At 71.4% G+C, this 57,671-nt stretch carries 48 protein-coding genes (2 of these 48 running past the window's edge); 33 read left to right on the top strand and 15 right to left on the bottom strand.

Annotated elements, in window-relative coordinates; genetic code table 11:
• Both ACIOC1_RS30430 and ACIOC1_RS30425 read right to left on the bottom strand, forming a co-directional pair.
• Positions 1-805: the 5' portion of a sugar ABC transporter permease gene (locus ACIOC1_RS30430; RefSeq protein WP_355338527.1), read on the bottom strand. The gene continues 89 nt to the left of window position 1, outside the view; only the first 805 of its 894 coding nucleotides appear in the window; its start codon is at positions 803-805; its stop codon lies off the left edge, out of view.
• 186 nt (positions 806-991) lie between these two features.
• Positions 992-2,302 carry an extracellular solute-binding protein gene (locus tag ACIOC1_RS30425; RefSeq protein WP_401857135.1) on the bottom strand — a complete coding sequence of 437 codons (1,311 nt, stop codon included), beginning with the start codon at positions 2,300-2,302 and terminating at the stop codon, positions 992-994.
• A 183-nt stretch (positions 2,303-2,485) separates the two neighbouring features.
• Between ACIOC1_RS30425 and ACIOC1_RS30420 the strand changes: the two genes are divergently transcribed.
• The 4 genes from ACIOC1_RS30420 to ACIOC1_RS30405 all read left to right on the top strand — a co-directional run bounded on the left by ACIOC1_RS30420 (position 2,486) and on the right by ACIOC1_RS30405 (position 6,045).
• A complete protein-coding gene (locus ACIOC1_RS30420) occupies positions 2,486-3,226 on the top strand; it encodes a GntR family transcriptional regulator (protein WP_355338533.1) in 741 nt (246 codons plus the stop codon).
• Positions 3,227-3,341: 115 nt separating this feature from the next.
• Positions 3,342-4,076 (top strand): SDR family oxidoreductase, encoded by a 735-nt coding sequence (locus ACIOC1_RS30415; protein WP_391048861.1) that lies wholly within the window; start codon positions 3,342-3,344, stop codon positions 4,074-4,076.
• Between the two features lie 26 nt (positions 4,077-4,102).
• A complete protein-coding gene (locus tag ACIOC1_RS30410; RefSeq protein WP_401857132.1) occupies positions 4,103-4,954 on the top strand; it encodes a fumarylacetoacetate hydrolase family protein in 852 nt (283 codons plus the stop codon).
• Positions 4,951-6,045, top strand: coding sequence for a mannonate dehydratase (locus ACIOC1_RS30405; RefSeq protein ID WP_355338542.1), 1,095 nt, complete (start codon positions 4,951-4,953; stop codon positions 6,043-6,045). Before ACIOC1_RS30410 ends, ACIOC1_RS30405 begins: the two co-directional genes overlap by 4 nt.
• On the opposite strand, the gene ACIOC1_RS30400 is transcribed toward ACIOC1_RS30405, so the two are convergent.
• Positions 6,030-6,848 carry a DUF2785 domain-containing protein gene (locus ACIOC1_RS30400; protein WP_401857130.1) on the bottom strand — a complete coding sequence of 273 codons (819 nt, stop codon included), beginning with the start codon at positions 6,846-6,848 and terminating at the stop codon, positions 6,030-6,032. The genes ACIOC1_RS30405 and ACIOC1_RS30400 overlap by 16 nt on opposite strands.
• Before the next feature lie 9 nt (positions 6,849-6,857).
• A complete protein-coding gene (locus tag ACIOC1_RS30395) occupies positions 6,858-7,487 on the bottom strand; it encodes a DUF1697 domain-containing protein (protein WP_401857128.1) in 630 nt (209 codons plus the stop codon).
• 158 nt (positions 7,488-7,645) lie between these two features.
• Here ACIOC1_RS30395 and ACIOC1_RS30390 point away from each other — a divergent pair, with 158 nt between their 5' ends.
• From ACIOC1_RS30390 to ACIOC1_RS30360, 7 genes are all read left to right on the top strand, one after another.
• Complete coding sequence (locus tag ACIOC1_RS30390; RefSeq protein ID WP_401857126.1) at positions 7,646-8,941, top strand: ATP-binding protein; 1,296 nt, start codon at positions 7,646-7,648, stop codon at positions 8,939-8,941.
• Positions 8,938-9,288 (top strand): nucleotide pyrophosphohydrolase, encoded by a 351-nt coding sequence (locus ACIOC1_RS30385; RefSeq protein WP_355338553.1) that lies wholly within the window; start codon positions 8,938-8,940, stop codon positions 9,286-9,288. The genes ACIOC1_RS30390 and ACIOC1_RS30385 overlap by 4 nt, the downstream gene beginning before the upstream one ends.
• Positions 9,289-9,410: 122 nt before the next feature.
• Positions 9,411-9,815, top strand: coding sequence for a DUF6099 family protein (locus ACIOC1_RS30380; RefSeq protein WP_391048850.1), 405 nt, complete (start codon positions 9,411-9,413; stop codon positions 9,813-9,815).
• A gap of 33 nt (positions 9,816-9,848) precedes the next feature.
• Positions 9,849-10,772 carry a TIGR03560 family F420-dependent LLM class oxidoreductase gene (locus tag ACIOC1_RS30375; RefSeq protein WP_391048848.1) on the top strand — a complete coding sequence of 308 codons (924 nt, stop codon included), beginning with the start codon at positions 9,849-9,851 and terminating at the stop codon, positions 10,770-10,772.
• Positions 10,773-10,779: 7 nt separating this feature from the next.
• Complete coding sequence (mmuM, locus tag ACIOC1_RS30370; RefSeq protein ID WP_401857123.1) at positions 10,780-11,688, top strand: homocysteine S-methyltransferase; 909 nt, start codon at positions 10,780-10,782, stop codon at positions 11,686-11,688.
• 52 nt (positions 11,689-11,740) lie between these two features.
• On the top strand, positions 11,741-13,285 hold the full coding sequence (locus ACIOC1_RS30365; protein WP_401857121.1) for a 3' terminal RNA ribose 2'-O-methyltransferase Hen1: 1,545 nt from the start codon (positions 11,741-11,743) through the stop codon (positions 13,283-13,285).
• Positions 13,282-15,825: a polynucleotide kinase-phosphatase gene (locus ACIOC1_RS30360; RefSeq protein ID WP_401857119.1), complete on the top strand. Its 2,544-nt coding sequence runs from the start codon at positions 13,282-13,284 to the stop codon at positions 15,823-15,825. Before ACIOC1_RS30365 ends, ACIOC1_RS30360 begins: the two co-directional genes overlap by 4 nt.
• A gap of 92 nt (positions 15,826-15,917) precedes the next feature.
• Here ACIOC1_RS30360 and ACIOC1_RS30355 read toward each other — a convergent pair whose 3' ends face one another.
• Together ACIOC1_RS30355 and ACIOC1_RS30350 are read right to left on the bottom strand one after the other, a co-directional pair.
• Positions 15,918-16,814, bottom strand: coding sequence for a hypothetical protein (locus ACIOC1_RS30355; RefSeq protein WP_391048839.1), 897 nt, complete (start codon positions 16,812-16,814; stop codon positions 15,918-15,920).
• Positions 16,811-17,845: an SPFH domain-containing protein gene (locus tag ACIOC1_RS30350; RefSeq protein WP_401857117.1), complete on the bottom strand. Its 1,035-nt coding sequence runs from the start codon at positions 17,843-17,845 to the stop codon at positions 16,811-16,813. The genes ACIOC1_RS30355 and ACIOC1_RS30350 overlap by 4 nt, the downstream gene beginning before the upstream one ends.
• A 178-nt stretch (positions 17,846-18,023) precedes the next feature.
• On the opposite strand from ACIOC1_RS30350, the gene ACIOC1_RS30345 reads away from it, so the two are divergent.
• Positions 18,024-19,247: an arginine deiminase gene (locus tag ACIOC1_RS30345; RefSeq protein WP_355338574.1), complete on the top strand. Its 1,224-nt coding sequence runs from the start codon at positions 18,024-18,026 to the stop codon at positions 19,245-19,247.
• A gap of 175 nt (positions 19,248-19,422) precedes the next feature.
• Positions 19,423-20,421 (top strand): ornithine carbamoyltransferase, encoded by a 999-nt coding sequence (argF, locus tag ACIOC1_RS30340; RefSeq protein ID WP_355338577.1) that lies wholly within the window; start codon positions 19,423-19,425, stop codon positions 20,419-20,421.
• A 47-nt stretch (positions 20,422-20,468) separates the two neighbouring features.
• Here argF and ACIOC1_RS30335 read toward each other — a convergent pair whose 3' ends face one another.
• Entirely contained in the window at positions 20,469-20,918 is a 450-nt protein-coding gene (locus tag ACIOC1_RS30335) for an ATP-binding protein (protein ID WP_355338580.1), read from the bottom strand.
• A gap of 256 nt (positions 20,919-21,174) precedes the next feature.
• Between ACIOC1_RS30335 and ACIOC1_RS30330 the strand changes: the two genes are divergently transcribed.
• The gene (locus ACIOC1_RS30330; protein WP_401857114.1) at positions 21,175-21,990 is read left to right on the top strand and encodes an enoyl-CoA hydratase family protein; all 816 of its coding nucleotides are present in this window, start codon (positions 21,175-21,177) and stop codon (positions 21,988-21,990) included.
• A gap of 2 nt (positions 21,991-21,992) precedes the next feature.
• Positions 21,993-24,482, top strand: coding sequence for an FAD-dependent monooxygenase (locus tag ACIOC1_RS30325; protein WP_401857112.1), 2,490 nt, complete (start codon positions 21,993-21,995; stop codon positions 24,480-24,482).
• Between the two features lie 16 nt (positions 24,483-24,498).
• On the opposite strand, the gene ACIOC1_RS30320 is transcribed toward ACIOC1_RS30325, so the two are convergent.
• On the bottom strand, positions 24,499-25,401 hold the full coding sequence (locus tag ACIOC1_RS30320) for a PaaX family transcriptional regulator C-terminal domain-containing protein (protein ID WP_401857110.1): 903 nt from the start codon (positions 25,399-25,401) through the stop codon (positions 24,499-24,501).
• Positions 25,402-25,420: 19 nt separating this feature from the next.
• Complete coding sequence (locus ACIOC1_RS30315; protein WP_401857108.1) at positions 25,421-27,073, bottom strand: AMP-binding protein; 1,653 nt, start codon at positions 27,071-27,073, stop codon at positions 25,421-25,423.
• Between the two features lie 231 nt (positions 27,074-27,304).
• Between ACIOC1_RS30315 and ACIOC1_RS30310 the strand changes: the two genes are divergently transcribed.
• Positions 27,305-28,438, top strand: coding sequence for an acyl-CoA dehydrogenase family protein (locus ACIOC1_RS30310; protein ID WP_401857106.1), 1,134 nt, complete (start codon positions 27,305-27,307; stop codon positions 28,436-28,438).
• Positions 28,435-28,833, top strand: coding sequence for a RidA family protein (locus ACIOC1_RS30305; RefSeq protein ID WP_401857104.1), 399 nt, complete (start codon positions 28,435-28,437; stop codon positions 28,831-28,833). Before ACIOC1_RS30310 ends, ACIOC1_RS30305 begins: the two co-directional genes overlap by 4 nt.
• Positions 28,834-28,897: 64 nt before the next feature.
• Here the strand turns inward: ACIOC1_RS30305 and ACIOC1_RS30300 are convergent, their stop codons facing one another.
• Complete coding sequence (locus ACIOC1_RS30300) at positions 28,898-30,040, bottom strand: enolase C-terminal domain-like protein (protein WP_391048818.1); 1,143 nt, start codon at positions 30,038-30,040, stop codon at positions 28,898-28,900.
• 132 nt (positions 30,041-30,172) lie between these two features.
• Positions 30,173-31,702 carry a UDP-N-acetylglucosamine 1-carboxyvinyltransferase gene (locus ACIOC1_RS30295; RefSeq protein ID WP_355338602.1) on the bottom strand — a complete coding sequence of 510 codons (1,530 nt, stop codon included), beginning with the start codon at positions 31,700-31,702 and terminating at the stop codon, positions 30,173-30,175.
• Between the two features lie 270 nt (positions 31,703-31,972).
• Here ACIOC1_RS30295 and ACIOC1_RS30290 point away from each other — a divergent pair, with 270 nt between their 5' ends.
• A complete protein-coding gene (locus tag ACIOC1_RS30290; protein WP_401857101.1) occupies positions 31,973-32,491 on the top strand; it encodes a hypothetical protein in 519 nt (172 codons plus the stop codon).
• A 15-nt stretch (positions 32,492-32,506) separates the two neighbouring features.
• Here the strand turns inward: ACIOC1_RS30290 and ACIOC1_RS30285 are convergent, their stop codons facing one another.
• From ACIOC1_RS30285 to ACIOC1_RS30275, 3 genes are all read right to left on the bottom strand, one after another.
• Positions 32,507-33,772, bottom strand: coding sequence for a hypothetical protein (locus ACIOC1_RS30285; RefSeq protein WP_401857099.1), 1,266 nt, complete (start codon positions 33,770-33,772; stop codon positions 32,507-32,509).
• On the bottom strand, positions 33,769-34,626 hold the full coding sequence (locus tag ACIOC1_RS30280) for a class I SAM-dependent methyltransferase (RefSeq protein ID WP_401857097.1): 858 nt from the start codon (positions 34,624-34,626) through the stop codon (positions 33,769-33,771). The genes ACIOC1_RS30285 and ACIOC1_RS30280 overlap by 4 nt, the downstream gene beginning before the upstream one ends.
• Positions 34,627-34,729: 103 nt before the next feature.
• Positions 34,730-35,356: a hypothetical protein gene (locus ACIOC1_RS30275; protein WP_401857095.1), complete on the bottom strand. Its 627-nt coding sequence runs from the start codon at positions 35,354-35,356 to the stop codon at positions 34,730-34,732.
• Positions 35,357-35,640: 284 nt separating this feature from the next.
• On the opposite strand from ACIOC1_RS30275, the gene ACIOC1_RS30270 reads away from it, so the two are divergent.
• The 15 genes from ACIOC1_RS30270 to ACIOC1_RS30200 all read left to right on the top strand — a co-directional run bounded on the left by ACIOC1_RS30270 (position 35,641) and on the right by ACIOC1_RS30200 (position 56,921).
• The gene (locus ACIOC1_RS30270; protein ID WP_401312136.1) at positions 35,641-36,141 is read left to right on the top strand and encodes a hypothetical protein; all 501 of its coding nucleotides are present in this window, start codon (positions 35,641-35,643) and stop codon (positions 36,139-36,141) included.
• Between the two features lie 317 nt (positions 36,142-36,458).
• The gene (acnA, locus tag ACIOC1_RS30265; RefSeq protein WP_391048782.1) at positions 36,459-39,173 is read left to right on the top strand and encodes an aconitate hydratase AcnA; all 2,715 of its coding nucleotides are present in this window, start codon (positions 36,459-36,461) and stop codon (positions 39,171-39,173) included.
• Between the two features lie 485 nt (positions 39,174-39,658).
• Entirely contained in the window at positions 39,659-41,056 is a 1,398-nt protein-coding gene (gene ngcE, locus ACIOC1_RS30260; RefSeq protein ID WP_355338620.1) for an N-acetylglucosamine/diacetylchitobiose ABC transporter substrate-binding protein, read from the top strand.
• An 81-nt stretch (positions 41,057-41,137) separates the two neighbouring features.
• Positions 41,138-42,070, top strand: a complete 933-nt coding sequence (locus tag ACIOC1_RS30255; RefSeq protein WP_355338623.1) for a sugar ABC transporter permease — start codon at positions 41,138-41,140, stop codon at positions 42,068-42,070.
• 13 nt (positions 42,071-42,083) lie between these two features.
• Positions 42,084-43,040: a carbohydrate ABC transporter permease gene (locus tag ACIOC1_RS30250; protein ID WP_355338626.1), complete on the top strand. Its 957-nt coding sequence runs from the start codon at positions 42,084-42,086 to the stop codon at positions 43,038-43,040.
• Between the two features lie 261 nt (positions 43,041-43,301).
• A complete protein-coding gene (locus tag ACIOC1_RS30245; RefSeq protein WP_355338629.1) occupies positions 43,302-44,516 on the top strand; it encodes an ROK family transcriptional regulator in 1,215 nt (404 codons plus the stop codon).
• Positions 44,517-44,655: 139 nt separating this feature from the next.
• A complete protein-coding gene (locus ACIOC1_RS30240) occupies positions 44,656-45,738 on the top strand; it encodes a substrate-binding domain-containing protein (protein WP_355338632.1) in 1,083 nt (360 codons plus the stop codon).
• 230 nt (positions 45,739-45,968) lie between these two features.
• Positions 45,969-46,757, top strand: a complete 789-nt coding sequence (locus tag ACIOC1_RS30235; RefSeq protein ID WP_188282659.1) for an ATP-binding cassette domain-containing protein — start codon at positions 45,969-45,971, stop codon at positions 46,755-46,757.
• Positions 46,754-48,061 (top strand): ABC transporter permease subunit, encoded by a 1,308-nt coding sequence (locus tag ACIOC1_RS30230; RefSeq protein ID WP_355338636.1) that lies wholly within the window; start codon positions 46,754-46,756, stop codon positions 48,059-48,061. Before ACIOC1_RS30235 ends, ACIOC1_RS30230 begins: the two co-directional genes overlap by 4 nt.
• A 304-nt stretch (positions 48,062-48,365) precedes the next feature.
• Complete coding sequence (gene dxs, locus ACIOC1_RS30225) at positions 48,366-50,291, top strand: 1-deoxy-D-xylulose-5-phosphate synthase (protein ID WP_355338639.1); 1,926 nt, start codon at positions 48,366-48,368, stop codon at positions 50,289-50,291.
• Positions 50,292-50,510: 219 nt separating this feature from the next.
• Positions 50,511-52,016 (top strand): amino acid permease, encoded by a 1,506-nt coding sequence (locus tag ACIOC1_RS30220; RefSeq protein ID WP_401857090.1) that lies wholly within the window; start codon positions 50,511-50,513, stop codon positions 52,014-52,016.
• Complete coding sequence (locus ACIOC1_RS30215; RefSeq protein WP_401857088.1) at positions 52,017-53,576, top strand: glycosyltransferase; 1,560 nt, start codon at positions 52,017-52,019, stop codon at positions 53,574-53,576.
• A 43-nt stretch (positions 53,577-53,619) separates the two neighbouring features.
• Positions 53,620-54,486: a thioredoxin domain-containing protein gene (locus tag ACIOC1_RS30210; protein WP_355338645.1), complete on the top strand. Its 867-nt coding sequence runs from the start codon at positions 53,620-53,622 to the stop codon at positions 54,484-54,486.
• Between the two features lie 180 nt (positions 54,487-54,666).
• Positions 54,667-55,932: a peptidoglycan-binding protein gene (locus tag ACIOC1_RS30205; RefSeq protein WP_401312151.1), complete on the top strand. Its 1,266-nt coding sequence runs from the start codon at positions 54,667-54,669 to the stop codon at positions 55,930-55,932.
• Positions 55,929-56,921 (top strand): SPFH domain-containing protein, encoded by a 993-nt coding sequence (locus ACIOC1_RS30200; protein ID WP_391048764.1) that lies wholly within the window; start codon positions 55,929-55,931, stop codon positions 56,919-56,921. The genes ACIOC1_RS30205 and ACIOC1_RS30200 overlap by 4 nt, the downstream gene beginning before the upstream one ends.
• A gap of 93 nt (positions 56,922-57,014) precedes the next feature.
• On the opposite strand, the gene ACIOC1_RS30195 is transcribed toward ACIOC1_RS30200, so the two are convergent.
• A protein-coding gene (locus tag ACIOC1_RS30195; protein WP_401857085.1) for a 3-hydroxyacyl-CoA dehydrogenase NAD-binding domain-containing protein crosses the window boundary here: on the bottom strand, positions 57,015-57,671 show its 3' portion. 1,470 nt of this gene lie beyond the right edge of the window; the window shows 657 of its 2,127 coding nt (coding positions 1,471-2,127); the start codon falls outside the window, past its right edge; the stop codon is at positions 57,015-57,017.

Genomic DNA, 57,671 nt, shown 5'->3' with positions numbered 1-57,671 from the left:
AGTTGAAGTTGTTGGAGGAGACCGACCGCAGCGTGGCCATGATCGGCGTGTAGGTGGAGGACAGGTTCGGCGCCACGGACTTCATGGTCGCGGGCTCGTTGTAGAGCTGGAACGTGCCGATGATCGAGAAGACCAGGGTCATCAGCAGGGCGGGGCGGATCTGCGGGACCTTGATCAGCCACGCGGCCCGCCACCCCGTGCAGCCGTCCATCGCGGCGGCCTCCATGGTCTCCTCGGGGATCGCCTGGAGCGCCGCGTACAGCAGGATCGTGTTGTAGCCGGTCCACGCCCAGGTGAGTATGTTCGCGATCGAGAACGGCAGCGCGGCGTCGGTGACGAAGCTGGCGTGGACGCCGATCGAGTCGAGCGCGCGGGTGATCGGGCTCAGCGACGGCGCGTACAGGAACGACCAGACCAGTCCCGCGATCACACCGGGCAGCCCGTAGGGGACGAAGTAGGCGAGCCGGAAGAACCGGCCGCCCTTGATCGCCGCGGAGTCCAGGAGAAGGGCGAGTACGAGCGCGATGCCGAGCATCACCGGCACCTGGATCACGCCGATGAACGCCACCCGTCCCAGCGAGGCGAGGAAGTCCGCGTCGTGGAACACCTCGACGTAGTTGTCGAAGCCCGCGAAGACGGTCTTCGAGCCGCCGAGCCCGAGGCCGGAGCGCTTCACCGAGAACAGGCTCTGCTCCAGTGAGTACGCGGTGGGGATCAGGTAGACGACGACGAAGAGCAGGAGGAAGGGCAGGACGAACGGCGCGGCCCGGCGGAGCTCGCGTAGTCGGCGCCGTTGAGTCGTCACGGAGGACACGGTCACCTTCTCTCTGAAGGAACGTGGGTGCTGGGGGACTTGTCGGGGCGAGGGCGAGGGCGAGGGCGAGTCGGGGGCGGCGGCGGGGGCGAGGGCAGGGCAGGGCAGGGCAGGGGCGGGGCGGCGGCGGGGGCGGCGGATTCGCGGCCCCCGCGCGGCCCTTCTTCCTGGCCCCGGCTAATTGACCGAGAAGCCCTGGGACTTCAGCGCCTTGAGCGTGTCCTTCTGGGCGTTGCCGAGCGCGTTCTCGTACGTGGCCTTCTTCGTGTGCACCTTGCCGAGGCCGTCACCGAGCGTCGTGGCCGAGATCGACATGATCGGCCCCCACATCCAGCCGGAGTTGACCTTGGCCGACTCGGTGCGGAACAACTGGTAGACGGGCTGGCCGCCGTAGTAGCTCTGCGGGGCGTCCAGCGCGGGGTTGGTGAGCCCGGACTTGGACGCGGGCAGGATGGCCGCGGAGGCGATGAGGTTCGACACCGACTCCTTGTCCGTCGACATCCAGGTGGCGAATTCGGTCGCCTCCTTCGGGTGCGAGCAGTCCTTCATCACGGCCGTGGCCGATCCGCCGGAGTTCCCGACCGTGTCCGTACCGGCCCATCGGGGCATCGGCGCGACGGCCCATTTGCCCGCGGAGCCCGAGGCGTTGTCCCGGATCAGGGACGCCGACCAGACGGGACCGACCTCGGCCCAGACCGTCCCCTTGCTCCACGCGGAGTACAGCGCCGCGTCGAAGGCGGGGTACGAGGCGAGCAGCCCCTTGTCGTACAGGCCCTGCCAGTAGTCGCCGACCTTGCGGTTGGCGGCGCTGTCGAATGACACGGACCACGCGTCGTTCTTCACCCCGAACCAGGGAGCGCCGCCCTGCCACGCGAACCCGGCGTAGAGGTAGGGGTCGGTGGGCAGGTTCATGATCCGCGACGCCGGGTCTGCGGCCTTCACCGCGGCGGCGGCGGCCGTGAACTCGTCCCAGGTCTTGGGCAGCGCGATGTGCGCCTTCTTGAACAGGTCGGCCCGGTAGAACATCGCCATCGGCGCGGTGTCCACCGGTACGCCGTACGCCTTGCCGTCGACGCCGACGTTGCCCCACACCCAGTCGGGGAACTCGCTCCTGCCGTCCTTGACGTACGTGCTGACGTCCTGGAGCACGCCCGCCGCGAGGAAGCTGGAGAACGTCTCGTACCCGACCTGGGCCAGACAGGGCGCCTTGCCCGCCTTGGCGGCGGTGAGCATCTTGTCGTAGCCGCCGGCGCCGCCGTTGGTGATGGCCTCGTACTTCACGTGGACGTCGGGGTGCGTCTTGTTCCAGAGCGCGACGGACTTCTCGTAGCCCGCGGCCCAGCCCCAGAAAGTGATGTCCGCCGGGCCGCCGGTGTCCGCCTTGGCGCTGCCGCTGCCGCTGCCGCTGCCGTTGCCGCCGCCGCATCCGGTCAGCGCGAGGCTGAGCGCGGCGAGGACCGCGGCGGTGGTGAGTCTTGCCCTGCGCATGATCATGGCGACCTCTCGGTTTGCTGCTGTACAGCGCGGTTCGTGTCTTCGTGCCGTGGTGATGGGGGGCGTTGGCGGGGGCGATGAGGGGGCGATGGGGGAGCGGACATACCGCCGCGGACGACACCGGGTAGGCGACCGGGATACTTGCATACAAGAATACTGGCATGCAAGGATTCGGACGTGAATCCTCCCCGACCAGCACGCATCCAGGAGCAGGCACCCCCCGGCCCCGCCGGAGGGCTGTCGCCGATCACCCGGGACCGCACGCGGAACCGCGCCTCCGACCACGTCTACGACGAGTTGGTCTCCGCGATCCGCAGACTGCGGCTCGCCCCCGGCTCCTCCCTGTCGGAGACGGACATCGCGGAACGGCTGCACGTCAGCCGTACGCCCGTCCGGGAGGCCATCGCCCGGCTCGCCGACACCGGCCTCGTCCACGTCGTGCCGCAGGTCGGCACGCAGGTCGGGTTGATCCGGCTACGCGACGTCGAGGAAGCGCGCTTCGTCCGCGAGAGCCTGGAGGTCTCGGCCTTCGAGGCGGCCTGCGGCAATCCGGCACTGGACGTCGGCATCCTCCGTGACCTGCTCGAACAGCAGGAGCACGCCTACCGCACCGCCGACTACGACACGTTCTTCCAGGCCGACGAGGCCCTGCACAGTGCGATCTTCACCCTCAGCGGCCACCCCGGCGCCTGGCAGGTCGTCCAGCGGATGAAGCTGCAACTCGACAGAGTGCGTCGGCTCGCCCAACCCGACACCGCCACGATGCGTGACCTGATCGACGAACACCGGCTGATCGTCGACGCGTTGGAGTCCCGCGACATCGCGGGCGGGCGCGCCCTGATCAGCCGTCACGCCAGACGCGCGCTCGAACGCGTGCCAGGGCTGCGCGCGCAGTATCCGCACTACTTCACGGCGTGACCCCGCGCGGCGGCGTACGACCGGGCGGGGCAGCGTCGTACGACGCCCAATAACGCGCACGACCGTGCATGACAGCCAGGTGCACCGAATCACCGCGACGAAAGGACAACCCCACGTGAACAGGTTCGCCGGACGGACGGTTCTCGTCACAGGCGCCGGTTCCGGCATCGGCCGCGAGATGACGCGCCAGTTCGTGGCGGAGGGGGCGACCGTCTACGCGGCGGACCTCGACCCCGCCGACGTGCCCGACGGCGGCATCCCGCTCACCGTCGACGTCACCGACCCCGACTCGTTCGCCGCGGCCGTCTCCCGGGCGGTGTCGGAGACCGGCGCGCTGCACGTGCTCTGCAACAACGCGGGCCTGGCCTCCAGCACCGACACCCTGGCGTGCAGCGTCGAGGAGTGGGACGCGACCTTCGCGGTCAACACCCGCGGGGTGTTCCTCGGCACCAAACTCGCCCTGCCGCACATGCTCGCCCAGGGCGACGGCGCCATCGTCAACACCGCCTCCGCCGCCGGACTCGTCGGACTGAAGGACCGCGCCGCGTACTGCGCCAGCAAAGGCGCCGTGATCGCCTACAGCCGCCAGGTCGCCGTGCAGTACGCGGGCACCGGCGTGCGCTGCAACTCCGTCTGCCCCGGCACCGTCGACTCCCCGTGGGTGGGCCGCCTGCTCGCCGCGGCCGACGACCCCGGGCAGGCCCGCGCCCAACTCGTCGCCCGGCAGCCGATGGGCCGCCTCGGCACCCCGGCCGAGGTCGCCGCCGCCGCCCTCTACCTCGCCTCCGACGCCGCCGCGTTCATCACCGGCACCGAGCTGGTCATCGACGGCGGGCTGCTCGCCGGCTGACCATCCCTACCACCGAACGGATCACCGTGAAGCTCATGCGTGTCGGCCCACCCGGGGCCGAACGGCCCGTCGCCCTGCTTCCCGACGGCCGCCACCTCGACCTGTCCGCGCTCACCGACGACATCGACGGCGCCTTCCTCGCGGGCGACGGCCCCGACCGGCTGCGCGACGCGATCGAGGCGGGCGGCCTGCCGGCCGTCGACGTCACCGGGCAGCGCGTCGGCCCGCCCGTCGCCCGCCCCGGCGTCGTGCTCTGCGTCGGCATGAACTACGCGGCGCACGCGGCGGAATCGGGCGCCGCACCGCCCCAGGCGCCGGTCGTGTTCTACAAGTCACCGCACTGCGTCGTGGGACCGGACGACGACGTCCTGCTGCCGCGCGGCTCCGCCAAGACGGACTGGGAGGTCGAGCTCGCGATCGTCATCGGACGCCGGGCCCGCTACCTCGACTCGCCCGCCGACGCCCTGGCCCACGTGGCGGGTTACACGATCTCCAACGACGTGTCCGAGCGGGCCCTGCAACTGGAGACCAGCGGCGGCCAGTGGTCGAAGGGCAAGAGCTGCGAGACGTTCAACCCGCTGGGTCCCTGGCTGGTCACCCCGGACGAGATCACGTCCCCCCAGGCCCTTGCCCTGCGCTCCTGGGTCAACGGCGAACCCCGCCAGGCGTCCGGCACCAAGGACATGATCTTCGACGTCGCCACGCTGATCCACGAGCTGAGCCAGTTCACCGTCCTCGAACCGGGCGACGTCATCAACACCGGCACGCCCGAAGGCGTCGCGCTGTCGGGCCGCTTCCCCTACCTCAAGGAGGGCGACACCATGGAGCTGGAGATCGACGGGCTGGGCCGTCAGCGGCAGCGGGTCGGCCGGGCATGACCATACGACTCTCGCTCGGACACATCGACACCTACGACGCGCGGGTGGCGACCTTCGCGCGCCAACTCGGCCTCACCGGCGTGCAGCTCCACACCCCCGACCTGCTGCCCGGCGAGGACGGCTTCTGGAGCGAGTCCGAACTGCGGGCCCTCAAGGACCGTTGCGAGGCCGACGGCCTCGCGATCGACGGCCTGGAGAACGTACCGCTCGCGCACTTCTGGAAGATCCAGCGCGGACTGCCGGGCCGCGACGAGCAGATCGAGAACTACCTCAGAACCATCCGCAACCTCGCCGCCGTCGGCATCGACCTGCTCGGCTACAACTTCCTCGCCACGTACGTCTGGCGCACGGACATGGCGGCGGCGGGCCGCGGCGGCGCCAAGGTCAGCGCCTTCGACCTGGCGGACGTCTCCCGCGGCAACGCGCTCGCCGGATACCGGCTCACCCCCGACCACCCCGTCGACGAGCCGGCCACGGCCGACCGGATGTGGGCCAACCACCAGTACTTCCTCGACGCCGTCCTGCCCGTCGCCGAGGAGGTCGGCGTACGGCTGGCCCTGCACCCCGACGACCCGCCCGTCGACGTGCCGTTGGGCGGCATCGCCCGGATCTTCACCTCGCCCGCCGCCATCGGACGGGCCCGCGACCAGGCGGGCGGCAGCCCGTCCTGGGGCCTGAACCTCTGCCTGGGCACGGTGTCGGAGATGGCGGGCGAGGAGAGCGTCAACGAGGTCATCGACCTGCTGGGGCCGTCCATCTTCTACGTCCACTTCCGGGACGTCCGCGGCACCGTGCCCCGCTTCAGCGAGTGCTTCCTCGGCGAGGGCAACTTCAACCCGGCGCGGGTCATCCGCCGTCTTGAGGACTCCGGATTCGACGGGTTCCTCATCGACGACCACGTCCCGGCGATGATCGGCGACCTCGACACCTGGGGCGACATCTCCTCCGAGGCGTACTGCAGTCGCGGCCGGGCCCACGCGATCGGCTACCTGCAAGGCGTCCTCAACGGCCTCGGGCTCGACCAGCCGGAGGCCCGCCCGCGGGCCGGCCGCTCGGCGACGGTCGGCCGGCAGCCTCAGGCCAGCCAGTAGTACGGCAGGCGCAGGAGGTCGGCGACGCGTGCGGCGACCTCCCGCGCGTGCGGCGGGACGCCCTCGTCGGCGATGCCGCGTATCAGATGCAGATGGAGCGACTGGAGGGTGGCGAAGGTGTTGAACGCCCAGACCGGGACCGCGCCGGGTCCGCCGCCCTCCAGGGCCTTGTGAACGACGGTCAGCCAGTCGGTGGCCTCCTCGACGGTCAGTCCGGGGGCCTGGAGGATACGGGTGAGCGCGCGGGCCAGCCGCGCGTCCTCCAACTGCGCGTAGCGGTAGTCGGTCTGCTCGACCGTCATCCTGCGGGCGCACAGCTCCAGCAGGCCGGTGCGGCGCTCCGGCAGGGCCTTCGCGAACGCGGCGGCGGCGTCGGCGCCGTGTGCCACGGCGTGCAGCCAGCCCAGCGCGTCGTCCCAGCCGCGGGTGTCGCGCTCGGCCGGATACCAGGCCGAGAACCGCGCGTACCAGCGCTCCGCCGCCTCTCGCGGCACGAGCCCGGGCACGGCGTCGCCCCGCGTCAGCACGGAGCAGATGATCAGCGGTGCGAAGGCCCTGGCCTGAACCTCCGGGTGGGTGAGACGGCCGGCCGCGTCGTCCCCGAGCGTTTCGAGGACGGCGTCGAGACGCCCCTCCCTGATCCAGCGGGCAGCGCCGGTATAGGCGTGGTCGTCGCGTGTCCCGGGGTCCGGGGACGTCAGCATGACGGACAGCTCGGCGGCGAGCCGTGGCGCGGGGACGCCCTCGGGGAAGGGGAATCCGTCGGCCGCGACCGACGTCCAGTCGACACGATCGGCGTTCATGGCATCAGGCTATTCCTCGCTCATCGCCACCAGTTTGGTGACCGTGTTCCAGTTGCGGGTGGACGCCGTCAGGCCGAGGCGGCGGTCGGAGAACTGGGCGGCCAGCTTGGAATTGTGCACACCGCCGGGGAAGTGGCCGTAGATCTCGCTCTGCCCGGGACGGAATTCGTCCGGCGCGTACGCCGCCGCGTCGATCGCCGCCAGCTTGTCGAGGGGGACGGGCCCCGACAGGAACGTCACCATGAAGCGCGACGGATTCACCCCGTCCATCGGGAACGGGTTGGCGTCCACGACCCGCCGGAGGTCCGCGCCGGTACGGATCAGGCAGGCGACGGTCAGCCCCAACTCGTCGCTGATCCGCTGCTCCAAATCCGCCGCCAGCCGCCCCGGATCGGCCTGCGCGTGGGTGAAGACGGCGTTGCCGCTCTGGAGGTGGGTGCGGATGTCGGCGGCGCCGATCGAGGCCAGCAGGTCCCTGAGGGTCCGCATGGGCAGCTTGTTCTTGCCGCCGACGTTGATTCCGCGCAGCAGCGCGACGTAGCGGGTATCCGTGTCCGTATCCGGGGTCGTGCTCTTACTAGTGCGGGTGCTGGTCTTGGTCTTGGTGTTGGTTTCGGCGCCGGTGGCCTTGGTCGTCACGATCGCCACGCTAGCGGCCGGCACTGACAATCGGTCGATTCCGGGTGGTGCCGGGGCAAGCGCGGCGTCGCGCGAATCATGCGCGATGTCCCTCGTTCGGAGGACGGTACGGTCGCTGGAACGGTTCGGCAGGCCGGGGCCTGGTTACGTTCGCGCATATGACCAGCATCCATGACAGGCCCGTCGTCACCGAACTGCGGCTGTCGGCCTTCAAATCGCACCGGGGCGCGTCGTTCGGACTCGGGCCGCTCACCCTGCTCTGCGGGGGCAGCGGCACCGGCAAGTCGAGCGTGCTGGAGGCGCTGGCCGCGCTCGCTCGGCTGGCCTGCGGGGACGGGCTCGACGAGGTCTTCGAGTCCGTGGTGCGCGGTGGCGCGGCGGCGTGCGTACCGCAGGACGCGCAGCCCGACCCGCAGGGACGGCGCGGCTTCCGGATCGGCTGCACGGTCACCGGCCCGGTGGGTCCCGTGCGGCTCGACGTCGCCGTCCAGGCGGAGCCCACGCTGCGGATCGTCGGCGAGCGGCTGACCGGCGCGGGCGAGACGCTGCTGACGACGGCGCTGCGCGACCCGGAACGCCCCACGGTGCAGGCCGCCTGGCACACCGCGGGCCTGGTCGCCGTCACCCGCGCGCCGCTGCCCGACGACCGCCTCGCCACTGCCCTGTTGCCGCTGCGCGTCGCCGGACGCACCGACGGGCAGCGCCTGGTGCTGGCCGCCGCGGAACAGGTCGTCGTGGCGCTGCGCGGGGTCTTCCCGATCGCACCGCGCCCCGAGCTGATGCGCGGCCCCGTCCCGGTCGGCGACGGACGGCTGCGCGCCTCCTGCGACAATCTGTCCGCCGTCCTGGCCAGGACGGAAGGCGAGTGCGGCACCCGGCACGCGGCGCTGGTCAACGCGGTGCGCGCGGTGTGCAGTCCGCCGGTGGAGGGGATCACGGCGCTGGCTGCGGGCGCCGCCGCGAGCACGGGCGCAGGCGGGCGTACGTGCGCCGGTCCGCGTACCGGTGCCGGTACGGCGGAGGGCGCCCGCGCGGGCGGCGGGTCGGTGGCGGAAACGGCGCGTGCGGTGGACGCCGTGATCGCCGCGGTGGACCGAGGCCCGCTCGGCCTGGTCCCGGTGGACCGCCTCGGCGACGGCGAACTCCGCTTCCTCGCGCTGGCGTTGGTGCTGCTCACCGGCCCCGGAGTGCTGGACGTCGACACGAGTACGGAGCTGCTGCCCGCCAGTCAGGTGCTGACCGTGCTGGGCGACGGCCTCGACCACGGCCTGGACCGTCGTCAACTGAGCGAACTGCTGCGGCTGGCGGGCCCGGCCGCGGAACGCGGGCACATCCGGCTGCTGGGCACCGTCCAGGACGCGAGCTTCGCGGAGGGGATCGGCGGTGTCTCGGTCACCGCGCTCGGGGTCCCGAGGCCACGCCGCCGCGAGGATGCGGTAGACCAGTCGGGGTGACCGAAGAAACCGACGCACCCGATCTCGCGGCGCTCCAGCGCCGCCTCGCCTCCTTCGCCGCGGCCCGGAACTGGCAGCCGTTCCACACGCCCAAGAACCTCGCCGCCGCGCTGAGCGTCGAGGCCGCGGAGCTGCTGGAGATCTTCCAGTGGCTCACCCCGGAACAGGCGGCGGAGGTGATGGCGGACGACGGGACCGCGCACCGGGTCCGCGACGAGGTCGCGGACGTGCTGGCGTACCTGCTGCAATTCTGCGAAGTGCTCGGCATCGACGTGCTGGCCGCGCTGGCGGCGAAGATCGACCGCAACGAGCTGCGGTTCCCGCGGGCCGATCCCTCGTCCGGGTGACGAGGTTTTCCACAGGCGCGCAGTTGTCCACAGATCTCCCGAGGGGCCTTTCCGCACCCGCGAAACTCTGTCACTCTGAGTAACGGCGAAGGGATCGCCGCAGGACAGAGGGGGTGCGGGACATGGACGCAGCGCGACTGGTGGCCCAGGCGGAGCGCGTGATGAGCCGATCGCCGCAGCCGGACGACGTCATCGCGGAGGCATGGCAGGCGTTCGAGCTGACCGAGGCCGTGGGACGGCTGCTCACCGCCGATCACGAGCGGCCGGTGGTCCGCGCCGGGCCGGGACCGGTGGTGGGCGCGTCAGGCGGCGACCCGCCGCGGGCCGCACGGCTGACCGGGGTACGCGACCCGCACGGCACCCTGCGGGCCCTGCGCACGCTGCTCGGCGAGATCGGCCTGTCCCTGGTCGCCATCACCTGCACGGCGGAGGACGAGGCGGCGTACTGGAACTGCATCGAAGCGCTGGACGCGGTGGACGAGGCCAAGGACCGCGTGCGCGCGCTGACCCGGGAGGTGGACCGTTGACGGAGATCGCCGTGATGGGGGCAGGATGGAGGAATGGATCTGCGAATCTTCACCGAGCCCCAGCAAGGTGCCGAGTACGACACCCTGCTCACCGTCGCGAAGGCGACCGAAGACCTGGAGTTCGACGCCTTCTTCCGCTCCGACCATTACCTGAAGATGGGCGACGGGACCGGACTGCCGGGACCCACGGACGCGTGGATCACCCTGGCGGGACTCGCCCGCGAGACCAGCCGGATCAGGCTCGGCACCCTGATGACGGCCGGCACCTTCCGGCTCCCCGGTGTGCTGGCGATCCAGGTCGCCCAGGTGGACCGGATGTCGGGCGGACGGGTCGAGTTCGGCCTCGGCGCGGGCTGGTTCGAGGAGGAGCACACGGCGTACGGCATTCCCTTCCCGAAGGAGAAGTTCGCCCGCCTTGAGGAGCAACTGGCCATCGTCACCGGCCTGTGGGAGACCCCGGTCGGCAAGACCTTCGACTACGACGGGACGTTCTACCAGCTCAAGGACTCGCCCGCGCTGCCCAAGCCCGCCCAGGCGAAGGTCCCGGTGCTGATCGGCGGCATGGGCGCCAAGCGGACACCGGAACTGGCGGCGCGCTACGCGACCGAGTTCAACATCCCGTTCGCCTCGGTCGAGGACAGCGGGCTCCAGATCGGCCGGGTGCGCGCGGCGGCGGAGGCGGCCGGGCGCGGCCCCGACGACCTGGTGTACTCCAACGCCCTGGTGGCCTGTGTCGGCAAGGACGACGCCGAGGTGGCCCGCCGGGCCGCCGCGATCGGCCGGGAGGTGGACGAGCTGAAGGCGAACGGGCTGGCGGGCACGCCCGCCGAGGTCGTCGACCGGATCGGGCAGTTCGCGGAACAGGGCTCCACCCGCTTCTACCTCCAGATTCTCGACCTGTCCGACCTCGACCACCTGGAGCTGATCTCGTCCCAGGTCAGGACCCAGGTGGGCTGAGGCCGCGATGCCCACCACCCCGCCCGCACCGCTCTTCCCGGCCGCCGCCGGGAGGGCACTGGTCCTGGACGGCGGGCTGTCCAACCAACTCGCCGACCAGGGCTGCGACCTGTCGGACCCGCTCTGGTCCGCCCGGCTGCTCGCCGACGCCCCGGAGCAGATCGAGGCCGCGCACACCGCCTATGTGCGGGCGGGGGCCCGGGTGCTGATCACCTCCAGCTACCAGGCCACCTACGAGGGGTTCGCCCGGCGCGGCATCGGGCGGGCCGAGGCGTCCGCGCTGCTGACCCGCAGCGTGGAGCTGGCCCGGCGGGCGGGCGCGGGCCGGACCGACGTGCGGGTGGCGGCGTCGGTCGGGCCGTACGGGGCGATGCTCGCGGACGGCAGCGAGTACCGCGGGCGGTACGGGCTGAGCGTGCGGGAGCTGGAGCGCTTCCACCGGCCGCGGATCGAGACCCTGGCGGCGGCCGGTCCCGACGTCCTGGCCCTGGAGACGGTGCCGGACACCGACGAGGCCGAGGCCATGCTGCGGGCGGCCGAGGGGACCGGCGTGCCGGTCTGGCTCTCCTACACCGTCGACGGCGACCGTACCCGGGCCGGGCAGCCCCTGGCGGACGCCTTCGCGGTGGCCGCGGGCCGCGACGAGGTGATCGCGGTGGGCGTCAACTGCTGCGCGCCCGCCGACGCGGACCATGCGGTGGAGGCGGCGGCGACGGTCACCGGCAAGCCCGTCGTCGTCTACCCCAACAGCGGCGAGCACTGGGACGCCGGCCTCCGCCGCTGGGACGGCGCCGCCACCTTCTCCCCGGCCCGCGTGACCGCCTGGGAACGGTCGGGCGCCCGCCTGATCGGCGGCTGCTGCCGAGTGGGCCCGGCCCGGATCAGCGCCCTGTCGAAGGTGCTGGGCGGCGGCTAGGGCCGGGAAAATCCCCTGGTCGGGGGGCGGCCGGAAGAGAATACTCGGTGAGGTGTTCCTGACGATCTCCACCACCGGCACCGCGGCTGCCCCGGCTACTGACCTGGGGTTTCTGCTGCACAAGCACCCGGAGAAGGCGCAGACCTTCTCCACCTCCTACGGCAACGCGCACGTCTTCTATCCCGAGGCGTCGGTCGAGCGGACCACCGCCGCGCTGCTGTTGGAGATCGATCCGCCCGCGCTGGCGCGCCGGGGGAAGGGCAAGGGCAAAGGCCGGGGCGGCGCGCCCGACTCCGCGCTCGCGCAGTATGTGAACGACCGGCCCTACGCGGCCTCGTCGCTGCTCGCGGTGGCGCTGCGTACCGTCTTCTCCAGCGCGCTGCGCGGCGAGTGCCGCACGATGCCGGAGCGGGCGGCGGCGCCGCTGCCGCTGCGGATCGAGGTGCCGGTGCTGCCCGCCCGCGGCGGCCCCGCGCTGGTGGCCGGGCTGTTCGAGCCGCTGGGCTGGCGGGTGGAGGCCGAGCCGGTGGCGCTGGACACGCGGTTCCCCGAGTGGGGCGACTCGCGGTACGTACGGCTGGTGCTCGAAGGGGAGTTGCGACTGGCGGACGCGCTGCGGCAGATCTATGTGCTGCTGCCGGTGCTTGACGACGCCAAGCACTACTGGGTGTCGGCGGACGAGGTGGACAAGCTGCTGCGGTTCGGCGAGGGGTGGCTGGAGGAGCACCCGGAGCAGAAGCTGATCACCAGCCGCTATCTGGCGCGGCGTTGGGCGCTGACCCGGCAGGCGATGGAGCGGCTTGAGCTGGCCCGGCTGGCGGACGCCGACGACATCGAGGTCGAGGCCATCGACAACGCGGTCGAGGACACCGTGGGCCCGGACGGCGAGGAGGCGCAGGAGCGGCCGACGCCGCTGGCCGTCCAGCGGCGCGAGGCTATCCTCGGGGCGCTGCGGGACGCCGGGGCCACGCGCGTGCTCGACCTGGGCTGCGGGCAGGGCCAGTTGGTGGGCGCGCTGCTGAAGGACGTGCGGTACACGGAGATCGTCGGTGTCGACGTATCGGTGCGGGCGCTCGGCAGCGCGGCGCGGCGGCTGCGCCTGGACCGGTTGAGCGAACGGCAGGCGGCGCGGGTCACGCTGTTCCAGGGCTCGTTGGCGTACACTGACGCGCGGCTCAAGGGTTACGACGCGGCCGTGCTCAGCGAGGTCGTCGAACACCTCGACCTGCCGCGGCTGCCCGCCCTGGAGTACGCGGTGTTCGGCTCCGCCCGGCCGCGGACCGTGGTCGTGACGACGCCGAACGTCGAGTACAACGTGCGGTGGGAGTCGCTGCCCGCGGGCCATGTCCGGCACGCCGACCACCGTTTCGAGTGGAGCCGCGAGGAGTTCCGCGGCTGGGCGACGACGGTCGCCGCCCGGCACGGCTACGACGTCGCCTTCACCCCCGTCGGCCCCGACGACCCCGAGGTCGGCCCGCCCACCCAGATGGCGGTCTTCACGATCGCCGCACCCACGACCGACACCCGTCACACGAACACGAACACGACCACGGGCACGACCACGACCACGCCCACCGGCAAGGAGGCGGCGGCATGACCGCACCGCGCACGCTGCCCGTCACCGACCTGTCCCTCGTCGTCCTGATCGGCGCCACCGGCTCCGGCAAGTCCACCTTCGCCGCACGGCACTTCAAGCCCACCGAGGTCATCTCCTCCGACTTCTGCCGCGGCCTGGTCAGCGACGACGAGAACGACCAGAGCGTCAGCGCCGACGCCTTCGACGTCCTGCACTACATCGCGGGCAAGCGGCTCGCGGCGGGCCGCCGCACCGTCGTGGACGCCACGAACGTGCAGGCCGAGAGCCGCAGGGAGTTGATCAAGCTGGCCCGCGAGTACGACGTGCTGCCGATCGCCGTCGTCCTCGACGTACCCGAGCAGGTCTGCGTCGCGCGCAACGCCGAGCGCCCCGACCGGGCCTCGCTGCCGCGCCACGTCGTGCAGCGGCACCAGCGCGAACTGCGCCGCTCGCTGCGGGGCCTGGAGCGCGAGGGCTTCCGCAAGGTGCACGTCCTGCGCGGCACCGAGGAGATCGACTCCGCCGAGATCGTCACCGAGCGCCGTTACAACGACCTGACGCACCTCACCGGGCCGTTCGACATCATCGGCGACATCCACGGATGCAGTTCCGAACTGGAGACGCTGCTGGCCGAGTTGGGCTACGCCGACGGCACGCACCCCGAGGGGCGCACCGCCGTCTTCGTCGGCGACCTCGTCGACCGCGGCCCGGACAGCCCCGGTGTGCTGCGCCGCGTCATGGGCATGGTCGAGGCGGGCACCGCGCTGTGCGTGCCCGGCAACCACGAGAACAAGCTCGGCCGCTACCTCAAGGGCCGTCAGGTGCAGCAGACCCACGGACTGGCCGAGACCATCGAGCAGTTGGAGCGCGAGGACGCCCGCGACCCGGAGTTCCGCAAGCGGGTCGCGGCCTTCATCGACGGTCTGATCAGCCACTACGTGCTGGACGGCGGCAAGCTGGTGGTCTGCCACGCGGGTCTGCCCGAGAAGTACCACGGCCGCACCTCGGGCCGGGTCCGCTCGCACGCGCTGTACGGCGACACGACCGGCGAGACCGACGAGTTCGGCCTGCCCGTGCGCTACCCGTGGGCCGAGGACTACCGCGGGCGCGCCGCCGTGGTCTACGGCCACACCCCGGTCCCGAACACGTCCTGGATCAACAACACCATCTGCCTCGACACCGGGGCGGTCTTCGGCGGCAAGATGACCGCGCTGCGCTGGCCCGAGCGCGAGATCGTGGACGTACCGGCCGAGCGGGTCTGGTACGAGCCGGCCAAGCCGCTCGTGGTCGAGGCGCCTGGTGGCCATGACGGGCGCCCGCTCGACCTCGCCGACGTCACCGGGCGGCGGATCGTGGAGACCGGGCAGATGGGACGGCTCGCCGTCCGCGAGGAGAACGCGGCGGCGGCCCTTGAGGTGATGAGCCGCTTCGCCGTCGACCCGCGCCTGCTCGCCTACCTGCCGCCGACGATGTCGCCCTGCGCGACCTCACGGCAGGAGGGCTGGCTGGAGCACCCGGCGGACGCCTTCGCCGACTACCGCGAGAGCGGTGTCGCCCAGGTCGTCTGCGAGGAGAAGCACATGGGCTCCCGCGCGGTCGTCCTGGTCTGCCGTGACGAGGCCGCCGCGCGGAAGCGCTTCGACGTGCCCGAGGGCACGACCGGCGCGGTGCACACCCGTACCGGGCGGCCGTTCTTCGACGACGGGGCCGTCACCGAGGAGGTGCTGGCCCGGCTGCGCGCGGCCGTCACGGCGGCCGGACTGTGGGACGAGCTGTCCACGGACTGGCTGCTGCTCGACGCCGAGCTGCTGCCCTGGTCGCTGAAGGCGTCCGGCCTGCTGCGCAAGCAGTACGCCGCCGTCGGCGCCGCGGGCGGCGCGGTCTTCCCCGCCGCCCTGAGCGCGCTCGAAGCCGCGGCGGCTCGCGGCACCGACGTCGCGGACCTGCTCGGCAGACAGCGCGAACGGGCGTCGGACGCGGCGGCGTTCACCGACGCCTACCGCCGGTACTGCTGGACCACCGACGGGCTCGACGGCGTACGGCTGGCGCCGTTCCAGCTCCTCGCCGTCCAGGGCCGCAGCCTCGCCGCGCTCCCGCACGACGAGCAGTTGGCGCTCATCGACCGGTTGGTCGAGGCCGACCCCACCGGGCTGCTCAGGACCACCGGGCGGCTGCTGGTCGACACCACGGACGAGGAGTCGGTCGCGGCCGGAGTGCGCTGGTGGCTCGAACTGACCGGCGCGGGCGGCGAAGGCATGGTCGTCAAGCCGCTCGCCGCGCTGGTCCGCACCGAGAAGGGGCGGCTGGTGCAGCCGGGCATCAAGTGCCGCGGCCGGGAGTATCTGCGGATCATCTACGGTCCCGAGTACACCCGTCCGGAGCACCTGGAGCGGCTGCGGTCCCGTTTCCTCGGCCACAAGCGCTCGCTCGCCCTGCGCGAGTACGCGCTCGGCCTGGAGGCGCTGGACCGGCTGGCGGCCGGCGAACCGCTCTGGCGCGTCCATGAGGCGGTCTTCGCCGTACTGGCGTTGGAGTCGGAGCCGGTCGACCCCCGGCTGTGACGCCGTGAGTCGTGCCCGTCGAACGGTCGGGCCGCCCACACCCCTCCGGTGGGCGGTCCGACCGGGCTCGATCCCCGTGTGCCGATCCGGTCCTACCCCAGCAGCCGCAGCGCCGTCGCCGACCGGCCGAGGCGTACGGTCTGACCCCAGGTCAGCTCCAGCGCGTCGGACTCCATGCCGTCGCCGAAGGCGACCAGACGGTCGGACTCGACGGTCAGCCGGAGCCGGTCGGCCGCGGCCAGCACGCCCGCGACCTGCGAAGTGCCGGTCGCGGGGGAGGGCCATGCCTCGCGGACGAACCACAGCAGCCGCGGCTCCGTGGGACCCGGCAGCGGAAGGCCGCTGCCGCGTTCCTGCCACAGCGACCGCAGCCAACCCGTGGCACCCGTGCCTGTACCCACCAGAACGCCCGATGACGCCTGGGCTTCCGCGGGCGCGGCGTCGTCGTCGGGACCGAGCCGGTAGCGGGCGGTCTGGTGTCCCGGCGGTCCGAGGTAGATCTCGTTGAGCGCCAGCAGCCGCTGTGTGTCGTCGGCGACGGCCTCCACCATGGTCAGTTCGTCGGCCCGGCCGCCGCGCGCGGCGGAGTCGAGCAGCTTGCCCGCGTCGCCCGCCCGGTGCCGGACGAGCACGCCCGGATTACGGCCGGGGTCGGTGTCGATCCCCACCACCGGCTGCCCCGACAGGTACTTGGCGGCGTTGGCGACCAGCCCGTCCTGGCCGATCACCACGACCACGTCCTCCGGCGCGAAGAGGAAGCGGTCCAGATCGGCCCGCTCCACCCGCGCCTGCCGCCACCGCAACGGCACGGCCGCGGCCACCTCGGCGAGCGCGGCCCGCCCGCGCTGATGGCGTTCGCGCACCTCCTGGATGCTCCGGCCGCGCGAGGAGAGGAAGAACGCCGCCTGGCCGTGGGTGCCGTGCCGGGCCAGCAACTCCTCGTACTCGCTGACCCGGTGCACCAGCACCGCGCGCGGGGCGAGGCTCACCGCCGCTCACCACCGGAGCCCGGGACCGCGCCGCCGCCGGGGCGCCCGAGCCGTTCCACCAGGCCGGTGAGCATGTCGGGGGTGAGCGTGAGGCTGTCGATCCGCGGCAGATTCTCCGCGACCCGGTTGAGCGCCAGCGCGTGCAGCGTCGCCGGATCCACGTCGCCGTGCACCTGCAGCCACCCGGCCTGTGCCTCGGCGCGCGCCGTACCCGCCTCGCGCGCCGCCTCGGCCTTCGCGCGGGCGAGGCGGACGAGCCGGGCGGCCTCGGCCTCGGCGCGCACGGCGTCGGCCGCCGCGTTCTCCTCCGCCTCGCGGCGCGCGTTCGTGCCGTGCTGCTCGACCAACTGCTCCTCGCGCCGGGCCAGTTCGATCCGGCTGGCCAACTCGTTCTCGGCGATGGCCCGTTCGCGCTCGACGGCGACGGCCCGCCGCTCGTACGTGGCCCGGTCCGCCTCCTGCTGGATCTGCTCGCGGGCGGGCGTCCGCAGCGCGCGCTCCACCTCGGGCTCCGGCCGGATCGCCACCACGCGTACGGCGACGACCTCGATGCCGGTGGTGGCCAGTCGCGGCTCGGCGGCGAGCCCGTCGGCGATCCGCTGCCGTACCGCCGCCACGCCGTCGACCAGCGCGGACGCCAGCGCGGTACGGGCCAGGACGTCGAGCGCGTGCTGCTGGGCGGTCTCGGTGAGCAGGGTGGCGAGCTGTTCCAGCGGGGCGCCGCGCCAGATCCCGGTGTCGGGGTCGATGGAGAAGTCCAGGCGCTCGGCGGCGGTGGCCGGGGCGCTGATCCGGTACGTCACGGTCGACTGCACGCTGACGTCCTGGAAGTCGGAGGTCCTGGCATGGAAGGACATCGCCAACTCGCGGTCGTCGACCGGCACTTCGGAGAGGGCCGCGGTCAGTGACCGGTACCAGAAGCTGAGGCCGGGCCCGTCGTGCACGAGCGCGCCGCGCGAGTGGTGGCAGATGTGCGCGGTGGGCGCCGAACGCAGATGGCGCCAGCCGAAGCGCCTGGTGATGTCGGCCATGGTGGGCCCCTCCTTCTCGTCAGTGCGACGATATCGAGCGATCCTCTTATCGTCAAGAGGACGAGATGGGGAGTTCGGCGTACCCGCCGGGGTGCGCGGGCGCGGGCTGGCAGGGCGCGCGCGGCGCGTCCTGCCGCCGGGGCGCGTGAATCGCGGGCGCGGTGGTCAGGATGGAGGCATGGGATTCCACGTCGACTCCGAGACCGGGCGGCTGCGCCGCGTCATACTGCACCGCCCCGACCTCGAACTGAAGCGCCTGACCCCCAGCAACAAGGACGCGCTGCTCTTCGACGACGTCCTGTGGGTGCGCAGGGCCCGCGCCGAGCACGACGGCTTCGCGGACGTGCTGCGCGACCGGGGCGTCGAGGTCCACCTCTTCGGCGACCTGCTGCGCGAGTCGATGCTGGTGCCCGAGGCCAAGAAGCTGGTCCTCGACCGGGTCTTCGACGCCAAGGAGTACGGACCGCTGGCCACGCCCCATCTGCGGGAGGCGTTCGACCGGTTGGGCGTCGTGGAGCTGACCGAGGCGCTGATCGGCGGCATGACCAAGCGCGAATTCCTGGAGCGCTTCGCCGAACCCGTCTCCGTCCGCTTCCACGCCATGGACCTGGACGACTTCCTGCTCGCCCCGCTGCCCAACCACATCTTCACCCGCGACACCTCGGCCTGGGTCTACGACGGCGTCAGCATCAACGCCATGCGGTGGCCCGCCCGGCAGCGCGAGACGGTGCACTTCGAGGCGATCTACCGGCACCATCCGCTGTTCTCCGGCGGCGGCTTCCACGTCTGGTCCGAGGGGCAGGCCGACTACCCGTCCACCATCGAGGGCGGCGACGTCCTGGTCATCGGCAGCGGCGCCGTGCTGATCGGGATGAGCGAGCGCACCACCCCGCAGGCCGTGGAGATGCTGGCGCAGGGGCTGTTCGAGGCCGGCTCCGCGCAGACCATCGTGGCCCTGGACATGCCGAAGCGGCGGGCCTTCATGCACCTCGACACGGTGATGACGATGGTCGACGGCGACACGTTCACGCAGTACGCGGGGCTGGGGATGCTGCCCTCGTACACCATCGAGCCGGGCTCGGGCGCGGGCGATCTCAAGGTCACCGACCACTCGCCCGAGCACATGCACCGGGCCATCGCGGCGGCCCTCGGCCTGGACTCCATCGACGTGCTCACCGCGACGCAGGACGTGCACGCCGCCGAGCGCGAGCAGTGGGACGACGGCTGCAACGTCCTGGCCGTGGAGCCGGGCGTGGTCGTCGCCTACGAGCGCAACGCGACCACCAACACGTTTCTGCGCAAGCGCGGCGTCGAGGTGATCGAGATCCCGGGCAGCGAGCTGGGCCGGGGCAGGGGCGGCCCGCGCTGCATGAGCTGCCCGATCGAGCGGGACGCGGTCTGAACGCCCGACCGGAGCTGAGGGGCGGCCCGAACGCCTGGTCGGAGGCGGGGCGGGGCCTGAACGCCTGATCGCGGCGGGGTGCGTGTGCGGCGCGGGAGGGGTCTGTATAAGAATGCCGATCTACGTATAGACTTCCAGTCTTGTTCGTCCCGCACCCCGACCTAGGAGTCCCCGCATGGCCGTCGACCTCAAGGGCCGCCACTTCCTCAAGGAGCTGGACTTCACGCCCGAGGAGTTCCGCCACCTGGTGGAGCTGGCCGCGGAGCTGAAGGCGGCGAAGAAGGCGGGCACGGAGGAGCAGCGGCTGCGCGGCCGTAACATCGCGCTGGTCTTCGAGAAGACCTCCACCCGTACCCGGTGCTCCTTCGAGGTCGCCGCCGCCGACCAGGGCGCGTCCACCACCTACCTCGACCCGTCCGGCTCGCAGATCGGACACAAGGAGTCGGTCAAGGACACCGCCCGCGTGCTGGGCCGGATGTTCGACGGCATCGAGTACCGGGGCAGCGGCCAGGACGTCGTCGAGGAGTTGGCCGCCCACGCGGGCGTCCCCGTGTGGAACGGCCTCACCGACGACTGGCACCCCACCCAGATGCTCGCCGACGTCCTCACCATGACCGAGCACAGCGCGAAGCCGCTCACCGGCATCGCATACGCCTACCTCGGCGACGCCCGCTCCAACATGGGCAATTCGCTGCTGATCACGGGCGCGCTGCTGGGCATGGACGTACGTGTCGCCGCGCCCGCCACCCTGTGGCCGCGGGAGTCCGTGGTCGCCGAGGCCCGCCGCCTCGCCGAGGTCTCCGGCGCCCGCCTCACCCTCACCGAGGACGTCACCGAGGCCGTGCGCGGCGCCGACTTCGTCCACACCGACGTGTGGGTGTCGATGGGCGAGCCGAAGGAGGTCTGGGACGAGCGGATCGCGCTGCTCGCGCCGTACGCCGTCACCGCCGACGTCCTCGCCGCCACCGGCAACCCGGACGTGCGCTTCATGCACTGCCTGCCCGCGTACCACGACCTGGGCACCGCGATCGGCCGCGAGATTCACCAGCGCACCGGGCTGACCTCGCTGGAGGTCACCGACGAGGTCTTCGAATCCGACCGGTCGGTCGTCTTCGACCAGGCGGAGAACCGTATGCACACCATCAAGGCGGTCCTGGTGGCGACGCTGGCCTGAGCCCGGTGCCGCCCCGGTCCTGAGGCCAGGCCCGGCCGCCCCGGTGGTCAGTGCAGGGTGAACCAGACGGCCTTGCCGGTGCCGGTCAGCCGGCAGCCGGAGTCGGCGCTCAGCGCGCGGATCAGGATCAGGCCGCGGCCGTGCTCGGCCAGCTCGTCGTGGCACGGGGGGTCGGGCTGGGCGGGGATCAGGAGATTGAGGCCGACGGGGAAGTCCAGGCCCTGGTCGTGGACCTCGACCTGGAAGCCGTGCGGAAGCAGCTCCACGAACAGCTCGATCGCGCCCGGCGGGGTGTGCTCCACGGCGTTGGCCACGACCTCGGCGGTGAGGAGCTCCGCGGTGTCGGTGTCGGGGCCGGTGTCCTGACCGAGTTCGACCAGGACGGTACGGACCATGGCGCGCGCCAGCGGGACGGCGGCGGGGGAGTGCGGCAGGTCGATCCGCCAGACCGTCGGCCGGTCGGGGAACTCGCCTGCGGTGCGGGTGGGGCTGGTCATCGCTACTCCGATCCGGACGGGGCGGGGGCTCGCTCACCCCGATGTCCTCCACCTTAGGAATCGGACAATACGGTCAGCAGAGGCGTCCGGAAGGAGGTCGTAGGGACCAAAGGCCCGCGAGCGGACGGACCTCCTGCCCGTACCCGGCGCGCGCGCCGCTCTCGTTCCGCCCGTGTTCGCGCCCCACCCCCTCCTTGTCTCGCCCTCCTGACGACAGTCACAAACAGGTGATAACGTCGGGACGAGGAGGCCACGCATGAGTCCGTATCCCAGCTCCGCGAGCCCCACCGGCCACTGGCGCCATCTGCGCGTCGACCGGGCCGAGGGCGTCGTCGACCGGCCCGAGCGGCTCAACGCACTGACCTTCGGCGCCTACGCCGACGTGCGCGACCTGCTGGCCGAGCTGGCCAGGGAGGGCGGGACCCGCGCCCTGGTCCTCGGCGGCGCGGGCCGCGGTTTCTGCTCGGGCGGCGACGTGGACGAGATCATCGGCGCCACCCTGGCCATGGGCACCGGCGAGCTGCTGGAGTTCAACCGGATGACCGGACAGGTCGTCCGGGCGATCCGCGAGGCGCCCTTCCCGGTGATCGCCGCCGTGCACGGCGTCGCCGCGGGCGCGGGCGCGGTGCTCGCCCTCGCCGCCGACTTCCGGATCGTGGAGCCCTCCGCGCGCTTCGCCTTCCTGTTCACCCGCGTCGGCCTGTCGGGCGCCGACATGGGCGCCGCGTATCTGCTGCCCCGGCTCGTCGGGCTCGGCCACGCCACCCGGCTGCTGATGCTCGGCGACAGCGTCGACGCGGCGGAGGCGGAGCGGATCGGCCTGGTCAGCCAGCCGGCGCCGGAGGGCGGCGCCGACGAGACCGCCGCCGCGCTCGCCCGCAGGCTGGCGGCGGGCCCGGCGCTGGCCCACCAGCAGACCAAGGCGCTGCTCACCGCCGAGTTGGACATGCCGCTGGGCGCCGCCGTCGAAATGGACGCCGCGGCCCAGGCGTTGCTCATGACCAGCGGCGACTACGCCGAATTCCACGCCGCCTTAACCGCGAAGCGCGAGCCGACGTGGGAAGGCCACTAGCGATGCCGGGCGGTCACCGGACCGCGGGCGCCCGCCGTCCCGAGCGCGTCGCCGTCATCGGCGGCGGCCCCGGCGGCCTCTACGCCGCCGCGCTCCTCAAGCGCCTCGACCCGGACCGCACGGTCACGGTGTGGGAACGCGGCGCGCCCGAGGACACCTTCGGCTTCGGCGTCGTCTTCTCCGACGAGACCGTGGGCGGCATCGAGAACGCCGACCCGGCCGTCTACGCCGCCATGCGCGAGGAGTTCGTCCGCTGGGAAGCGATCGACATCCGGCACCGCGACCGCCTCACCCGCTCCGACGGCCACGGTTTCGCGGCCCTCGACCGGCGCCGGCTGCTCGCGCTGCTGTACGAGCGCTGCCGCGACCTCGGCGTGGACGTCCGCGTCCGCACGCCGGCCCCCTCCGCCGACCGGCTCGCCCTCGACCACGACCTCGTGGTGGCCGCAGACGGCGCCCACAGCGCCACCCGCGCCGCGCACGCCGACGTCTTCCGCCCCCGCCTGACCACCCACGGCTGCCGCTACATCTGGCTCTCCGCCGACCTCCCGCTCGACGCCTTCCGCTTCGAAATCCTGGAGACCCCGCACGGCGTGATGCAGGCCCACGCCTACCCGTACCGGCCGGGCGCCAGCACCTTCGTCGTCGAGATGACCGAGGACGTCTGGCGGCGCGCGGGCTTCGACCGCGAAGCCGCCGAGGCCGCCGAGGCCGCCGAAGCCGCTGAGGGTGCTGTCGGCGCCGTCGGCGCGGCGGGCGCAGTGAACGGGTCCGATACGGAAGCCGCCACCGCCGCCACCATCGCCGCCTGCGAAAAGCTTTTCGCCCGCCTCCTCGACGGCCGCGCCCTGCACGCCAACCGCTCCCGCTGGCAGCCCTTCACCACCGTGGTCAACGAGCGCTGGCGGCACGGCCGTACGGTCCTGCTCGGCGACGCCGCCCACACCGCGCACTTCTCCATCGGCTCCGGCACCAAGCTCGCCATGGAGGACGCCCTGGCGCTCGCCGCTTCCCTGCGCGAACAGCCCGACACCGAAACGGCGTTGGCCGCCTACGAGAGCGAGCGGCGGCCGGTGGTGGAGAGCACGCAGCGGGCGGCGCTGGCCAGTCTGGAGTGGTTCGAACGGCTCGGCAGCTACGTGGACCAGCCGCCGACACAGTTCGCGTTCAATCTGCTGACCCGCAGCCGCCGCGTCACGCACGGCAATCTGCGGCTGCGCGACCGGGAGTTCACCGACCGCGTCGAGCGCGGCTTCGGGGCGCCGCCCGGCACACCGCCGATGTTCACCCCCTTCCGGCTGCGCGGCCTGACGCTGCGCAACCGCGTCGTCGTGTCACCGATGGACATGTACGTGGCGCGGGACGGCGTGCCCGGCGACTTCCACCTCGTCCACCTGGGCGCGCGGGCCCTCGGCGGGGCCGGTCTGGTGATGACCGAGATGGTCTGCGTCAGCCCGCGCGGCCGGATCACCCCCGGCTGCACCGGCCTGTGGAACGGCCAACAGGAAGCCGCCTGGCGGCGGATCACCGACTTCGTCCACCAGCAGGGCGGCGCGGGCGGGACCGGCGCGGGTGCGAGCGGCCCGGACGGAACCGGCCCGGACGGAACCGGCGCTGGTGGGACCGGCGTCGGCGGAACCGGCACCGCCATCGGCCTCCAGCTCGGCCACAGCGGCCGCAAAGGCTCCACCCGCCTCATGTGGGACGGCATTGACCAGCCGCTCCCCGACGGCAACTGGCCGCTGGTCGCCCCCTCGCCGCTGCCGTACCGCGAAGGCGTCAACCAGGTGCCGCACGCCCTGCGCGCGGACGAACTCGCGCAGATCCGCGACCAGTTCGCGGCGGCGGCCGAGCGCGGCGCCCGCGCCGGTTTCGACCTGCTCGAACTGCACTGCGCCCACGGCTACTTGCTCTCCTCCTTCCTGTCCCCGCTGACCAATCACCGCACCGACCGCTACGGCGGCGACCTCGCGGGACGGCTCCGCTTCCCGCTCGAAGTCCTGGACGCGGTACGGGAGTCGTGGCCGTCCGACCGGCCGCTGACGGTACGGATCTCCGCCACCGACTGGGCGCCGGGCGGCGCCACGGGAGACGACGCCGTCGCGGTCGCCCGCGCGCTGGCCGAGCACGGCGCCGACGCCGTGGACGTCTCCACCGGCCAGGTCGTCGCCGACGAGCGGCCCGCCTTCGGCCGCTCCTACCAGACGCCGTACGCCGACCGGATCCGTAACGAGACGGGCCTGCCGGTGATCGCGGTCGGCGCCATCTCCTCCTGGGACGACGTCAATTCCCTGCTGCTCGCGGGCCGCGCCGACCTCTGCGCGCTGGCCCGCCCGCACCTGTACGACCCGCACTGGACACTGCACGCCGCCGCCGACCAGTCCTACGAAGGCCCCGGCGCGCCCTGGCCCACCCCGTACCTCGCGGGCCGCCGCCCGCCGCCCACCGGCCGTACGGACGCGCCGAAACCCCGCCTGGCGCTGGACTCCTGAGCACGACGGGGCCGGGCTACTGGTCCGCCACGAAGCGCGCCCCCTGGTCGCGCAGCAGCACATGCAGGGCCGTGAACACCGCCGCCGAGCGGATGCCCGGCCAGTCCGCGGGCAGCAGCGCCGGGGGCAGGCCGGGGTCGGCGTACGGCAGGCGGCGCCAGGTGTCGAGCGCGCGCAGATAGTCCCCGAAGGCCCGCTCGGGCGAGCGCTCCTCGGCCCCGGCCCCGGCCTCAGCCTCGGACTCAGCCCCGGCCCCGGACTCAGCCCCGGCCCCGACCTCGGACTCAGCCCCGGCCCCGGACTCGGCCGACCACCTCCCCAGCACCGGCTCGTGCGCCGCCAGGAAGGTGTGGTGCAGCGCGGCCAGCGCGTCCAGATCCCACCAGCGCCGTACCGCCTCCTCGGTCGCGGTGAAACCGAGGTGCGCGCCGCGGAACAGGTCGACGTACGGGGCCAGTTCGAGCCGCCGCAGCACGTGCCGGGTCTCCTCGTGCAGCGCGCCGGGCGCCACCCACACACCGGGCGCGGCCGTACCGAAGCCGAGACCGGCCAGCCGGGACCGCAGCAGATGCCGCTTGTGCCGCTCGGACTCCGGCACCGAGAAGACGGCGAGCAGCCAGTCCTCCGGGTCGGGATCGGGCGCGGCGCCGACCCCGTAGATCCGCCCGTCGCCGTCCGCGAGCAGCAGCCGCGCGTCGTCGGACAGCGCATACGCGGCGGCCCCGCCGACCCGGTCGGGCACGAGGAGGCCGCGCCGCTTGAGCCGGGAGACCGCGGACCGGACCGACGGCGGGTCCACGCCCACCGCCCCCATCAGCCGGATGAGCGCGGCCACCGGCACCCGTCCCGCCAACTCCGCGCGCCCGTAGGCGCCGTAGAAGGTGAGGATCAGGGAACTCGGTGTGTGCTGCTCGGTCACATGATCACCCTAGGGCGTCTCAGTCCAGGTCGCGCAGCCGGAAGCGCTGGAGCTTGCCGGTGGGCGTACGGGGGAGCGCGGGCACGAAACGGATCTCGCGCGGCGCCTTGTACGGCACGATCACACTCTTGGCGAAGTCCCGCAGCGCGCCCGCCGCCCGGTCCCCGCCGTCCACGCCCTCGTGCAGGACGACGAACGCCCGGACGATCTGCCCGCGCTCCTCGTCCGGCACCCCGATCACCGCCGCCTCCCGCACGTCCGGGTGCCGCAGCAGCGCCTCCTCGACCTCGGGCCCCGCGATGTTGTACCCGGCCGAGATGATCATGTCATCGGCGCGCGCCACGTAGCGGAAGTAGCCGTCGGCGTCCCGGACGTAGGTGTCGCCGGTCAGATTCCAGCCGTCGCGCACGTACTCCGTCTGGCGTTCGTCGGCCAGATACCGGCAGCCGGTCGGTCCGCGCACGGCCAGCAGCCCCGGCTCGCCGTCCGGCACCGGCCGCAGGCGCTCGTCCACGATCCGCGCGGTGTAGCCGGGCACCGGCAGCCCGGTCGCGCCGGGCCGGGCCGCGTCGTCGGCGGCGGAGATGAAGATGTGCAGCAGCTCCGTCGCCCCGATCCCGTTGATCAGCCGCAGTCCGGTCCGCTCGTGCCAGCCCATCCAGGTCGCGGCGGGCAGATTCTCCCCGGCGGACACGCAGCGGCGCAGCGACGAGACGTCGTACGACGGCAGGTCGCCGAGCATCGCGCGGTACGCGGTCGGCGCGGTGAACAGCACGCTGACCCGGTGCTTCTCGACCGCCGCCAGCAGCTCCTCCGGTCCGGCCCGCTCCAGCAGCAGCGAGGACGCGCCCGCGCGCAGCGGGAAGACCACCAGGCCGCCGAGTCCGAAGGTGAAGCCCAGCGGCGGGCTGCCGGTGAAGACGTCCTCGGGCACCGGGCGCAGCACCCGCGCGGAGAAGGTGTCCGCTATGGCCAGCACATCGCGGTGGAAGTGCATGCAGCCCTTGGGGTGCCCGGTCGTGCCCGAGGTGAAGGCGATCAGCGCCACGTCGTCCGCCGAGGTCGGCACCGCCTCGTACGTCTCGGCGCGCCCCTCGGCCAGCCGCAGCAGATCGTCGTCGCCGGTACCGCCGTACGGGGTGATGCGCAGCCCCGGCACGCGCGCCGCCGTCAGCTCCTCCAGATACGCGGCGTCGCACAGCGCGTGCGAGACGCGGGCGATCCGGCCCACCTCCGCCAGCTCGTGCGCGCGCTGCGCGGCCAGGACGGTGACGGCCACCGCGCCCGCCTCCAGCACGGCGAGCCAGCAGGCGACCAGCCAGGGGGTGGTCGGGCCGCGCAGCAGCACGCGGTTGCCGGGGACGACGCCCAGCTCGTCGGTGAGGACGTGCGCGATCCTGGCGGTCGTCGCGCGCAGCTCGGCGTATGTCCACTCCGAGCCGTCGGGCAGCCGGAGGCAGGGGGCGTCGGGGCGTCCGGTGGCGAGGAGTTCGGCGGCGCAGTTGAGCCGATCGGGGTAGCGGAGACCGCCGTCGGCTCCGGGGCCTTTACCGAGGGCGTCGCGGTCGTCGCCGTCATCGCCGTCCAGGCCGTCGAGGTGCGGCCACTGGTCGGACGGCGGAAGGTGATCGCGCGCGAAGGTGTCCACATGGGCTGACGGCAGCAGGTCCATGGCGACAGTGCCCCTCGACGAGTAAGCATCCAGCGGACGATTTCAGCGTAACGTGTTGATGACGGCAGTCAACAGGACGCGATAAAGCTGGGAGGCGGGGCGATGGAGGACGGGGTTTCCCGCGGTGCGGATTCCGACGGTCCGGCGGCCGGGGAAGGAGCCGGGGGCGGCGCCGGTGGAGGCGGTGGCATCGGTGGGGGCGGCGGCGCCGGTGGGGGCGGTGGCACCCGTGTGGCGTTCACCCTCGACCCGGCACGGGCGGCCTGGGCGGACCGGATCAGGGCGCTCGCGGCGGAACGCCTGAAACCGCTGGCCGAGGCCGGTGAGCCGGGCCGCGTCAACCGGCCGCTGCTGGCCGAACTCGGCGCGCTCGGACTCCTGGCCCGCGTGCTGCCGGGAGACGGCGCCCCGGTCTCCGCCCTCGATCTCTGTGTACTGCGGGAATCGCTGGCGCGCGAGTGCACCGAGGCCGAGACCGCCCTCGCCCTCCAGGGCCTGGGCGCCCACCCGCTGCTCACCGCGCCCGCCGTCGCCGCGCGCTGGCTGCCCGAGGTGACCTCGGGCCGGGCCGTCGCCGCCTTCGCGCTCACCGAGCCGGGCGCGGGCTCCGACGCGGCGGCGCTGGCCCTGGCCGCCGAGCCGGACGGCGCGGGCCGCTGGCGGCTGACCGGCGAGAAGTGCTGGATCTCCAACGCGCCCGAGGCCGACATCCTCACCGTCTTCGCCCGGACGGCCCCCGGGCCGGGCCCCGGCGACAGCGGCGCGCGCGGTGTCACCGCCTTCGCCGTCCCCGCCGACCGCCCCGGCCTGACCGGCGAACACCTCGACATGCTCTCGCCGCACCCCATCGGACGGCTGGTCTTCGACGGCGTCCCGGTCGGCGCCGACGACCTCCTCGGCGTGCCCGACCACGGCTTCCGTACCGCCATGGCCACCCTCGACCTCTTCCGGCCCAGCGTCGGCGCCTTCGCGGTCGGCATGGCGCAGGCCGCACTCGACGCGGCCGTCGCGCACGCGGGTGAACGCACCGCGTTCGGCGGCCCGTTGAAGGACCTCCAGGCCGTCGCGCACCCGCTCGCCGAGATGGCCACTCGCACCGAGGCCGCCCGGCTGCTGGTCCACGCGGCGGCCACCGCGTACGACACCGGCGCCGCCGACCTGACCGCCCGCGCGGCGATGGCCAAGCTCTACGCCACCGAGACCGCGCAGTACGTGGTCGACGCCGCCCTCCAGATCCACGGCGCCCGCGCACTGCGCCGCGGCCACCTGCTCGAACACCTCTACCGCGAGGTGCGCGCCCCGCGGATCTACGAGGGTGCCACCGAGGTCCAACGGACCATCATCGCCAGGGAGTTGTACCGATGAGCCTGCGCCGTATCAACCCCGCCGAACTCTCGCCGCCCACCGGCTTCTCGCACGCCGTCACCGCCACCGGCCGCAGTCTGGTGATGCTCGCGGGCCAGACCGCGCTGGACTCCTCCGGCGCGGTCGTCGGCGACGGCCTGCCCGCTCAGTTCGAGCGCGCCCTCGCCAATCTGCTGACCGCCCTGCGCGCGGCGGGCGGCACCCCGGCCGATCTCGCCCGGCTCACCGTGCACACCACCGACGTCGCCGCGTATCGCGCGTGCGCCGCCGAACTGGGCCGGATCTGGCGGGAATCGGCGGGCCGGGACTATCCGGCGATGGCGGTGATCGGGGTGGTCGGACTCTGGGACGAACAGGCCCTGGTGGAACTGGACGGCATCGCGATGCTGCCGTAACGCCCTTCCTCGCGTAACCCCCTTCCTCGCCTAACCCCCTTCCTGGGCTGCGGACTTGGCGGCACTACGCGTCCACGCCGGTCCGATAGCTCTCGCGCGTCCACGCGCGGGCCCGGTCGGTGAGGGTGAAGCCGAGGCCGGGGCGGTCGGACAGGTGCATACGGCCGTCCCGGATCTCCAGCCGCTCGTTGAACAGCGGTTCGAGCCACTCGAAGTGCTCGACCCACGGCTCGTGCGGGTAGGCGGCGGCCAGGTGGAGATGGATCTCCATGGCGAAGTGCGGGGCGAGTTGCAGCCGGTGGTGGTCGGCCAGCGCGGCCAGCTTGAGGAACTGGGTGATCCCGCCGACGCGCGGCGCGTCCGGCTGGATGATGTCGCAGGCCCGCGCGTCGATCAGCGCCACGTGCTCCGCGACACTGGCCAGCATCTCCCCGGTGGCGATCGGCGTGTCCAGCGCGGCGGCCAGCGCGGCGTGCCCCTCCGCGTCGTACGCGTCCAGCGGCTCCTCGATCCAGGTGAGCCCGAACGACTCAAGTGCCCGCCCCAGCCGCGCCGCCGTCGGCCGGTCCCACTGCTGGTTGGCGTCCACCATCAGCGGTACGCCGTCGCCGAGATGGGCCCGTACCGCTGCGAGCCGCTTGAGGTCCTCGGCGCTGTCCGGCTGCCCCACCTTGATCTTGACGCCGCCGATCCCGCGCTCCAGCGAGGCCGTCGCGTTCTCCATCACCTGCTCGACGGGCGTGTGCAGAAAGCCGCCGGAGGTGTTGTAGCACCGCACCGAATCCCGGTGCGCGCCCAGCAGTTTGGCCAGCGGCAGCCCCGCCCGCTTCGCCTTCAGATCCCACAGCGCGATGTCGAACGCGGCGATCGCCTGCGTGGCCAGGCCACTTCGGCCCACCGAGGCGCCCGCCCACACCAGCTTCCCCCACAGCCGCCCGATGTCGTTGGGGTCCTCGCCCACCAACTCCCCGGCCACCTCCCGCGCGTGCGCGAACTGCCCCGGACCGCCGGCCCGCTTGGAGTAACCGAACCCGATCCCCTCGTGCCCGTCCTCCGTCCCGATCTCCGCGAAGAGCAGCGCGACCTCCGTCATCGCCTTCTGCACCCCCGTCAGCACCTTGGCGTCGCTCACCGGCACCGCCAGCGGCAGATAGACGGACGACAATCTGACCGACCGGATCCGGTCACCGGCGGGCGGTATCGACACCACGGAAATCCTCCCGATCACATATCTAAACGCCAAGCGCATCCCTGAACGCGCCCAGCATACGACCAGCCGTCGCACCCCGCACCGACCCGCTCAACAGCAGGTCAGACGGGGTGCGGTGGCATCCGTGTGTCAGATGTCGCGGAAGATCTCGATCTGGGCGCCGATGGAGTTGAGACGCTCGGCGAGGTCTTCGTAGCCGCGGTTGATGACGTAGACGTTGCGGAGGACGGAGGTGCCTTCGGCGGCCATCATGGCGAGCAGGACGACGACGGCGGGGCGCAGGGCCGGGGGACACATCATCTCGGCGGCGCGCCAGCGGGTGGGGCCCTCGACCAGGACGCGGTGCGGGTCGAGGAGCTTGACGGCCGCGCCGAGGCGGGTCAGCTCGGTGAGGTAGATGGCGCGGTTGTCGTAGACCCAGTCGTGGATGAGGGTCGAGCCCTGGGCGGTGGCGGCGATGGCCGCGAAGAACGGGACGTTGTCGATGTTGAGCCCGGGGAACGGCATCGGGTGGATCTTGTCGATGGGGGAGCGCAGCTTGGACGGGCGGACGGTGAGGTCCACCAGCCGGGTGCGGCCGTTGTCGGCGCGGTACTCGGGAGTCAGCTCGTGGTCGAGCCCCATCTCCTCCAGCACGGCCAGCTCGATCTCCATGAACTCGATCGGCACCCGCCGGATCGTCAGCTCCGACTCGGTGACGACGGCCGCGGCCAGCAGGCTCATCGCCTCGACCGGGTCCTCGGACGGCGCGTAGTCCACGTCGCGGTCGATCGAGGAGACGCCGTGCACGGTGAGCGTCGTCGTACCGATGCCGTCGACGCGGACGCCCAGCTCCTCCAGGAAGAAGCAGAGGTCCTGGACCATGTAGTTGGAGCTGGCGTTGCGGATGACGGTGACGCCGTCGTGCCGTGCGGCGGCCAGCAGCGCGTTCTCGGTCACCGTGTCGCCGCGCTCGGTCAGCACGATCGGCCGGGTCGGGGTGACGCTCCGGTCGACCTCCGCGTGGTACGTGCCGTCCGTCGCGGTGATGTCCAGGCCGAAGTGGCGCAGCGCGTTCATGTGCGGCTGGACCGTACGGGTGCCGAGGTCGCAGCCGCCCGCGTACGGGATGCGGAAGCGGTCGGTGCGGTGCAGCAGCGGCCCGAGGAACATGATCACACTGCGGGTGCGCCGCGCGGCCTCGGTGTCCATCGAGTCCAGGTCGAGGCTGGCGGGCGGCACGATCTCCAGGTCGTTTCCGTCGTTGATCCAGCGGGCGCGGACGCCGATGCTGCCCAGCACCTCCAGGATCCGGTAGACCTCCTCGATCCTGGCCACCCGGCGCAGCGTGGTGCGCCCGGCGTTCAGCAGGGTCGCGCACAGCAGGGCCACGCAGGCGTTCTTGCTCGTCTTGACGTCTATGGCGCCGGACAGGCGACGCCCGCCGACCACCCGCAGATGCATGGGGCCCGCGTAGCCGAGGGAGACGATCTCGCTGTCCAGCGCCTCGCCGATGCGGGCGATCATCTCAAGACTGATGTTCTGGTTGCCGCGCTCGATACGGTTGACTGCGCTCTGGCTGGTCCCGAGAGCCTCGGCGAGCTGGGACTGTGTCCAGCCTCTGTGCTGCCTGGCGTCCCGGATGAGCCTGCCGATACGTACGAGGTAGTCGTCGGTCATATCGCCGAGGCTATCTCACATATGAGATGCGGCAACCGCAGATCGGCCGTCCGTGACGGACCCCACTCCCGCCGCGTGCCATCCGGCGTACGCCAGCGCGTGCCGCCCGTGCCCGCACCCGCGACCGCCATCACCGTACTCGCGGGTCACGGCCGCGCAACCCGGAGTACTGCCCGGCCCCGCAACCCGACCGCGCGGCCCCGGCCCCCCGCGACCCGATGCGCACGCCCCGGCCACGCGCCGCCGCGGGCGTACGGCACACTTCCGATCATGCTCACGCGCATACGTTCCCCACGGCCCACGCGGCCCCGGCCCGCGCACCGCGCGGCCGGTGCGGGACTGGCCGTCGCCGTACTCGCCCTGGCCGGAGCGCTCGCCGGGTGCGGCGGCGGCGCGGGCCCCTCGCGGGACCAGCCGAAGCTGCCCTTCGGCTGGTCGCCGAGCGGACCCTCCCGGACACCCCCGACCTGGGCGGAGACGACGGGCGCCGCGGCCACGCGGGGTACCGGATCGCCCTCGGCCGGCTCGACGTTCGCCCTCACGGCGCCGCCGGCGCGCGCGGGCGCGACCGCGGTGACGCCCGGCGTGAGCGGGAACGCGCGCACGTGCCCGACCCCCGGACACCCGTATCGCGTGTGCGGCCACTACACGCTGGTCCGGCCGACGATCGACCCGTCCGCGCCGTGCGTCGACAGCGATCAGGGGGTCCACGGCGGCACGACGTATGCGTGCCTCTACGGCTCCTGGGTGGAGCTGCCGAAGGTCCCGACACCGGCCACGCCGACGTAGCGCGGCCGGTGCCCGCTACCGGCCGTGCGGTACGAAGATCCGCTCGTCGTCGGCCGCTGCCCGCGGCGCCGGAATCCGGCGGCGCGCCACCCGCCGCGGCGTACGCGGCAGGACCACGGCCAGCAGGCAGCACACCGCCATGCCGAGCAGCCCGGTGACGACGCCGAGCTTGGTGGCCAGGGAGACCTGCGGCAGGACGAACACGGCGATGTCGAGGCCGAAGGACGCGGCGCTCACCACCGTGAGCGCCGCCGCGACACGGTTCAGCCGGGCGTCCAGCGCCTCCGCGCGCTGCGAGGACGCGGCCAGCAGGGAGTTGCTGACGTAACCGAGGAGCTTGTCGGCGCGCTCCTGGGTGTCGTCGAGCCCGATCACCTGGCGCGCGGAGAGATAACTGGCCCGGTGCGCCTGCGTCGACTCGATCCGGTAGCCGTCGAGATGGTGGAAGTCGGCCCACAGACCGTCGAGGAACCGCCGGAAGGCGTGCACATCGGTGGTCTCGGGGTGGCCGTGCGCCAGGTCGGCCAGCACCCACCGCCCGGCGACGAGCGCGCCCACCAGCAGCGACTGCTGCGCCACCGCGATGTCCGTGGGCTCGGTCATGGTCAGCAGATCGTGCAGCGGCGTCGCCGGATCGCGGTCCCAGGCGTAGGTGTACGGCAGCAGGATCCGGCAGTCGGGGCCCGATATCAGCGCGGGGACCCGTGCGTCGGCCGCCCACGGCGGGTCCCGCGTCACGAAGTGGCAGTTGTAGCGCGCCGATTGACGGTCGATCGGCGAACCCGCCCCGGTCAGCGCGAGATCGGGACGCAGGGCGATCCCCTGGACTAGACCACTGGCGACGGCCGCGGCCAGCACCGCCGTCAGGATCGGCGCGTCCGCCTCCCGCAGCGCCTGGTTGACGGTCGCGTCGAGCGCGTCGAGGTCATGCAATGCCATCCGCCGCAGATCGGCCTCGTGCCGCAGCGCGTAGACCACCAGCACCGTGCCCGCGGTCAGGATGCGCGCGTGGCAGGCCACGATCTCCGTGCCCGGCAGGCTGATCGCCGGTCCGACCATGCCGGTCAGGTCCATCTCGATGGTGGTGTCCGGGTTGTACGCCAGCGACCGCAGGCCCCCGACCACCGGCCGTAACTCGCCGTGGCCCGGCACCGCGACCAGCTCCAAAGAGCTGACGGGGGAGCGGTGGTGCAGCGGATACGCCCGGCTCTGGAGGTGCAGCACCTCGCTCGCGCCGAAGCTCATACTGCCGCTCGCGCCGCTTCTCGCGCCGCCGCTCATGCCGCCGCGCCCGCGCGGCCGGTGCCGGAGCCGGGGGTCCAGGAGACCGCCACGTACTCCGGGATCAGGTCGGACTCGCTCACCGACACGCCGCCCAGATAACGGCGTTGCAGATCCTCGGGGCCCCGGTCCTCGATCGCCGTGCCCAGCAGCGACTCCAGCTCGTCGTGCGTGAGATGGCTCGCGTCCGCGGGCACCGACCTGCGCAGGAACCAGTCGCGCTGCTCGGCCAGGACGCGGCAGCCCGCCGCCGCCGCGGGCCAGTAGCTGACCGCGGTCACCGCCGTCGTGCCGAAACCGGCGCCCAGCGTCACCACCGACCGTGCCGCGTCCCCCGGCAGATAGAAGACGACGCCCTCCGCGACGTACGCGACCGGTCGACCGGCCGCCAACTCGCTTGCGGCGGAGGTCACTTCGGCGCGGCCCTGCGCGCTGTTCAGATCGGCCGCGAGATGCCGCACCTCACGCTCCGGCGCGACACCGGACGCCGTCAGCTCCGCCGCCCGCCGCCGCTTGGCCGCCGCCATCTCCGGCAGGTCCACCTCCAGCGCCGCGGGGAACGGCAACAGCCAGGGATACGAGGAGAAACCGGCCCCGCACACCACGAGCACCGTGTCCGGGTCGGCGCGCAGCGCCCGCGCGAGGGTGTCGGCGATGTAGCGTCCGCGCAGCGACACCACCAGGTCGTCGTGCGGGTACACCTCGTCGGCGAACTCCCGCCACAACTCCCTCACCGCGGGCCGGTCACCGTCCGGAATCCACGCGCCCGCCAGAGGATCCTCGGCGAGGTCGGGCTTGCGCGCCCGCGACTCGTTGACCAGATACGCGGTCAGTTCGACCCCACCGTGCTGCATGACCCGTCGACCCCCGAGTGTGTGACGTTGCGTCACCCACCTTGGTATCACGTCCCGTTGCCGTTGTGGATCTCCCCGTCGGCCGCACGAAGGGTCCCGCGGGTCAGGTCCGCAGTCGCGCCAACTCCGCTTCCCTGGCGTCGATGTACGGTCCGAGGTCGGTCACGGTCGCCAACCGGACCTGTCCGATGGGCACGTGGTGCCCGACGACGGTGACCGTGACGGATTCCGCGTCCGCGTCCGCATCCGCATCCGCATCCGCATCCGCGTCGGCGTCCGTACCGGCATCCGCCACCGCCTCGATCCGCGCCGCCCACCACGTCCCTTCCGTCAGCACATCGGCCGCCCGCGGCGCACCGTCCACGACGACCTCCGCCCGCGACGTACGGCCTGCCCCGGCCTCCCGCGCCGAAGGGTCCTCGTCCGCCCGCGGGTACCCGTCCCGCTCCAGCCGCAGCGCCTCGGCCAGGCTCACCGGCTCGGCGTCACGCACCGCGCTGGTCACCCAGACCCCCGCCTCGTCCTGCCCCAGCCGTCCGTGCCGCACGGTGATCCGCTGCCATACGTCGTCTCTTCTGTGGCCCTCGGCGAACCACGCCGGTTCCGGCGCGGGACCGGTCACCGCGAATACCCGGAAAGGCGGCGCCCCGCGCAGCGCGGCCATCCGCCGCGCCGCCTCGGCCAGGACCGCCGCGACCCTCGCGCCCTCGTCCTCCGTCGCATACCGCATGAGGGCATTGTCCCGGCACCCGTCAAGCGGGCACACTCCCGCGCGAGGCCCGCGCCCCGTCCCGCGTCCGCCCCGCCGCACGGCACGCCCGTCGGTCCCGCAGTCGGTCACGCCCGTCCGACCCGCCCGTCCGACCCGGCGCGCGCCACGCCGCCGTCCCCGGGTGACCTGTCGCAGTGAAGGTTGAGCGATTCTCACCGAAGGTTGAGCGGCTTCCTGCCGGTGGCGTGGACCTGTCTCTGGACGGCTGTCGTGGTGGGCACCCCCATCCGTAGGATCGCGGCATGCCTGCCGCCGAACGTGTTACCCGGTCCTCGTTTGCCGGTCGCATCCAGCCGATCTCGTCTCCCGGATCACTCCCGGTCTTGCCCGGCCGGATCTGGTCGGATGCGGACTGGGAGCGGATCCAGCTCGGTTACCACTCCCGGGGTATGGACGAGAAGTGGGACGTGTTCAGCGAGGGCAGGGTTGTCTTCCTCCATCGGAGCTGGACCGGTCGCGGGGTCTTCGAAGCAACTTTCACGCCCGTGGACGCCGGGGGCTGGCGGATCTCCGGAGCTGTGGTGGAGCGTGATCAGGAGCGCTACCGGAGCAGGGACGACGAGTACGACTGCGTGATGCTGGAACTGGTGATCAGTGCGATTGTGCTGGATGAGCCGACGCAGGAGTTGCGGTCGCGATTGGTGGCGATGACGCGCAGTGCGTCCGGTGGCGCGGACGTGCCAGCTGGATGGGTTCAGCACAGTGCCCTGGGTCTGCGCTCGGATCCGCCGTCTCAGCCGTAGCAGAGCCCGTAGACCGGGTTGATGCGAGGGCGCCCCACCGGCAGGAGCCGATCAAGCTTCGGTGGGAAACACTCAACCTTCACTGCGACAGGTCAGGCGGGCCGGGCATGACCCAGCGGCGGTCATGTACTAGAGTTATCTCGACATCGAGATATCTGCTGAGGCGTACGACGACCGCACCGCACGAGGTAAGGGTTACCTAACCAGAGCCCACCTTAGCGGACCGGCCGGCGGGCATGTCACCGACATGCGGCCGGGCCGGGGGACCGCGGTGGTACGCGCGCAATGACGCAAGACGACGCATGAAGGAGACTGTCGTGTCGGCGAACAGCTTCGACGCCCGCAGCACGCTGCGCGTGGGCGACGAGTCGTACGAGATCTTCCGGCTGGACAAGGTGGCGGGCGCGGCCCGGCTGCCGTACAGCCTGAAGGTGCTGCTGGAGAACCTGCTGCGTACCGAGGACGGCGCGAACATCACCGCCGACCACATCCGGGCGCTGGGCGGCTGGGACTCCCAGGCCCAGCCGAGCCAGGAGATCCAGTTCACGCCGGCCCGCGTGATCATGCAGGACTTCACGGGTGTGCCCTGCGTCGTGGACCTGGCCACCATGCGCGAGGCCGTCAAGGAGCTCGGCGGCGACGCCGCCCGGATCAACCCCCTCGCCCCGGCCGAGCTGGTCATCGACCACTCGGTGATCGCCGACCGCTTCGGCACCGCCGACTCCTTCGCGCAGAACGTGGAGCTGGAGTACGGCCGCAACAAGGAGCGCTACCAGTTCCTGCGCTGGGGCCAGACCGCGTTCGACGAGTTCAAGGTCGTCCCGCCCGGCACCGGCATCGTTCACCAGGTGAACATCGAGCACCTGGCCCGTACCGTCATGGTCCGCGGCGGCCAGGCGTACCCGGACACCCTGGTCGGCACCGACTCGCACACCACCATGGTCAACGGCCTCGGCGTGCTCGGCTGGGGCGTCGGCGGCATCGAGGCCGAGGCCGCGATGCTCGGCCAGCCGGTGTCCATGCTGATCCCGCGGGTCGTCGGCTTCAAGCTGACCGGCGAGCTGCCCACCGGCACCACCGCCACCGACCTGGTGCTGACCATCACCGAGATGCTGCGCAAGCACGGCGTGGTCGGCAAGTTCGTGGAGTTCTACGGCGAGGGCGTCGGCGCCACGTCGCTGGCCAACCGCGCCACCATCGGCAACATGTCGCCGGAGTTCGGCTCCACCGCGGCGATCTTCCCGATCGACGAGGAGACGCTGAAGTACCTGCGGCTGACCGGCCGGGACGCGCAGCAGGTCGCGCTGGTCGAGGCGTACGCCAAGGAGCAGGGCCTGTGGCTGGACCCGGCCGCCGAGCCGGACTTCTCCGAGAAGCTGGAGCTGGACCTCGCCACCGTCGTCCCGTCGATCGCCGGGCCCAAGCGCCCGCAGGACCGTATCGTCCTGGCGAACGCCTCCCAGCAGTTCGCCCACGACGTGCGCAACTACGTGACCGACGACGAGGAGGCGGGCAAGGAGTCCTTCCCGGCCTCCGACTCCCCGGCCACCCACAACGGCGTGCCGACCAAGCCGACCGTGGTCACCGCCCCCGACGGCAGCACGTACGAGATCGACCACGGCGCCGTCACCGTCGCCGCGATCACCTCGTGCACCAACACCTCGAACCCGTACGTGATGGTCGCCGCCGCCCTGGTCGCCAAGAAGGCGGTCGAGCGCGGTCTGACCCGCAAGCCGTGGGTGAAGACGACGCTGGCGCCCGGCTCCAAGGTCGTCACGGACTACTTCGACAAGGCGGGCCTGACCCCGTACCTGGACAAGCTCGGCTTCAACCTGGTCGGTTACGGCTGCACCACCTGCATCGGCAACTCGGGCCCGCTGCCCGAGGAGGTCTCCAAGGCGGTCAACGAGGCGGACCTCGCGGTCGCCGCGGTGCTCTCGGGCAACCGCAACTTCGAGGGCCGGATCAACCCGGACGTCAAGATGAACTACCTGGCGTCGCCGCCGCTGGTCGTCGCGTACGCCATCGCGGGTTCGATGAAGGTGAACATCACCGAGGACGTCCTCGGCACCGACACCGACGGCAAGCCGGTCCGCCTCCAGGACATCTGGCCGACCGAGGCCGAGGTCAACGACGTGGTCGCGTCCGCGATCGGCCAGGACATGTTCAACGAGTCCTACCGCGACGTCTTCGCGGGCGACGCGCAGTGGCAGGCGCTGTCGATCCCGACCGGCGACACCTTCGAGTGGGACCCGCAGTCCACCTACGTCCGCAAGCCCCCGTACTTCGAGGGCATGACGATGGAGACCACCCCGGTCACCGACATCGAGGGCGCCCGCGTCCTGGCCAAGCTCGGCGACTCGGTCACTACCGACCACATCTCGCCGGCCGGCGCGATCAAGGCCGACACCCCGGCGGGCAAGTACCTCACCGGACACGGCGTCGACCGCCGCGACTTCAACAGCTACGGCTCGCGCCGCGGCAACCACGAGGTCATGATCCGCGGCACCTTCGCCAACATCCGGCTGCGCAACCAGATCGCGCCGGGCACCGAGGGCGGCTACACCCGCGACTTCACCCAGGCGGACGGCCCGGTCGCCTTCATCTACGACGCCTCGCGCAACTACATCGAGCAGGGCGTGCCGCTGGTCGTCCTGGCGGGCAAGGAGTACGGCTCCGGCTCGTCTCGCGACTGGGCGGCCAAGGGCACCGCGCTGCTCGGCGTCAAGGCGGTCGTCGCGGAGTCCTACGAGCGCATCCACCGCTCCAACCTGATCGGCATGGGCGTGCTGCCGCTCCAGTACCCCGAGGGCGCCTCCGCGGCCTCCCTGGGGCTCACGGGCGAGGAGACGTTCGCCATCTCCGGCGTGACCGAGCTGAACGACGGCACGACCCCGCGCACGGTGAAGGTCACCACCGACACCGGCGTGGAGTTCGACGCTGTTGTCCGGATCGACACCCCCGGAGAGGCCGACTACTACCGCAACGGCGGCATCATGCAGTACGTGTTGCGGTCGCTGATCCGCAAGTAACGATCAAGTGACGTTCCGCTACGGCGGATACGCAGAAGAAACCGCAGGCGGGCCGCGCTCCTCTCAGGGGAGTGCGGCCCGTCCGCTTATGTCCGTACATGCAGACCGGCTCGGCCCGGTTCGGTCTTCACTACTTGAACGCACTTCCGTGACAGTCGTGTTGACTAGTGAATACAAGATCCGGCGCGCTCGGGATCGGTGAGACATCCCACGTTTCGCGGAGGTCTCAACTCGGGAAAGCTTGCCGCCCAAACCATCATTCGATCTTGCCCTGCCGACTGCAAGTGGACTATACCTGTCGGCGTCCAAGGAACCCGCTCACAGCGGGGCGGGGCGGGGGGGAACGTCGGGCAGAAACACCCGGCGGCCTACGGTGACGTACCCCTCCTCGATGGATGCACGGCATCACTCAAGCTTCAACTGTTCGCGGTCGTCGGCGGATTCCGCTGCACCGCATGAGTCCTGATGAGAGCGAGGACTTGAGCATGGGATCCGAAATGAACCGCCGGGATCTGGTCAAGCGTTCCGCGGCGCTTGGCCTCGTAGCCATTCCGTCGGCCGGTCTGCTGAGCGCCTGCGCGTCCAGCGGCGGTGACAGCAGTAGCGACAAGCCCACCAAGAGCGCGACTGCGGCCTCGAAGGACAACCCCTTCGGCGTGAACGACTCCACGGCCCTCGACATCGTCATCTTCGACGGTGGTTACGGCCACGACTACGCCACCGCGCTCGGCAAGCTGTACGAGTCCAAGCACCCGGGCTCCAAGTCCAGCGTCCTGCCCACGCAGGACATCGCCGGCAAGCTCCAGCCGCGCTTCAACGCCGGCAGCCCGCCGGACGTCATCGACGACTCGGGCGCCCAGCAGATCAAGCTGGACGTCCTGCAGAAGAGCGGTCAGCTCGCGGACCTCACCCCGCTGCTCGACGCGCCCTACATCGACGACCCGAGCAAGAAGATCCGCGACGTGCTCCAGCCCGGCACGATCGAGACCGGCACGCTCGACGGCAAGATGTACTCGCTGAGCTACATCTACACCGTGTTCGGCCTGTGGTACTCCGGCAAGCTGTTCAAGGACAAGGGCTGGACCGAGCCCAAGACGTGGGCCGACTTCATCTCCCTTTCCGCGGAGATCAAGAAGGAGAAGATCGCGCCCTTCTGTCACCAGGGCAAGTACCCGTACTACATCAACGTCGCGATCATGGACCTCATCGCCAAGAACGGCGGCCTGGAGCTCCAGAAGCGCATCGACACGATGGACCCGACGGCCTGGGACGACCCGGCCGTCAAGGCGGGCATCGAGGCGGTCTACGAGATCGTGGACAAGAACTACCTGCTGCCCGGCACCAACGGTCTGACCCACATCGAGTCGCAGACCGCGTGGAACCAGTACAAGGCCGCCTTCATCCCGTGCGGCTCCTGGCTGGAGAACGAGCAGATGAAGGCCACCCCGAGCGACTTCGACATGAAGTTCATGCCGATGCCGTCGCTCACGGGCGACAAGCTGCCCTTCGAGGCGATCCGGGCGGGCGCGGGCGAGCCGTTCATCGTCCCGGAGAAGGCCAAGAACAAGGCCGGCGGCCTGGAGTTCCTGCGCATGATGCTGACGAAGGAGGGCTCCGGCAAGTTCGCCGCCGCCGCCAACTCCCTCACCGTCCTCAAGGACGGCGTCGGCTCCGACGTCCAGCTCCGTCCGGGTACCGCGTCGACCGTGACCGCGCTGAGCGCTGCCGGTGCGAACACGTTCAACTACAACTACCCGAACACCAACAGCGAGTTCGATGTCGCCCTGCAGAACCTGAGCGGTGAGCTGATGGCCAAGCGCCTCACCCCCGCCCAGTGGATCTCGAAGGCCAAGGCGCTCGCGGCCAAGGCCAAGAAGGCCTGACCCAGCGACGTCGTGCGGTGCGGGGGCCGGAATCCGTCCGGCCCCCGCACCGGCATAGCCCCTCGATCAGGAGCAGGATCCATGCAGCATCGCAAATACCCCTTCATTGTGGGCTTCCTCATCGTCCCGATCGTCCTGTATGTGACGTTCGTGATCTGGCCGTATCTTCAGACGATCGGCTACTCGCTCACGGACTGGAAGGGCGAGTCCCAGACCTTCAACTTCGTGGGCCTGGACAACTACACGACCCTGTTCCACGACTCCGTCTTCAGAACCGCGTTGTGGCACAACATCCTGCTGCTGATCTTCCTGCCGGTGATCACCATCCTGCTGGCGCTGTTCTTCGCCTTCATGGTGAACGTGGGCGGTCGCAGCACGGCGGGCGGTGTCCAGGGCGTCCGCGGCGCCGGGATCTACAAGGTCGTCTACTTCTTCCCGCAGGTCCTGTCGGTCGCGATCCTGATCGTGCTGTTCGGCGCGGTCTACCGCAGTGACTCGGCCGGTCTGCTCAACGGCGTCCTGGTGAAGCTGCACCTGGAGGACGCCAACAACCCCATCGAGTGGCTGAACGACCCCAACCTCGTGCTCTGGTGCCTGCTGGCGATCCAGGTCTGGGCGGGCGTCGGCTTCTACCTCGTGCTGTTCTCCGCGGCGATGCAGTCCATCCCCAAGGACATCTACGAGGCCGCGCTGCTCGACGGCGCGGGCCGCTCGCAGACCTTCTTCAAGGTCACCCTCCCGCTGCTGTGGGACAGCGTGCAGACCTCGTGGGTGTACATCTCGATCTTCGCGATGGACTTCTTCGCCCTGGTCTCCGGACTGACCCCCGGAACCGGCTACGGCGGTGGTCCCGACCACCACAGCGAGGTCATGGCGACCTACCTGATGCGCAACTTCCTGTCCTTCGGCAAGAGCGGTTACGCCTGCGCACAGGGCGTGATCATCATGCTGGTGACCTTGATCGTTTCCGCTGTCACGCTGCGGGTCTCCCGCCGTGACCGCATCGAGTTCTGAGCGGGGAAGCACCATGACCTCACCCATCACCGAGGCGCAGTCCGGCGGACTGCTGGGCCAGGTACCCGCTCAGGGCGGGCCCGGCAAGAAGCGCAAGGGCAAGGGAGCGGAGGAGGCCGGCTACGACGGAGCCGGCGGCCGGGTGCTCAACGTCTTCTCGCACGGCTTCCTTGCGGTCTGGGCGATCATGATCATCCTGCCACTGGCATGGATCATCCTCAGCTCGTTCAAGAACAACAGCGAGATCGGCTCCAGCGCGTGGTCCTGGCCCTCGCACTTCACCTTCGGCGCGTTCAGCCGCGCCTGGGACAAGGGCATCGGCGACTTCTTCCTGAACACCGTGATCGTGATGGTGTTCTCGGTGCCGCTGACCATGCTCTTCGGCTCGATGGTCGCCTACGTGCTGGCCCGGTACGAGTTCCCCGGCAACAGGTTCATCTACTTCCTGTTCGTCGGCGGCGCGATGTTCCCGTACTTCCTCGCGCTGGTCCCGCTGTTCTTCATGGTGAAGAACCTCGGCATGCTGAACACGTACCAGGGTCTGATCCTGGTGTACGTCGCCTACTCGCTGCCGTTCACGACCTTCTTCATGCACTCGTTCTTCAAGACGCTGCCAACGGCCATCCATGAGGCGGCGGTGCTCGACGGCGCCTCGCACACCCGGACGTTCTTCCAGGTGATGGTGCCGATGGCCAAGCCCGGTCTGCTGAGCGTCGGCATCTTCAACGTGCTCGGGCAGTGGAATCAGTACATCCTGCCGGTCACGCTGATGCAGCCGCAGACCAGCACCGACAAGGACCACTCCATGCTGGCCCAGGGCCTGGTGAACCTCGCGCTGTCGCAGGGGTACTCGGGCGACTACCCGGCGCTGTTCGCCGGCATGGTGATCGCGATGCTGCCGGTGCTGGTGGTGTACCTGTCCTTCCAGCGCCAGGTCCAGGCCGGACTCACCGCGGGCACCCTGAAGTAGCCCACGGCGGCGCCCCCGAGCGCCGTTGAGCAGGCCGTACGCCGCGAGGAGCGGCTCCGCGAGGGCGCGGAGCCGCTCCTCGGCGTTCGCGACCGATTCGCATAACGGTGTGGCTCTCCCCCTTGACGGGACATCACCCCAAACACTCAACTTAGAGTTCACATGTTGTAGACGACGGGGTCTCACCGATGTGGCAGGTACGACATCGGTCCGGGTCCCCGTCCGTGCGGGCAGCCGGGACGCTCCGGCTGCCGGGCAGGAGTGGATGTCGTGGTCGAGACTCCGGGATCGCAGTCGTCGCTGCACCGGGCCAACCTGGAACGCGTCGTGCGTGCCGTACGGCTGGCCGGGTCACTCACCCAGGCGGAGATCGCGCGCAGCACCGGCCTGTCGGCCGCGACGGTCTCCAACATCGTCCGCGAACTGCGGGACAACGGCACGGTGCAGGTGACGTCGACCTCCTCGGGTGGTCGGCGGGCCCGCAGCGTGGCGCTGTCCGGTGACGCCGGCATCGTCGTAGGAGTCGATTTCGGCCATTCGCATCTCCGGGTCGCGGTCGGCAATCTGGCCCATCAGGTGCTGGCCGAGCAGTCCGAGCCGATCGACGTGGACGCCTCCGCCTCCCAGGGCTTCGACCGCGCCGAGCAACTCGTCGCGCGGCTGGTGGAGTCCACCGGGATCAACCCCGACAAGGTGCTCGGGGTGGGTCTGGGCGTGCCGGGGCCGATCGACGTGGAGTCCGGGACGCTCGGTTCGACCGCGATCCTGCCCGGCTGGAGCGGTATCAACCCCCGCCAGGAGCTGACCGACCGGCTCGGTGTGCCGGTCCAGGTGGACAACGACGCGAATCTGGGCGCACTGGGCGAGTTGGTCTGGGGCGGCGGCCGGGGCGTGAAGGACCTGGCGTACATCAAGGTCGCCAGCGGCGTCGGCGCGGGCCTGGTGATCGACGGCAGGATCTACCGCGGACCGGGGGGCACGGCGGGTGAAATCGGCCACATCACCCTCGACGAGTCGGGTCCGGTGTGCCGGTGCGGCAACCGCGGCTGCCTGGAGACCTTCACCGCCGCGCGCTATGTGCTCGAACTCCTGCGCGGCAGCCACGGAGATGGCCTAACGGTCCCGAAGATGGTGCAGCTCGCACGCGAGGGCGACCCCGGCTGCCGTCGCGTGATCGGGGACGTGGGCCGCCACATAGGCATGGGCGTGGCCAGTCTGTGCAACCTCTTGAACCCCAGCAGGGTCGTGCTGGGCGGGGACTTGGCCGAGGCGGGGGAGCTGGTGCTCGGCCCGATAAGGGAGTCCGTGTCGCGGTACGCGATCCCCAGTGCCGCCCAACGGCTGTCCGTGGTGCCCGGGTCGCTGGGTGCCCGTGCGGAGGTTTTGGGGGCACTTGCCCTGGTGCTGAGTGAGATGGGTGATTCTACACTGTTGGATGGTAATACTCCGGTTGATACACCCGCCTTTTCGGCATAACTGAGCGTTCACACAGCTAACGAAACGGGTCGTTGCCATCTCGTTAAGTGTTTACTTCTTGACGGCATGGCGTCAGCCGGAGTTGACTCACGAGCACCTCGGCCGCGGTGTTGCGGCCCTGTCAGGGAGGCAACCTCACATGAACGCAATGACGCGTCGAATCGCCGTCGGGACGGTCGCTGTTTCGATCGCGCTCACGATGGCCGCTTGTGGCAAGGCGGGCGACAAGTCGTCCGACAGCAGCAAGGACAAGACCATCGGCCTGCTGCTCCCGGAGAACGCGACCACCCGGTACGAGAAGTTCGACCGGCCCCTGATCGAGGCGAAGGTCAAGGAGCTGTGCTCCGACTGCAAGGTCGACTACGCCAACGCCGCCGGTGACCCCGCCAAGCAGGCGCAGCAGGTCAGCAGCATGATCGCCAAGGGCGTCAAGGTTCTCATCCTGGACGCGCAGGACTCGGTCGGCATCCAGTCCTCGGTCCAGGCCGCGGTCGACAAGGGCATCAAGGTCGTCGCGTACGACCGCCTCGCGCAGGGCCCGGTCTCGGCCTACGTCTCCTACGACAACGAGAAGATCGGCGAGCTCCAGGGCCAGGCGCTGCTCAACGCCATGGGCGCCGACGCCAAGCCGACCTCGAAGATCGTCATGATCGACGGCGACCCGGCCGACCCGAACGCCGCCTCCTTCAAGGCCGGCGCCCACAAGATCCTCGACGGCAAGGTGAACATCGCCTACGAGCAGTCGGGTCTGTGGAAGGACACCGTCGCCAACCAGAAGGTCACCGCGGCGATCACCCAGCTCGGCAAGGCCAACATCAAGGGCGTCTACTCGGCCAACGACGGCATGGCCGGCGGTATCGCCACCGCCCTCAAGGGCGCCGGCATCAACCCGCCGCTGACCGGCCAGGACGCCGAACTGCCCGGCATCCAGCGGATCCTCGCGGGCACCCAGGCCGCGACGATCTACAAGGCGTACCAGCCGGAGGCCGACGCCACCGCCCAGATCGCGGTCGCGCTGCTCGAGGGCAAGGACTTCAAGGACGTCGCCGACACCACCGCCAAGAGCGGCTCGGGCCAGACGGTCCCCGCCCACCTCATCGGCGCCGTCGCGGTGACCAAGGAGAACATCAAGGACACGGTCATCAAGGACAAGCTGTACACCGTGGCCCAGATCTGCACCGCCGAGTTCGCCCAGGCGTGCAAGGACGCGGGCATCCAGTAGTACCCAGGGCCTCGGCCCGCCCCCGAAAGACCTGTCCGGTGCCCCGCCCCCACCATTCCACCCCGCTGCCGGGGCGGGGCACCGGACGGAAACGCTTCCGGGGTAGAGCGTTCGGGGAAGGGGTATGAGCCCGTTCCCCGTTGACTGATGTCATCCCAGTGCTTTATTGCACGTCCCCCGCGGCTGTCCCCCCAGTACGCGGCATCCCCGCCGGTCAGGCGGCGAAGGAGATGGTTCACGTGTCCGCTACGCCCGTGCTGGCGTTGCGCGGAGTCTCCAAGCGATTCGGTGCGGTTCAGGCCCTCACCGATGTCGAGTTGGAGGTCCACGCCGGAGAGGTTGTCGCCCTGGTGGGCGACAACGGAGCCGGTAAGTCCACACTGGTCAAGACGATCGCCGGTGTGCACCCCATCGACGAAGGCGTCATCGAATGGGAGGGCAAGGCGGTCAGCATCAACCGGCCGCAGGACGCCCAGAGCCTCGGCATCGCCACCACGTACCAGGACCTCGCGCTCTGCGACAACCTCGACGTGGTCGGCAACCTCTATCTCGGACGGGAGATCCTCCGGGTCGGAGTGCTCGACGAGGTCACGATGGAAAGGCGTGCGCGCGAGCTGCTCAACACGCTGTCCATCCGGATCCCCAGCGTGCGGATCCCGATCGCCAGCCTCTCCGGCGGTCAGCGGCAGGTCGTGGCCATCGCCCGCGCCCTGATCGGCGAGCCGAAGGTCGTCATCCTCGACGAGCCCACCGCCGCCCTCGGCGTCGAGCAGACCGCCCAGGTCCTCGACCTGGTCGAGCGGCTGCGCGAGCGCGGCCTCGGCGTGATTCTGATCAGCCACAACATGGCTGACGTGACGGCGGTCGCGGACACCGTCCACGTGCTGCGCCTGGGCAGGAACAACGGGTCCTTCCCGGTCAAGGGCACCACGAACGAGCAGATCATCGCGGCCATCACCGGAGCCACGGACAACGCCGTGACCCGCCGTCAGTCGCGCAATGTGGAGGCGGCGAAGTGAGCGACAAGACCACCCTGTCGAAGGCCGACGAGGAGCCGCCGGCCGCTCCGGTCGACGAAATGGCCCCGGCCGCGGTCGAGGTCATCGACCCCCGGCTGCTGGTCCGCCAAGAGGGCTTCAAGGGCTACATCACCGAGTTCAAGCGCAAGCTCAAGGGCGGTGAACTGGGCTCGCTGCCCGTCATCGTCGGCCTGATCATCATCTGGACCGTGTTCCAGCTGAAGGACAGCCTGTTCCTCAGCTCGACCAACATGGTCAACATCAGCTACTTCCTGGCCGCCACCGGCATGATCGCGGTCGGCCTGGTCTTCGTGCTGCTGCTCGGTGAGATCGACCTGTCGGTCGCCTCCGTCAGCGGTCTGTCGGCCGCGATCTTCGCGATCTTCTCCACCACACACGGCATGAACATGTGGCTGGCGATGATCCTCACGGTCCTCACCGGCATCGGCATCGGCGCGATCCACGGCTTCTTCTTCGCCAAGATCGGCGTCCCCGCCTTCGTGGTCACCCTCGCGGGCAACCTCGGCTGGAACGGCCTGATGCTGTGGCTGCTCGGCTCCACCGGCTCGCTGTCCATCCAGGACAAGGGCCCGATGCACATCCTGGGCCAGCGCTCCTTCTTCATGGACCAGGACATCGCCGGCGCCTACATCCTGGCGACCGTCGGTGTCGTCGCGCTGCTCGCCGGTTCGCTGATCGAGCAGACCCGCCGCCGCAAGGCGGGCGTCCCGTTCCGCCCCACCAGCGAGATCGCGCTGCGCACCGTCGCCCTGGCCGTCGTGGCCTACGTGGCCGCGTACGTGCTCAACAAGTCCGCCGGTGTGCCGAACGCCCTGGTGATCTTCCTGGTCGCCCTGGTGATCTGCGACTTCGTCCTTCGCCGCACGCCCTTCGGCCGCAAGGTCTTCGCGGTCGGCGGCAGCATCGAGGCCGCCCGCCGCGCCGGTATCAACGTGGCGCTGATCCGGATCGCGGTCTTCGCGATCTCCGGCGGCTTCGCCGCCATCGGCGGTCTCTTCCTGGCCGCCCAGACCTACACCGCGACGCTCGCCGCCGGTACCGGCAACCTGCTGATGCTGGCGATCGCCGCCGCGGTCATCGGCGGCACCAGTCTCTTCGGCGGTCGCGGCAACGTCTGGTCGGCGCTGCTCGGCATGCTGGTCATCCAGTCCATCCAGACCGGACTCGACCTGCTCAACATGAACACCTCGATCCAGTACATGATCACCGGCGCCGTTCTGCTCGCCGCCGTGGTCATCGACTCGGTCTCGCGCCGTACGCAGAAGACCTCCGGCCGCGCGTAGCGGCACCGCGTACGACGGCGGCGCGCGTAACGGCTCGTAACAACGCGGGCGGACACGCGCACCGCGGCAGCACCTCGAACCGCCGGGCGGACCTGGAAATCCAGGTCCGCCCGGCGGTTCGCCGTTGCCGTGCCGTGACATACATCGCACAGGGCGGCCGACAGCCTTGGAACCGGAAGATTAGACTCGTCGGATCGGCCGTATCGAAGCGATCCGGCCGTGTCGGCGTCCACGTCGGCAAAACCGTGGGACAGACCTTCGACAGGTGCCGACAGGTACCGACAGGCAGCAGAGGGAGGAACGGGTGGCAGTGCTGACCCGTATCAACGGACCGCGCGACCTCGACCGGCTCAGCCAGCAGCAGCTCGTGGAGCTGGCGGGCGAGATCCGTGCCTTCCTCGTCGACGCGGTGTCCAAGACCGGCGGGCACCTCGGCCCCAACCTCGGTGTGGTCGAGCTGACCATCGCCCTGCACCGCACCTTCCACTCGCCCGTCGACCGGATCCTCTTCGACACCGGCCACCAGGCGTACGTGCACAAACTGCTCACCGGACGCAAGGACTTCGCGAAGCTCAAGAGCAAGGGCGGCCTGTCCGGCTACCCGTCGCGCGCCGAGTCCGAGCACGACGTGATCGAGAACAGCCACGCCTCCACCGTCCTCGGCTGGGCCGACGGTCTCGCCAAGGCCAACGAGGTGCTGGGCCGCACCGACCACGTGGTCGCCGTGATCGGCGACGGCGCGCTCACCGGCGGCATGGCCTGGGAGGCGCTGAACAACATCGCCGCCGCCCAGGACCGCCCGCTGATCATCGTCGTCAACGACAACGAGCGGTCCTACGCGCCCACCATCGGCGGCCTCGCGGACCACCTGGCGACCCTGCGCACCACCGACGGCTACGAGCGCTTCCTGTCCCGTACCAAGGACCTCCTGGAGCGCACCCCGCTGATCGGCCAGCCGCTCTACGAGACGCTGCACGGCGCGAAGAAGGGCCTGAAGGACTTCATCGCCCCGCAGGGCATGTTCGAGGACCTCGGCCTGAAGTACGTCGGCCCGATCGACGGCCACGACGTGGAGGCGCTGGAGTCCGCGCTGCTGCGCGCCAAGCGGTTCGGCGGCCCGGTCATCGTGCACTGCATCACCGAGAAGGGCCGCGGCTACAAGCCCGCCGAGCAGGACGAGGCAGACCGCTTCCACGGCATCGGCCCGATCCACCCCGACACCGGTCTGCCGGTCGCCGCCGCGGGCGCCGACTGGACGTCCGTCTTCGGTGACGAGATGGTCGCGCTCGGCAAGGAGCGCGACGACATCGTCGCCATCACCGCCGCGATGCTCCAGCCGGTCGGCCTGGAGAAGTTCGCCAAGGCGTTCCCCGACCGCGTCTACGACGTCGGCATCGCGGAACAGCACGGCGCGACCTCGGCCGCGGGTCTGGCCACCGGCGGCCTGCACCCGGTCTTCGCGGTCTACGCGACCTTCCTCAACCGCGCCTTCGACCAGGTCCTGATGGACGTGGCCCTGCACAAGTGCGGTGTCACCTTCGTCCTGGACCGGGCGGGCGTCACCGGCAGCGACGGCGCCTCGCACAACGGCATGTGGGACATGTCCATCCTCCAGGTCGTGCCGGGACTGCGGATCGCCGCCCCGCGCGACGCCGACCAGGTACGCGCCCAGCTCCGCGAGGCCGTCGCGGTGGACGACGCGCCGACCGTGGTGCGCTACTCCAAGGGCGCGGTCGGCCCGGCCGTCGCCGCCGTCGGCCGGATCGGCGGCATGGACGTGCTGCGCGAGCCGTCCGAGGGCGAGCGCCCCGACGTCCTGCTGGTCTCGGTCGGCGCCCTCGCGCCGATGTGCCTGGAGATCGCCGGGCTGCTGGACGCGCAGGGCATCACCACCACCGTGGTCGACCCGCGCTGGGTCAAGCCGGTGGACGAGGCGCTGCCCGGCCTTGCCGCCAAGCACCGCGTCGTGGTCACCGTCGAGGACAACGGGCGGGTGGGCGGCGTCGGTTCCGCCGTCGCGCAGGCGCTGCGCGACGCGGAGGTGGACGTGCCGCTGCGCGACTTCGGCATCCCGCAGCGCTTCCTCGACCACGGATCGCGCAAGGACGTGATGGCCGACATCGGGCTCACCGCGCCCGACATCGCCCGCCAGGTGACCGGCCTGGTCGCCACCATCGACGGCCGCTTCGCGGACGACGCGGACCACGCGCGCGAGATCGCCCGCGACTGATCCCACCGCCCGCCCGCCCCTCGCCGGGGACACGGCGGCGCACCCGTACGACGCGGGGGTCCACCCATACGGGTGGACCCCCTCTTCCATCGGCGTACGCGTAGGCGCGCCTATTCGGGTGAGACGGACCTCCGGAGTGCAGTAACGCAGTAGCGGCTGCCGACCGACGGAATCGACCGGCCGAACCGACCGGCCGCCGGACGATCTGGAGGTGTGACGGTGGACACCGACACGCGTGACGACACGGCCCCCCGACCCCGGGGGGTGTTCCGCACCAAGAGCATCGAACAGTCGATCGCGGACACCGAGGAGCCGGAACACGGCCTGCGCAAGGAGCTGTCCGCGCTCGACCTGATCGTCTACGGGGTCGGCGTCATCGTCGGCACCGGCATCTTCGTGGTCACCGGCTCGGTCGCCAAGGACTACGCGGGGCCCGCCGTCGCGCTCGCCTTCATCGTCTCCGCGATCGTCTGCGGGCTGGCCGGGCTCTGCTACGCCGAGTTCGCCTCGACCGTGCCGGTGGCCGGATCGGCGTACACCTTCAGCTACGCCTCCATCGGCGAACTGCCCGCCTGGATCATCGGCTGGGACCTGATCCTCGAACTGGCGCTGGGCGCGGGCGTGGTGGCGGGCGGCTGGTCAGGCTACATGGCCAATCTGCTGTCGCACTTCGGCATCGACATCCCCAAGGTCCTCACCCACGACGGCGGCGGCTTCGGCTTCGACCTGCTGGCCGCGGTGCTGGTGCTGGTGCTCACCGGCATCGTGATGGCCGGAATGAAGCTGTCCGCGCGGGTCACCACGCTGATCGTCGCCGTCAAGGTGACCGTGGTGCTGCTGGTGATCTTCGCCGGGCTCTTCTTCGTCACCGGCAGCAACTACCACCCGTTCCTCCCGGCGTCGAAGGCCAACACCGGCAGCGGCTCCGACCTGCACGCGCCGCTGGTGCAGATGATCTTCGGCTTCACCCCGTCCTCGTTCGGCGTGATGGGCATCTTCTCCGCCGCCGCCGTGGTCTTCTTCGCCTTCATCGGCTTCGACATCGTCGCCACCGCCGCCGAGGAGACCAAGAAGCCGCAGCGGGACATGCCGCGCGGCATCCTCGGGTCGCTGGTGATCTGCACCGTGCTGTACGTGGCGGTCTCGCTCGTCGTCACTGGCATGCAGAAGTACTCGGAGCTGGACACCACCGCGCCGCTGGCGTCCGCCTTCAAGTCCGTCGGCGCGCCCTTCTGGTCCGGCCTGATCAGCTTCGGCGCGGCCGTCGGCCTGACCTCCGTGGTGATGATCCTGCTGATGGGCCAGACCCGGGTGTTCTTCGCGATGAGCCGCGACGGGCTGCTGCCGCGCGCCTTCTCCCAGGTGCACCCGAAGTTCGGCACCCCCTACCGCACCACGGTGCTGCTCGGCGTGATCGTCGCGCTGATCGCCGGATTCTTCACCGTCGGCGAACTGGAGGAGATGGTCAACGTCGGGACGCTCTTCGCGTTCGTCGTCGTCGCCATCGGCGTCGTCGTGCTCCGCCACACGCGCCCCGACCTGCCGCGCGCCTTCCGCGCCCCCTGGGTGCCCGTCCTGCCGGTGGCCTCGGTGTGCGCGTCCCTGTGGCTGATGCTCAACCTCAGCGTGGAGACCTGGCTCCGGTTCGCCGTATGGATGGTGATCGGCTTCGTCATCTACTTCGGCTACGGCCGCTCCCACAGCAGGCTGGGCCGCGGGCGCTAAGTGCAGCCGACGAGCGCGGTACTGCCGGCGCGGCCGGCCGTACCGGTGGCCGTACCCGCGGGTGCCCCCGGCCGCCGCGACCGGCGCTACTGGTCGCGGCTGGCCGCCCTGCTCGCGGCGCTCACCGTCCTGCTGCGCCTGCCGTCCTTCGCCCGCCCGGTGTGGAATCCCGACGAGGGCTATCTGGCCGTCCAGGCGCGGCTGCTGGCGCACGGCGGGGTGCTGTACGACACGGTGGTCGACCGCAAGCCGCCGCTGCTGCCGTGGCTGTACCAGGGGCTCTTCGCGGTCTTCGGCGACGGCTCGCTGTGGCCGCCGCGCACGGCCGCGCTGCTGGCGCACCTGGCGACCGCGCTGCTGCTGGCCGCGGTCGCCCGCCGCCGCTGGGGCGACCGGTCGGGGGCGGCGGCGGGCGCGGGATACCTGCTGCTGTCGGTCGGCCTCGCGCCCGAGGACACCCTGGCGGCCACCTTCGAGGTCTTCATACTCCCGTGGACCGCCGCCGCCGTCTGGTGCGCCGACCGCTCCCGCTGGGGACTGGCGGGCGTGGCCGTGGCGGGCGCGGCCCTGACCAAGCAGACCGGCGCGGTGATACTGCTCCCGGTGGCCTGGACGCTGTGGCGGGCGGCGCGGGCCGGACGCGCCCCGGCGCTCGCGGGCGCGCTGCGGCTCTGCCTCGGCTTCGCGCTGCCGGTCGGCGCGGTGGCCCTGCTGACCGGACCCGGCCGCTTCCTGTTCTGGACGGTCACCGGCTCCGCCGAGTACGTCTCGCCGCGCGGCGCCTGGCTGACCGGGCTGAGCCGGGCGGCGGGCGGCGCCAGCGTCCTGGCGGTGGCCGCCGCCGGAATGCTGCTGGCCGCGGGCGCCGCCTGGGCGCTGCGCCGCCGCCCGGTCCCCGCCGACCTGTGGGTGTGGCTGGCCGCCTCCGGGGTCGCCGTGGTCTCCGGCTTCCAGTTCTACGGCCACTACTTCCTCCAGATGGTGCCCCCGCTGGTGCTGATCGGCGTGGCCGCCGTCCGCGCGCTGCCCCGGCTGCGCGCCGCCGTCACCTGCTGGACGGTCCTGGCCTGCGCCGGATTCCTGGTCTGGGACCTGGCCGCGCCGAGCCGCGAGCTGGACCACGCGGTCGCCGTCGCCGCCGCGGTCCGCGCGCACACCGCGCCCGACGACCGCGTCCTGGTGTGGGGCATACACCCCGAGACGTACTGGTTCGCCGACCGGCGGCCCGCCAGCCGCTATCTGACCGCGGGCTTCCTCACCAACTTCAGCGGCGGGCGCGGCGGGGTCCGGGTGGGGGAGCGGTACGCGGTCCCCGGCGCCTGGCGTGCCTTCGGCGCGGAATTCTCCGCGCACCCGCCCGCGCTGGTGGTCGACGACTCCCGCGGCGACCCGTACGCGATCTCGCGCACGCCGACCCTGCGTGACCTGCTGGGTTCCGGCTACCGGCGGGTGGCGAGGGTCGACGGCGCGGTCGTCTGGGCGCGCGAGGCCGCAGGACCGGCCGGGCGCGGCGGCGCCCATGGGGGACCGGCTGGACGTGGCGCATGGGGGCGATGGTAAAAAGGCGCGAGAGCTGGTGCGGCAATATCGAGGTGGCGTTGTCATGACGGAGTCCAAGGGACCCGGGAACCAGGACCGTGCGAAGGACGGGGGGAGCAAGCCCAAGCGCAAGTCCCTCCTGGACCGGGTACGGCCCTACGCGGTCGGCACGACCGCGATCGTGGTGGTCTTCGGCGGGTCCGCGCTGATCGGCCAGCACGTACGCAGCACCAAGGACGACAAGGTGCGCGAGCCCTCGGGCGTCATCGCCGCGCCCATCGTGCCCACGGGCCCGGTGGACACCGCGTCGCCCAGCCCCAGCGCCGCCCCCACGGGCCCCAAGCTCGGCCTGCCGGTGCGGCCGTCCGTGCCGGTCACGATCACGATCTTCGTGGACCTGCGCAGCCCCGACTCCAAGGCGTTCGCCGACGAGTACCAGGCCACGCTGACGCAGTTGCTGACGACCGGCCAGGCGGAGCTCCAGTACCGCCTGGTGACCGCCTCCGACCAGCAGTACGGCGGCGAGGGCTCCAAGACCGCGGCCAACGCGGCGGCGTGCGCGCAGGACCAGAGCCGCTTCACGCAGTTCATGAAGGAGGTCTGGAAGCACCAGCCGGACCCGAAGAGCGACACGCTGACCCACCTGAACTTCCTGAAGGAACTGGCCGTCAAGGCCGGGAAGATCAAGCTCAGCACCTTCGAGCCGTGCCTGGAGCAGGGCGACCACAACGGCTGGGTGCAGCAGTCGCAGAACGACTTCGCGAAGTCCGACCTCGGCTCGATCCCGGTGGTGGAGATCAACGGCACGCCGGTCAAGGACGTGCACTCCACGCTGACCCCGCAGAAGCTGCGCAAGATGGTGCTCGCCGAGGCCAAGCGCGTGATCGCGGTGCAGGCCACGCCGTCGGACACGCCCGCGCTGCTGGGCTGACGGACTGTCGGATTTCTCCGGCCGCTCCGTCTTCCGCACCGCGGTAGCTCCGCTGTCCCGCCGCTCCCCGCGGTCGGGTGTTTCGTGCCTTTGAATCATCGGTATGTCAGATTTCGTCAACTTTTAGGCGAAATCGGGTACTGAAGGCATGTGACACCCGATCACGGAGGAGTGGTGCGCATGTCCATACCGGTGTTCGATGACGTCGAACCGCTGCCCGCCTGCGGTTGCGAGGAGTGCGCCCGACGGCGCCTCACCGACTCGATGGCGCGCGACACCGGTGGACCGGCCACCGGCGCGACGACCCGTGTGGTGGTCGTGGCCGCCGCCGCGGGCACCGCGCTGGGCAGCGCCGCCGGAGCGGTCGCCGCCGTGCCCGTGCCGTCGGAGGCCACCGCCTTCACCACGGGCCACGCCGCGCTCGCCGCCGCCCCCGCCACGGTCCCGGCCGCCACCCCCCTGCGGCTCACCCGCGACCAGATCATCCAGCGCGCCCGCACCTGGGCGGACGCCAAGGTGCCGTACAGCATGACCGCGTACTGGAAGGACGGGTACCGGCAGGACTGCTCCGGCTTCGTCTCCATGGCCTGGGGTCTGGGCAGCAGCGCCTGGACCGGCAGTCTGGCCGGCTACGGCGTCCGGATCACCAAGGACGAGCTGATGCCCGGTGACATCCTGCTCTTCCACAACGCCGCCGACCCCGAACACGGGTCGCACACGGTCATCTTCGACGGCTGGGTGGACGACGCGCACACCGCGTACACCGGCTACGAGCAGACGGTCCCGGCCACCCGGGTCCAGACCACGCCGTACGCATACTGGTCCAATTCCGGGAAATACATTCCCTACCGGTACAAGTATCTGGCGGGTGGCAGCAGTTCGGGATCGGGGTCCGGTGGGTCGTCGTCGGGTTCCACGGCCTTCCCCGGCACGTCCGCCTTCGGCCCCGGCGCCGACAACGCCAACGTCACCCGGCTCGGCACCATGCTGGTCGGCCGCGGCGCCAGCTCGTACTACAAGGTCGGTCCCGGACCGAAGTGGAGCGAGTCCGACCGCGGCGCGACCAGCGCCTTCCAGCGCGCCCAGGGCTGGTCGGGCAGCGACGCGGACGGGCTGCCCGGCCCCACGACCTGGTCGTACCTCGTCCAGGACAAGGGCCGCGACATCTCCGGCGCCCCGCGGGCCTCCGGCGGCACCCCCGCCAAGGCCCCGGCCTACCCCGGCGCGGGCGCCTTCCGGCCCGGCCAGACCAACGACTCGGTACTCGCCCTCGGCAAACGGCTCGTCGCCAAGGGCTTCGGCAAGAACTACACGGTGGGCCCCAGCCGTACATGGGGCGAGGCAGACCGGCGCAATGTCGAGGCGTTCCAGCGGTCCCTGGGCTGGACCGGGCGCGACGCGGACGGCTACCCCGGCCCCGAGACCTGGAGACGACTGTTCACGTGACGACATCTTCCACCGCCGCCGGGACGGGGCTGCCGGAGCAGACCCGCCCGGCCGCCCACAGCGGCGGCACCGAAGTCCACCCCGCCCCCGCCGCCCCGCCGGAGCTCGTCGAACGGCCGGGGCCCTGCCTGCCCGGCTGGACCGCGACCGCCGTCGTGCTCGCCGCGACCGTCGGCGTCTGCTGGCTGCTGTGGCGCGCGGGCGTCCTGCCCGCCGACGTCGCCGGCCGCCCCCTGCTGCCGCCCCCGCCCGGCGGCGGCTCCGCCAGCGGCCTGTGGAGCGGCGTCCTGCTGCTCGCCGCGGTCGCCGCCTTCGCCGCGGGCGGCCTCACCAGAGGCCGCAACGGCAGCGTCTGGGTGCTCACCCGGCACGGCTCCTACCGCGGCACGGTCCGCCGTACCGGCCTGCTCTGGATCAGCCCGCTGCTCACCCGCCGCAGGCTCGACGTGTCGCTGCGGCACTGGCGCAGCCGCCCGATCGACGCGGTCGACGCCAACGGCACCCCGCTCCAGCTCAGCGTCCTGCTGGTGTGGCGGGTCAGGGACACCGCCAAGGCGGCCTTCGCCGTCGACGACCACAACCTCTTCCTGCGCGAGCAGGTCGAGGCCGCCGTCGCGCTGGCCGTCTCCCGGCACCCGGCCGACGACTTCCGGGGCGCCGCGCCCACCCTGCGCGACAGCGAACGGCTCGGCGACCACCTCACCAAGCTGATCGCCGCCGACCAGCGCCCGGTCGGCATCGAGGTCTTCTCGGCCACCCCGGTCCGCCTCGACTACGCCCCCGAGGTCGCCGCGGCCATGCGGCGCGCCCAGATTTCCGCGCTGGACGCCAAACACCGCAGAGCCGTACTCGACGACGTCCTGGCCACCGTCGCCGAGACCGTCCGCGGCATCACCGAGCGCGGCCTCGTGCAGCTCGACGACTACGAACGCAAGGCGCTGGTACGGGACCTGACGGTGGCGCTGTGCACGACCGTGCCGAAGAAGTGAGCCGCGCCGGGACCCGCGTGAGCTGAGCCGGAACGGCGAAGCGCCGGACGGCCCCCTGACATCGGGGCCGTCCGGCGCTTCGCCGCGTCCGTCCTAGGCGGGGACGCTCGCCACGCCAGGCGCCAGGAACGGCTTGCCGTTCACCCGCTGGGACACGCCCTCGCGGTCCAGGTACGGGGTGACGCCGCCCAGGTGGAAGGGCCAGCCCGCGCCGGTGATCAGGCACAGGTCGATGTCCTGCGCCTCGGCCACCACGCCCTCGTCAAGCATCAGGCCGATCTCCTGCGCGACGGCGTCCAGCACCCGGTCGCGCACCTGCGCCTCGGTGAGCACCGAGTCGCCCTGCTTGAGCAGCGCGGCGACCTCGGGGTCCAGCTCCGGCACGCCGGAGTCGTAGACGTAGAAGCCGCGCTTGCCCGCCTTGACCACGGCCGCCAGATTCTCCGAGACGGTGAAGCGGTCGGGGAAGGCGCCGTGCAGCGTCTCGGAGACGTGCAGACCGATGGCCGGGCCGACCAGTTCGAGCAGCACCAGCGGCGACATCGGCAGGCCGAGCGGCTCGACGGCCTTCTCCGCGACGGCGACCGGCGTGCCCTCGTCGATGACGTTCTGGATCTCGCCCATGAAGCGGGTCAGGATGCGGTTGACGACGAACGCCGGGGCGTCCTTGACCAGCACTGCGGTCTTCTTCAGCTTCTTCGCCACGCCGAAGGCGGTGGCCAGCGACGCGTCGTCGGTCTGCTCGGCGCG

The sequence above is a fragment of the Streptomyces sp. NPDC088197 genome (genome assembly GCF_044741185.1).
Taxonomy (GTDB): Bacteria; Actinomycetota; Actinomycetes; order Streptomycetales; family Streptomycetaceae; genus Actinacidiphila.
Note: the sequence above shows the minus strand (reverse complement) of the source record. Positions and strands in the feature narration are given on the sequence as shown.

Bases quoted from the DNA above. Each gene is read 5' to 3' on its own strand.
- ACIOC1_RS30425 (WP_401857135.1), bottom strand. From the start codon at position 2,302: ATGCGCAGGGCAAGACTCACCACCGCCGCGGTCCTCGCCGCGCTCAGC.
- ACIOC1_RS30405 (WP_355338542.1), top strand. From the start codon at position 4,951: ATGACCATACGACTCTCGCTCGGACACATCGACACCTACGACGCGCGG.
- ACIOC1_RS30400 (WP_401857130.1), bottom strand. From the start codon at position 6,848: ATGAACGCCGATCGTGTCGACTGGACGTCGGTCGCGGCCGACGGATTC.
- ACIOC1_RS30390 (WP_401857126.1), top strand. From the start codon at position 7,646: ATGACCAGCATCCATGACAGGCCCGTCGTCACCGAACTGCGGCTGTCG.
- ACIOC1_RS30380 (WP_391048850.1), top strand. From the start codon at position 9,411: ATGGACGCAGCGCGACTGGTGGCCCAGGCGGAGCGCGTGATGAGCCGA.
- ACIOC1_RS30375 (WP_391048848.1), top strand. From the start codon at position 9,849: ATGGATCTGCGAATCTTCACCGAGCCCCAGCAAGGTGCCGAGTACGAC.
- mmuM (WP_401857123.1), top strand. From the start codon at position 10,780: ATGCCCACCACCCCGCCCGCACCGCTCTTCCCGGCCGCCGCCGGGAGG.
- ACIOC1_RS30360 (WP_401857119.1), top strand. From the start codon at position 13,282: ATGACCGCACCGCGCACGCTGCCCGTCACCGACCTGTCCCTCGTCGTC.
- ACIOC1_RS30350 (WP_401857117.1), bottom strand. From the start codon at position 17,845: ATGGCCGACATCACCAGGCGCTTCGGCTGGCGCCATCTGCGTTCGGCG.
- ACIOC1_RS30345 (WP_355338574.1), top strand. From the start codon at position 18,024: ATGGGATTCCACGTCGACTCCGAGACCGGGCGGCTGCGCCGCGTCATA.
- argF (WP_355338577.1), top strand. From the start codon at position 19,423: ATGGCCGTCGACCTCAAGGGCCGCCACTTCCTCAAGGAGCTGGACTTC.
- ACIOC1_RS30335 (WP_355338580.1), bottom strand. From the start codon at position 20,918: ATGACCAGCCCCACCCGCACCGCAGGCGAGTTCCCCGACCGGCCGACG.
- ACIOC1_RS30330 (WP_401857114.1), top strand. From the start codon at position 21,175: ATGAGTCCGTATCCCAGCTCCGCGAGCCCCACCGGCCACTGGCGCCAT.
- ACIOC1_RS30325 (WP_401857112.1), top strand. From the start codon at position 21,993: ATGCCGGGCGGTCACCGGACCGCGGGCGCCCGCCGTCCCGAGCGCGTC.
- ACIOC1_RS30315 (WP_401857108.1), bottom strand. From the start codon at position 27,073: ATGGACCTGCTGCCGTCAGCCCATGTGGACACCTTCGCGCGCGATCAC.
- ACIOC1_RS30305 (WP_401857104.1), top strand. From the start codon at position 28,435: ATGAGCCTGCGCCGTATCAACCCCGCCGAACTCTCGCCGCCCACCGGC.
- ACIOC1_RS30295 (WP_355338602.1), bottom strand. From the start codon at position 31,702: ATGACCGACGACTACCTCGTACGTATCGGCAGGCTCATCCGGGACGCC.
- ACIOC1_RS30290 (WP_401857101.1), top strand. From the start codon at position 31,973: ATGCTCACGCGCATACGTTCCCCACGGCCCACGCGGCCCCGGCCCGCG.
- ACIOC1_RS30285 (WP_401857099.1), bottom strand. From the start codon at position 33,772: ATGAGCGGCGGCGCGAGAAGCGGCGCGAGCGGCAGTATGAGCTTCGGC.
- ACIOC1_RS30280 (WP_401857097.1), bottom strand. From the start codon at position 34,626: ATGCAGCACGGTGGGGTCGAACTGACCGCGTATCTGGTCAACGAGTCG.
- ACIOC1_RS30275 (WP_401857095.1), bottom strand. From the start codon at position 35,356: ATGCGGTATGCGACGGAGGACGAGGGCGCGAGGGTCGCGGCGGTCCTG.
- ACIOC1_RS30270 (WP_401312136.1), top strand. From the start codon at position 35,641: ATGCCTGCCGCCGAACGTGTTACCCGGTCCTCGTTTGCCGGTCGCATC.
- ngcE (WP_355338620.1), top strand. From the start codon at position 39,659: ATGGGATCCGAAATGAACCGCCGGGATCTGGTCAAGCGTTCCGCGGCG.
- ACIOC1_RS30255 (WP_355338623.1), top strand. From the start codon at position 41,138: ATGCAGCATCGCAAATACCCCTTCATTGTGGGCTTCCTCATCGTCCCG.
- ACIOC1_RS30250 (WP_355338626.1), top strand. From the start codon at position 42,084: ATGACCTCACCCATCACCGAGGCGCAGTCCGGCGGACTGCTGGGCCAG.
- ACIOC1_RS30240 (WP_355338632.1), top strand. From the start codon at position 44,656: ATGAACGCAATGACGCGTCGAATCGCCGTCGGGACGGTCGCTGTTTCG.
- ACIOC1_RS30235 (WP_188282659.1), top strand. From the start codon at position 45,969: ATGGTTCACGTGTCCGCTACGCCCGTGCTGGCGTTGCGCGGAGTCTCC.
- ACIOC1_RS30210 (WP_355338645.1), top strand. From the start codon at position 53,620: ATGACGGAGTCCAAGGGACCCGGGAACCAGGACCGTGCGAAGGACGGG.
- ACIOC1_RS30205 (WP_401312151.1), top strand. From the start codon at position 54,667: ATGTCCATACCGGTGTTCGATGACGTCGAACCGCTGCCCGCCTGCGGT.